Below are 48,392 nucleotides of genomic sequence, written 5' to 3' on the forward strand. Positions count from 1 at the left end.
TCTGAGCAGGAGTTACCTAATGAGTCTAAGTAAGAGTGCATCAGCAGATGGTGCGACACTGACTATTCAAATTAAAGGGAAGTTCGACTTTAATTTAGTGCAGTCATTTCGACAGTCGTATTCTGATATCAATGAAAAAACCGCTAAGGTCGTAATTGACTTGCGAGAAACCGATTATATGGATAGCTCCGCCCTTGGTATGTTGCTGAATATGAAAAAAACCTTAGGGACCTCGGTCGATGCAATTCAAATCAGTAATTGTCAGCCGCAACTGAAAAAAATTCTGCAAATTTCACGTTTTGATAAAAAGTTTGATATTGATTAATGCATATTCTCGTTGTTGATGATCTGCCACTTAATTGTACGCTTTTGAAAGTAATGATGGAGCAACAAAATTACGAGGTATCAACTGCTGCTAATGGCGTTGAAGCATTAGCAATATTAGCACAGCAAAATATTGATATTGTGCTACTTGATGTAATCATGCCAGTGATGGATGGCTATGAAACAGCGACAAAAATTAAGCAGTTATACAACGATGTTTACTTACCAATTATTTTTATAACCTCTTTGGAAGATCAAAGTAGTTTTGAACGTTGTTTAGAGGCTGGTGGTGATGACTTTATCCATAAACCGTTTGATAAAGTAATTTTAACTGCGAAAGTAAAAGCCCACAGCCGTACCCGTAAGCTGAGCTTAAAAACCCACGAACAAAATAAGTTATTAGAATATCATTACAATCAAACTGAGCGCGAGCACGAAATAGTTGAACATATTTTTAATAACGCCTTAGAAAACCAGCATAAATTTTCCGAGAACATTGATTTTCATCTTTCACCAGCTTCTATGTTTAATGGTGATATGTGTTTGGTTGGGCAAAGTCCAATTGGTAGTTTGTATTGTATGCTTGGCGATTTTACGGGCCATGGTTTAGCGGCTGCGGTAGGAGCATTGCCAGCATCGAAAGTCTTTTACACTATGGTAAATAAAGGCATGGCAGTCAGTGATATTGCCGCTGAAGTGAATGCTGTATTAGCGCAATTGCTGCCCGGACATATGTTTTGTGCCGCGACAATTATTGAGCTAAGTAGCTCCGGGAAAAGTGTTTCAGCTTGGCTTGGCGGCTTGCCCGATGCCTATTTAATTGATCAGCAAGGAAGCGTATTAAAAATCTTAGAGTCACAGCATATGGCTTTAGGGATTTTAGAAAACGACGAATTTGAACGTGAATTAATTCATTTTGAAGTCGATACCAGTATGCGCTTAGCGCTAGCAACCGACGGTATTATAGAAACTACCAATGCAAACGATGAATTTTTTGCAGAGCAACGCTTTATAAAGGCACTTGCGAGCAAGCCTAAAGTGACCAGTCAAGATGTGATCGCGCAAGTGACTAAGTTTGCTCATGGTAGCAAACAACAGGACGACCTTAGTCTAGTACTTTTTAATTGTATAGCGGTTCCTCCTGCGATAGAAGAGCAGGCTACTTATTCTCGTTTACCGTTTAATTTTTCTTTAACGCTTAATTCTCGGCAAATAAAACAAACTGATCCAGTGCTTGAAATCGTTGAAGTACTTACGCAAGTTGGCGGTTTAAAAGAACATCGCTCTGATATTTTCTTACTGCTCTCTGAGGCATATAACAATGCACTTGATCACGGTGTATTAGGGCTCGATTCAGATATTAAAAATAAAGAAGATGGTTTTATTGAGTATTATCAACTTCGAGAGGCGGCATTAGCCAAACTCGTTGATGCATTGATCATTATCGATATACGTTATTGCCCTGATACATTGAGCCTGTATTTTATAATTTGCGATTCTGGCAATGGTTTTTCAAACACTGATAGTAATGCAAGCAGTAATAATCGCGAACATGGTCGCGGGCTATCGATACTAGAAGAAATCGCAGAGCAGGTGACTTATAACTCATCGGGTAATCAAATTGAAATGTGTTATCGATTGGTGCAATAACAAAGCTAGTCGTGATTGTTTAGCCATGCTATGATTTGTTTTTTAGATGTTTGGATGGCTAAATGATTTGTTCTTATTTATCTCTTGCGCAGTTAGATGTACCTGCTCAGTTAGTCGCTGCTGAGCTTGCTAAGCTCGAAAGCTATTTATCAAATCAGTCGCTTCCTGCGGTACGCTGGCAATATCAAATACCAGAACTGGGTGAAGGCGGGGCGTGCAGTTTATTTGGTTACTTACAAGATGAGCCGTTTAAACTTACTGATTTTTTACCACAAGATCAGCACACCACGCAAAAGCTTGCTCAATTACAGCTGGTTGTTGATTACGTTGTAGCGCAAACTAAGGTTGATTGGTACGGTATTTACCAAAGCACATTAACACCTGAGGGTGGGCAATTACTTAAACTGGCTTACTTTGGCGCACCAAGTCGAGCGCTTTTTCCACTTACCGACGCCTTTGCTGCTGGGAGTAATAATGTACAGGTGGCACTGAGTAGCAAAGGGCGAGTGATCAACAATGTTGAGCAGTATTTGGCCGCGGGTGGTGAATATTATACCTGTGACCCTAAAGTGAAATCAGAAGCTTGTTTGCCGCTTTTTGACAGTGCACATCGCTGCGTTGGTATCGTAGATGGCGAAGCCTTTAATAACGATTTTTTCAACCAGCAAACATTAGCGCTATTAATTGCATGCTGTATTAAAATTCCTCACTTTTTAGTGTAAATAACACTAGCCAATCTAGTGAGCTTTTATGTTAAGCTAAGTACAACAGCTAACCCCTAAATAATGAAAGAGATAGTCAATGTTCTCAGTATTAAAACCATTACCCACTGATCCTATTCTTGGCCTTATGGCGGCCTATAAGCAAGATACTAACCCAAATAAGATTGACTTAGGGGTTGGTGTTTATAAAGACGAATTCGGTAATACGCCGGTATTAAAAGCAGTTAAAAAAGCTGAAGCGTTCCGACTTGAAAACGAAACTAGCAAATCATACATTGGTTTGGCGGGTAACTTAGATTACTGCCAAAAAATGGAAAACCTATTATTAGGTGAGCACCAAGCGTTATTAGCTAATCGTGTTCGTACAGCACAAGCACCAGGCGGTACAGGTGCACTGCGTGTTGCAGCTGAATTTATCGTTCGCTGTAATCCAGGTGCGACAGTATGGGTTACTAATCCTACTTGGGCAAACCACATTAGCTTGTTTGAAGCCGCTGGCCTAACAGTTAAAGAATACCCGTACTACGATTATGAAAACAAAGACTTATTATTTGATGAAATGATCGAAACCCTTACCCAAGTGCCCAAAGGTGATGTGGTATTACTGCACGCATGTTGTCATAACCCAAGTGGTATGGACTTAAACGAAACGCAGTGGAACACAGTTGCAGAACTGGCAAAAGATGTTGGCTTTACCCCACTGGTTGATATTGCATATCAAGGTTTTGGTTCAAGCCTGGAAGAAGATGCAAATGGTTTACGTATTTTAGCCAATGCAGTTGATGAGCTGATCATTTGTTCGTCATGTTCGAAAAACTTTGGTTTATACCGTGAGCGTATTGGTGCATGTTCAATCATTGCGAAAGACAGCGCAACAGCTGATATTTCAAACTCAGTATTGTTAAGTGTGGTACGTAGTATCTATTCAATGCCACCAGCCCACGGTGCTGATATTGTGAACACTATTTTAAGCAGCACTGAACTGACACAGCAGTGGCACAGTGAACTTGATGAAATGCGTAACCGTATCAATAGCCTACGTACTTTGATCAAAGACAGCCTAGCGGCAAAAGAGATTGCTCAAGATTTCTCATTTATTGACCGTCAACACGGTATGTTTTCTTTCTTAGGTATTAATAAAGAGCAAATTGAGCGCCTGCAAAAAGAATACGGTATCTACATTGTTGGTTCAAGCCGCGTTAACGTAGCAGGTATCAGTCAAGCTAATATCGATTACTTTGCAAATGCTGTTGCAGACGTTTGTAAGTAATTTTACTTAAATAGCGTTTATTAAAATAAAAAAACCGCACTAACTTATTGTTGTGCGGTTTTATTTTTTAACCTAGAAGTACGCGTCAATTAAATTGCATTGCCGTGATAATAACGACAATGCAAAGGGAAGGTTAATTTAACCAGCGGATCGCACCATTGATACGATCATTGTAATTTTCTAATGGCGCACCAAGACTTGCTACTAAAATAGTATCTGCGTCAGCGCCACGATTAATATGGCCTTCAAAACGATCGTCTTGAAAATCATTGTCGCCGATGCCAAACGATTGCTGTTTTGATGGCACTATAAATACCGTCATCGGGCCATAATCTGATTCAAAAACTAGGTGCAATCCCTTTTGGCCTTTAAAGTCACAAAACATTAAGTAAGTCACTTTACCTGGCAATTCATCTAAATGGCCACCTAACACAGCAAATTTTTCATTTACCGTTGCTAAGCTGATTGCTTCGGTCTTTTGCAGCGAATTAATTTCATAGTAAACATGAGCAAGTGCATGTTCGCCAGCTGCGTACGCGACATTTTGTTCGCTGCTAAATAAAAATGCCCCCACAGCCACCAATACTGAGGCTGCCATGGCAAGTGGTAAACGTGCACGTTTAAAACGTGTACTTGCCTCAATTAGATTATCTTTTTGTTGTGGCGGTGTTTGTGCGCTGGTATCAGCTGGTGCTTGGTTGACTTGCTCAGTTGTGAGCGACTCGTTTTGTGCATGCGCTGCGGTGTTTGCCAAAATACGCTCGGCAAGACCTGCTGGCACCGGTACGTCAAGTGCATTGGCAAGATCTAAATCAAAGGCCTGCATATCATTAATAAATTCTTGTCGCTCAGAGTGTTGCTCTGCAAACTCCACAAGCTCCTTATCTGTGCTGTTTGGCTGTGCGCTAATTCGGCGACGAAACTCGAGATCATCCATTAATTTGATGCCCCTTTAAGTTGTTCATCATCACGGCTCAATGCCTCTTTTAACTGGTTTCTGGCGCGGTATAAACGCGTCATAACCGTGTTTTTATTTAAATCTAATATTTCTGCTATCTCTTCACCGGAGCAGCCCATAACGACTTGTAATAATAATGGCTCGCGGTATTCATCAGGTAACTTAGCGATTTGACGTTGGATCACTGTTTGTTCCATTTCGTCATCCAAGGTGACGCTTTTTTCGTCAACTAAGGTGTCGTTTTCAACATCGCTATAATCAAATTGTTTGCGTTCAAAACGACGGGCATTTTCCCGGCGTAAAATCGTCAATAGCCATGGCTTAGCTGCTTTTTGATCTAATAATGAATCCAGAGATCGCCAAGCACGTAAAAATGTTTCTTGGACAAGATCTTCGGCAATATTAGGGTCGCGGCAGAGCCAATAAGCAAAGCGATATAATTCGCTATGATAAATATGAACAAGTTTTTCATAGCGTGTTTTTTTCTCTGCCATATCAACTAAGACCTGACTTTTAGAGTTTTCATTTCCAAGCATAAGCACTTTTATTATTTATTTTAAGTTATTTACTATTTGAGCGCGGGGATTGCTCCCCGTCACTTAAACTCTATTTATATAGTCCTTTTAATACAGCTTGTTGTGATTTGTTTTGTACTTTACGTTGCTCTTCTAACATGCCGACTATCGCCATCAAATCAACATCTGTATCATTAGGACTATAGAGTGCAGCCCGTAGTTTAGCAATATGTTGACTAAGCTGTGCATTATCAGCTAGTTGTTCAAGCTTATCTATTGCACCGCTCGATTGTTTTGTTAAGTGCATTGCGTAACGATTTAGCGCCTGATAAAAGGCACTTACATTATTGCTTTTAGCGTGTTTTTTTAATTCATCTAATGAAATTGATGAATCACTATGGGTTACCGTCGGCTTTGCTTGCATCAAGCTGCGCTGAGATTGACTGCGCCACCATAAAATCAAGGTAATAAACCATAATAAATAACCAATCACACTGACAATAATTAACCATAGCGGATACTGATTTATCGGCGTTGCTTGATAACCGATTGCTGCAGTATCTGTTGTTACGTTTTGTGATGGCGTAAGTGGCTGCGCAGCAACCGCTGCTGGAGTGCTTGCGCTACTAGGTATTACTGTAATAGTACGAGCTGGTAATGTTGCATAACTGATCCGGTTAATCTTGGTGTTATACCAAGGCACACTTACCTCTGGCAGTGTATAAGTGCCTGGCATTTGCGGTAACAAAGCGTACGAGGCTGTTTGTTGTGATATTACCCGACCATCGCGAACCAAGTGATTATTTTCTTTTTCATCTGGGTAACTGCGAATACCTTTGATTTCAGGCAGTTCAATATCAGGTAGTTGCTCTTTGGTGATACCAAGTGCAGTTAAGGTCAGCGTTCGCGTAATAGGTGTACCCACTTCTACTGTGTCGTCAGCGGGTTGCCATTGCTCATCTAAATTAACTAATTCACTAGGTAGCCATGCACCTTGGTAGTCACTTGGTATCGGTTTAATTTCAATATCGACATTATCACCCAGTGCAGATACATCTAATTGGCGATAGTCTTGGCGAATTCGACCTTGAAAAGTTGGTGCTTGAATCGTGTAACTACCACTTTTTTGGGGCTGTACTAAATACTCGCGAGTGATCACTAAGTAACGCTTACCATCAACAAGTTCATAGTTTTCAGTCTGCTTGCCGATTTGACTTAGCTGTGCATCGGGCATAGCGGGGGCACTTAAATTACCATCAAGTAACTCTTTGGCAAGATATAGCTTTACCGTGTAAAGCCCTGCCTCTTGAACAAATAGGCTGTCACTTGAAAGCGATGCTTTAATAAAAATATCGTTGTTTTGCTGCGCATCTTTACTACGTTCAGCCACTTTTAATGCAATGGGCGCAGAGCTAACACCAGCTACACTAAATGCTGGGATTGTATAATCCCCGGCAGTGCGGGTCATAAGTTTAATAGACCAGGTGGTTTCTTTTGAAATACTACCATTAATAATGTTTGTGCGAGTGCTGACACTGGTGCGGCCAACCACGAAGTCTTTTAACAGGACTGAAGTATCAGGTTGATCATTTTTTATAGTGTCATCTGCACTGATATTGAGCATAAAAAATTCACCCGCTAGTACCGGGTTTTTATCAACACTGGCTTGTAATTGCGTAACAGCCCACGAGGGCATAGCGCTGATAAGCAATAAACAACAGATTAATCGCATTACCATGATTTTTCGACTCCTTGTGGACGGCGTTGATTGTTTCGTTTTTGGGCTTCTAATTGCATTTTGTTACGTAACAGGATTGCGGGATCATCGGGTACTTTTCGCAATAACTGACTAAGCTGCTGCGCTTTCTCTTTTTCTTCGTTGGTAAGCTCTGCGGTTTGTGCTTGCATAGCTTGCCGCTTTGCCGCTTCTTCAGCTTGTTGCTGTTGCTCAGGAGTCATTTGTGGCTGCGGCTGCTTATCATCGTTTGCAGAGTCATCTTTGGGCTCGGTTTGCGCATCTTGTTGCTGTTGCTCATCAGTTTTATCACCTTGCTGAGGTTCAGCCTCCATTTGTGGATCGTTTTGCTTGTCAGTTTGTTGATCAGATGGTTTGCCATCTTGCTGTTTATCATCAGTCTGCTGTTCATCACTTTGCTCAGATTCATCGCCTTGTTGAGATTGCTGATCCTGATTTGGCTGCTCACCTTGCTGTGACTTGTCTTTATTTTGCTGATCTTGACCTTGTTCACCATCTTGGCTTTTTTGGTCTTGATCTTGGTTTTGTTCGCCGTCTTGGCCTTGTTGATTTTGCTGCTGTTGCTGTTGATTTTTCAACTGCTCAACAAGTGCCTGATTTTCTTTTGCTTGGGTAAAGTCGTCTTGCAAAGTTTGTGCTTGCTGATAGGCGGCAATTGCTTCGTCGAGCTTGCCTGCCTTTGCTAGTGCATTACCGTAATTATATAAACCAGTGGCGCTTTTATCTTGGCTAAATTGTGCCAATGCAGCATCAAAATTACCTTGCTGGTAAAGCGCAGCGCCTTTTAGTTGACTAGAATCTGCTGTGGCAGCTTGCTCATATTCACCTTGTTGATAAGCGTCCAGCGCACGTTGATCTTGATTTTTAAATACCGAAGGCAGCTCTACTGCATAAGCATTGTGTTGCGGTAAAAAGCTCACCACTAAAAATGCAGCTGCAAAAGCTCCTCGGCGAAAAATCCACAGCATCATTGGCAGTAAAATAAACAAGCCATAAATCCCCGCATCAATACGCCAGAGCGCTTGACTTTGTTTTTCATTTTTCAGCATTTCACTATTTGCACTGGGTGCAAAAATTTGAATATCGCGGGCACTCGGTTGATAAGTCGCAAATTTACCGCCACTGTTTCTTGCTAGACTATTAAGCATACTGATGTTGATGGTGGGCACCACAATTTGCCCGTAACTATCTTTTAAAAACCCACCTTCAGGAAGTTTAATTGGGGCGCCTTGCTCTGTTCCGATACCATAAATGTTTAATCGATAAGGGTTAGCGTCTGTAAATTGGCTGATATCTTGTTGCTCACTTTGTTCAATACCATCTGTTACTAAGATAATCTCGCCTTCGAGGTATCCGGCTTGTGTTAATAACTCTTTTGCAGCATCAAGCCCAGCAAGTACGTTGGAGCCTTTATCAGGCATGATATCTGGGCTTAAACTTGGGATCAGGTTTTCAAGCGTGGCGGCATCATTGGTTAGCGGCGAAATGGTATAAGCAGTGCCTGCATAGGCCACTAACGCAGTATCGCCTTCTTTAAATAGTTTGATCATATCCAGCGCTTTGAAGCGCGCTTGCACTAAACGACTGGGCGCAATATCCGTGCTGTACATCGATAGCGACATATCCATCACAATTACGCGGGCATTTTTGCTTTGAAATACCGGCACTTGTTTTTCTTCAAAACTGGGCCCTGCGCTAAAAATGACGGCTAACACTGCAAAGAGGGCAATTAGCCACATGGGTTGCGTGTTTTTTTGGTTGTTGGTGTTGATCACAAATTTTGCTAAGTGAGCTGCTATTAATTCACCTTGGCTGGTTTTCTTGTGCTTTATCATTGCAATAGTAAACACTAAACACACAGGAACTAATAACCACAATACGGTCGGGCGGATAAATTCAAAGTCCATTAGGCCTCCTGTCTTAATGCTTTTGCACTGATAAACATAACGCGCAGACCAATCAAAGTCAGTGCAATTAATAAAGGGAAGTAAAATAACGCACTTTGTGGGCGAAAGGTTTGCTCATCAGCGCTGATCGGCTCAAGTTTATCAAGTTCTTGATAAATTTGTTGTAAGCCGGCAACGTCTTTTGCGCGAAAATAAAGGCCGCCAGTTTGTTCGGCAATGCGTTTTAGCAGGGTTTCATCTAAACTACCTCCGCTCATACCACCCATATTAAATAAGCTAAAGCCACGCGGATTATCAGAGCCTACGCCGATGGTATACACTTTAATGCCTTCTTCGCGGGCAAGCAGTAGGGCTTCTTCTGGATCTAAGTTACCAGCGGTGTTTTGACCATCTGTTAATAACACCACAATGCGATTGCTTTCATCTTTACTGGCAAAACGTTTTACTGATAAGCCCAGCGCATCGCCAATGGCGGTGGCACGGCCAACCAAGCCTATTTGCGCTTCTGATAGCATTTGGCTTACGGTTTTAACGTCTCGCGTTAGTGGTGTTTGTAAAAATGCCGTATCACCAAATAAAATCAGCCCTAAACGGTCGCCTTGACGTTGTTCAATAAAGTCACTTAATACCGCTTTTACCATAGTTAAACGGTCAACATATTGGCCCTGATAAGCCATATCTTGCTCGGTCATTGAGCCTGACAAATCCACAGCTAGCATGATATCGCGGCCTTCGTTAGGTAAGGTAATTGGCTCATCAAGCCAGGTTGGGTTAGCTAAAGCGATGACTAAAAGCAACCAAACCAACCATTCAAATATACTAATACCACGCGCCTGTTGCTGGACAACTTGCGCGCCTAAATTGTGTTTGGCGAAGCTTGGAATACGTAAGCGGGTATTGCCTTCACTGTGCACTGGCTTAAATAAGCGCAACAACCAAGGCAGCGGTAATAATACAAATAACCAAGGCCAGCTAAATTCAAACATTCAGCGGCTCCTTTAATTTAAATTGCACAATGGCGAGTTTTAATTTCTGTGCCAGCGCAGTTTGATTGCTTTGTGATTGATAAAGGCTCATTAGTTCGTGTTCAGTAAATTGTTGTCCGGTCAGCTTATTTAGAGTAATACACCATTGTTTTGTGCCTTGTGATGCAGCACTTTGCTGATAATAGTGTAAAACTAGGCGTTTAATTAAAATATGTAGTTGCTGGGCATCTTCTGCGTGTTGTTCACTGAGGGAAATAGCTTGGCGTTTAGCTTTTTTAAACTGCCGTGCCCGGTACAACTGGTAACTTATAAAGCTTACAGTTACGAGTAACACCACAATGATGAGCCACCAAATAGGTGCTAAAGGCCACCAAGAAACATGGCTTGGCACAATCACATCATGGAGGCCAGCTAATGGAGAGGTTTGCATATTACTTTCTCACTAATTGCAGCTCAAGAGGTGTGGCTGCATTGAATGATATTAAATTAAGGCCCGATTTAGTTAAGCGTTGCATTCGTGTGGTAAATGCTTGCTCAGCAGTTTTAGCAAATTTATCACGAAAACTTTTATCCATCAGCGGTAACGCAAAGTCACTGCCGTTGGCGCTAACCGTGATTGTTTGTTTAAACGCCGGTAGCTGATGCTCAAATGGGTCGCTAATATGGCAGCCGATCAGTTCACAATGTCGACTCAGTATTTCGAGTTGTTTAAAACTGGCATCATCAAGGGCGCTAAAATCAGACACTAAATAGACTAAGCTGCCAGGCTTGGCTAAATGATTCAAACGTTTTAGGTTATCACTGAGTTTATTGTCTGCGGGTTCATCAATCTGCGCGAGTGCTTGCTGGTGGTTATTACACAAATTGTGGCATAGTTTTAACACTGCTTTTTCGCGGGCGCTGGGCTTGAGCTCTAAATGACCGTGTTGATTAAACACTATGCCACCGATGCGATCGCCGCGTTGGCACGCTGACCACGCAACCAAGGCACTGATATGCGCTGCTTGCACAGATTTAAGTAATAGCTTTGAGCCAAACAGCATTGAATTAGAAAAGTCAGTAAACACAAACACTGGCCGTTCTTTTTCCTCTTGAAACAACTTAGTGTGTGTTTCGCCAGTACGTGCTGTAACGCGCCAATCAATTGAGCGAATATCATCGCCTTGTTGATAATGGCGTACTTCAGCAAACTCCATACCACGGCCTTTATGAGGCGCGAGATATTGGCCGGTCAGGCTATTTCTAATTTTAACTTTTGGCGCAAGCTCTAATAAGCGAGCTTTCGCTTTATAATACATCAGCTCTTTCAAGCCTAAGTCGACCCCATGGCTATGACTTAGGCTGAGCCACTGTTGGTTATCTAATTGGCTTTGCATGGTTTATGGCACGGCAACAAGTTCTAAAATACGGCTAATGACTTGATCTTTAGTAACGCCATCGGCTTGTGCTTCATAACTTAAAATAATGCGATGACGCAGAACATTATGTAACACAGCTTGAATATCATCTGGAGCAACAAAGTCACGACCTTGTAACCATGCATGAGCACGGGCACATTTATCTAATGCGATGGTGGCACGCGGACTTGCGCCATATTCAATCCAGCTGCCTAATTGGGCGTCTAGTTTTGCGCCTTCACGCGTTGCAATAATAAGTTGCACTAAATATTGCTCAAGTGGCTCGGCTAAATACAGCCCTAAAATTGCTTTGCGAGAGGCAAATAAATCGCTTTGACTAATTTGTTGTGCTGGTGCTTGATGCTCGCTCAACGCTTCGCCACGGGTAAGGCGTAAAATATCAAGCTCATGCTCGGCGCCTGGATAATCGATGCTTAGGTGGAGTAAAAAACGGTCTAATTGCGCCTCAGGTAGCGGGTAAGTTCCTTCTTGCTCCAGTGGATTTTGGGTTGCCATCACCATAAATAAATCCGACAACGGATAAGTGTTTTTACCAACCGTGACTTGGCGCTCAGCCATGGCTTCTAATAAGGCTGATTGCACTTTAGCTGGGGCACGGTTAATTTCGTCGGCTAAAATAAGGTTATGAAATAGCGGGCCTTTTTCAAAAACGAATTCGCTGGTCTGTTGGCGATAAATATCAGTACCAGTTACGTCAGCAGGTAATAGATCGGGGGTAAACTGTACGCGTTGGAATGAGCCTTCAACGCCTTTGGCTAATGCATTTACTGCGCGAGTTTTAGCAAGCCCTGGAGGGCCTTCCACTAATAAGTGACCATCGGCTAAAATAGCAATAAGTAGTGCTTGCGTTAATTCTGGCTGGCCAATAATTTGGCTATCTAAATAAGTTTTTAATTGTGAAAATACGTTAGTGGCCATAGTAAAAAAACTGTCCTGATTTGCAAGGTTTATAAAAAGCTTTAATGGTTATTGGGATTATTGTTCTATAACACAAGTGTTAGACTCAAGTTTTCAAAATAGTTCGTTATTTTTTAACGATTTTTACCCTAGCATAGAAAGCGCAGTATTTTTTGTAAATAGGTTAGAAAAAGCCTATGGTTGGTAACTAATTATACTATTTTCAATTTCGCTATTGGCTTTAGTACACGGGTTGTTTAGAATCGAGGAAAATAAACAGGTCAGACCTGTCAGCGGGAGAGCATTAATGTCTGAGCAAAATATACTAAAAACAGCAAAGGGCGATCGTATTGCCATCGTCAGTGGTCTACGTACGCCATTTGCTAAACAAGCAACTGCATTTCATCATGTACCAGCCCTTGATATGGGGAAGTTAGTCGTTAACGAAATGCTTGAACGCCTTAACTTTGATAAATCTGAAATTGATCAATTAGTGTTTGGTCAAGTAGTACAAATGCCAGAAGCGCCAAACATTGCCCGCGAAATCGTATTGGGTACTGGCATGCCAGTATCTGTTGATGCGTACTCCGTATCACGTGCTTGCGCTACTAGTTTTCAGGCGATTGCTAATGTGGCTGAATCAATCATGGCAGGTTCGGTGCAAGTGGGTATTGCTGGTGGTGCAGACTCGTCATCGGTATTGCCAATCGGCGTAAGTAAAAAATTAGCCGGTAGCCTTGTTGATCTTAATAAAGCACGTACCTTAGGTCAGCGCTTAAAAATATTCTCTAAGCTGCGTTTAAAAGATTTATTACCAGTACCGCCTGCGGTTGCAGAATATTCAACTGGTTTATCTATGGGTCAAACTGCCGAGCAGATGGCAAAAACTCACAGTATTAGCCGTGAAGATCAAGATGCCTTAGCTCATCGTTCACATACACTTGCCAGTCAAGCATGGGCAGATGGTAAACTTGCTGATGAAGTGATGACTGCACATTTACCGCCGTATAAAAGTTTTATCGAGCAAGATAATAATATTCGCCATAATTCAACGGTTGAAGGGTACGCTAAATTAAAACCAGCGTTTGACCGTCAGCATGGCTCAGTCACTGCTGCAAACTCAACACCGCTAACCGATGGTGCAGCAGCGGTATTAATGATGAGCGAAAGTAAAGCCAAAGCATTAGGCTATAACATTTTAGGTTATGTACGTAGCTTTGCATTCTCTGCCATTGGTGTGAATGAAGACATGCTAATGGGGCCGGCTCATTCAACGCCAGTTGCCTTAGCGAGAGCTGGCATAACGCTTGCCGATCTTGATTTAATTGAAATGCACGAAGCCTTTGCAGCGCAAACGCTAGCGAACATGAAAATGTTTGCCTCAGATAAGTTTGCGCAAGAAAAACTCGGTCGCAGCAAAGCGATTGGTGAAATTAACATGGATAAGTTTAACGTTTTAGGCGGTTCGCTTGCATATGGTCATCCATTTGCAGCCACTGGCGCACGACTTATCACCCAAAGTTTACATGAACTCAACCGCCGTGGCGGTGGCTTAGCACTGACAACTGCGTGTGCCGCAGGTGGCTTAGGTGCAGCCTTTGTATTGGAGAGTGCGTAATGACACAGTCAGTATTTAATTTAGACGTTGATGATAGCGGTATTGCCGTTGTCACCATTGATGTGCCGGGCGAAAAAATGAATACCCTGCGCGACACTTTTGCCGATGATTTAAAAGCACTGCTTGATGACGCAAAACAGCAGTCAGTGAAGGGCATGGTATTCATTAGTGGTAAAAGCGATAACTTTATTGCTGGTGCTGATGTAAAAATGCTTGATAACGTGCAAAGTCGTGATGATGCACTGGCGATCAGCGAATTATGCCACCGTGCATTTTTTGATATGAAAAAACTGCCATTTCCAACTGTTAGTGCCATTCATGGTGCGGCATTGGGTGGTGGTTTAGAATTTGCCTTGGCGTGCGATTATCGCGTATGTACAGACAGTGATATCACTAAACTTGGCTTACCTGAAGTACAACTTGGTTTATTACCCGGTGGTGGTGGAACGCAACGCTTACCTAAACTGGTTGGTTTGCAAAAAGCCCTTGAGTGGACGTTAACGGGTAAACAAATTCGCGCTAAACAAGCTAAAAAATCGGGTTTGGTAGATGATTGTGTACCACAGACCGTATTGCTAAAAGTAGCAAAAGAATTTGCTTCAAAAGGCAAAGCTAAAGCGGCCAAGCCTAAGCTTGATCGTATTAGCCAATTATTAGAATCGAATCCGTTTGGCCGAAACTTGATCTTTAAAAAAGCACAAGAAAATGTACTGAAAAAAACCGGTGGTCATTATCCTGCGCCGTTGGCTATTATCAAAGCAATACGCGCAAGTGTTGAGCTGGATGAACTAAAAGCTTATAAAACAGAAGCGGAAGGTTTTGCTACTTTAGTAATGAGCAGCGAATCAAAGTCATTACGTGGGATATTTTTTGCCACCACTGAAATGAAAAAAGAGTGGCGCAACGACGACGCTCCAGCAATCACTAAAACAGCCGTACTAGGCGGTGGTTTAATGGGCGCAGGTATTGCCCATGTGAGTGCTGTAAAAGCCGGTGTATCAGTTCGTATCAAAGATGTTGCAGAGCAAGGCATAAGTAATGCCATGAATTACAGCTATAAAATTTTAGATAAAAAGCAAAAGCGCCGTATTTTATCTAAGGCTGAACAGCAACAAACTATGAACCGAATTACTGGTACAACTAACTACAGTGGTTTTAAACACATTGATTTAGTGATTGAAGCGGTATTTGAAGACCTAAGTCTTAAGCAAGGTATGGTGGCAGATGTAGAACGTGAATGCCAAGCAAACACAATTTTTGCTAGTAACACGTCATCATTGCCTATCTCACAAATTGCGGCAGAAGCTGCCCGTCCAGAGAATGTAATTGGCTTACATTATTTCTCACCAGTTGAGAAAATGCCATTGGTTGAAATTATTCCACACCAAGGCACCTCAGAAGAGACCATCGCGCGGATTGTAAACTTTGCCCGTAAGCAAGGTAAAACCCCAATCGTTGTTAAAGATAGCGCAGGCTTTTACGTTAACCGTATTTTAGCGCCTTATGTGAATGAAGCGGCTAACTTATTACTGGCAGGTGAGCCAATTGAAAAGATTGATGCGGCACTCGTTGAGTTTGGTTTCCCTGTTGGACCATTAGCATTATTAGACGAAGTCGGCATTGATATCGGCTCTAAGATTGCGCCAATTCTTGAAAAAGAACTCGGTGATCGTTTTAAAGCACCCGATGCGTTTTCACGTTTAATTGATGCCAAACGCTTAGGCCGTAAGACTGGCCGTGGTTTTTATCTTCATGATAAGAAAGCTAAAAAAGTAGACGAATCAGTTTACGAATTACTCGGCGTGAGCCCATCACCGCGTTTAAATAAAAGCGAAATTGCTAAACGTTGTGTGGCACAAATGCTTAACGAAGCTGCCCGCTGTTTAGACGAAGGCATTATTGCCAGTCCTCGTGATGGTGATATTGGCGCAATCTTTGGTATTGGCTTCCCGCCATTTTTAGGTGGTCCATTCAGCTATATGGATAAACTTGGCGCAAACAAAGTAAGCTCAGAAATGGCTACTTTTGCTAATTTTAATCCGGTATTTGCGCCGTGTGCAGCTTTAGTTGCGATGGCTGATGCTGGTGCAAGCTTTTATCAGCTAACACCTGTGCAACAGGCTAAACCTGCAGCAGAGCTTGATGAGCAAGAGGAAGTAACCGCCGCGCAAAGCATAACGATCGCAACCAGTGACACTGATAGCGAACAGTTTGAAGAGCAAAATACGCACGAGTCAGCAACTGAGACTGAAAAAGTTGCAGTAACTGATACTGTTGAGAGTACAAAAGAAAATAAATAGTCATTTGACTTTATTTTTGATAAAACGCACTTATTACAGTGCGTTTTTTTATACTTATTGCTTTTATAGACACCATACTCACGATTAAAAAACGGACGACTAAGGAAGGTTATTATGATACTCACAACAGCTAGACTTACCCTGAGGTTACTCACGGCTGCTGACTGGCCGCTGTTCTTTACATTGCATAATGACTCTCAAGTGATCGAGAAGTGTTTTGATAAGCCATCTGAGGCGCAAATACGTGCAAAATTTAATGAGCGTTTAAAGCCGTGGCAGCCAAATTCAAATCAACCTTTATGTATGGTTATTAGCGAGAGTGGTAGCGGCAAGCAAGTTGGCGTAACGGGCTTTACCGCATCGCAATTGGCAGATACACAAGAAGTAGGTTACTTATTATTGCCTGAGTTTTATGGCCGTGGCTATGCTACGGAATCACTCGATGCATTTTTAACATGGTCGAGAAGGAAGTTTAATATTCAGTTAATAAAGGCGGTGGTTAGCGCAGGTAATATTGGCTCTGAAAAAGTACTCGCAAAATGTGGTTTTAAGTTAGTCAGGGTTGAACCATTAGCTTACGAAATTGGTGGAGTGTTGTTTGATGATCATCATTTTTTACTAACGTGTACTGAGTAAGGCTAAGTTGTACTGAGCAAGTAGCTTGAGCAGTACAACATTAAAACTTTGACTTACATATGAATTTCAATTGCTTTACGATCTTTTTCCGGCATATTGGCAACCACTAAATTAAATGAATTATCAATCATACGTTCAATTTCACCTTGCGGGATTGAGCCATCTAGAATAACAGTATTCCATAACCGCTTATTCATATGATAGCCTGGGATCACTGAAGGAAAAATATCACGCAGTGATTGCGCCTCATCAGGGTCGCATTTTAAATTCATCCACCAAATTGGGTTACCGTCTTCGTCAGTTTCTCCTTCGTTGCCGACCGATAAAGTGGCAAACATTTTATGGTTTACTTTATATACATCAACTTCTTGGCCGAAGGGTTGGGTAACCATAACCAGAGGTTTTTTTGCTAAATACTCATGTGCCGTGTGCTGATCCATGATCCAGTCCTTGAAGTCATTTTTGGGTAGTTTAACCATAGCAGCTTTTTCGTAGTTTAGTCATGAAAAATCGATTAATAGGTAAAATTTATGAGTAAATACAGGCCCTACGAGAAAAACAGCGGTATGTGATATTTTCTTATTGAAGAAAACCCAGTTCGTGGTATGTTTCTGGGGATTTATAAATTATAGGAAATACACTGATGCCAAAGGCAAGTGAAGTTAAAAAAGGTACTGCGATTGAGTTTAATGGCCGCGTTTTAGTGGTTAAAGATATTGTTCGTTCTGTACCACAAGGCCGTGCTGGTGGAAGCTTATATCGTATGCGCTTGTACGATGTAGTAACTGGTAGCAAAGTAGATGAAACATTCAAAGATAGCGACATGTTAAAACTAGCTGACTTAACTCGTCGTGAAGCAATGTTCTCGTATTTAGATGGTGAAGAATACGTATTTATGGATAACGAAGATTACACGCCATATAATCTTAATAAAGAAGCGATCAGCGAAGAAATTTTATTCGTCAACGAAGAAACTCAAGGCGTGCATGTCATTGTAATTGACGGCTCACCAGTGGGATTAGATTTACCATCAAGTGTAGAGCTTGTGGTTGAAGAAACAGACCCTTCAATTAAAGGTGCATCAGCGAGTGCTCGCTCTAAACCTGCACGTTTGTCAACAGGTTTAACGATTCAAGTACCTGAGCATATTTCTACAGGTGACCGCATCCGTATTAATACCGCAGAGCATAAATTTATGGGCCGTGCTGAAAAGTAAGTACCATCTTGATAAAAACCGACATTGTTGTCGGTTTTTATATTATTATAATTTATGCTCATTATTTGCCCACAACACTTTAAATTAGAGCATGCTTTAGTTACACTGCGCGCTCATTTTTCAAACAGAAAAAACGAGACTGCTTTTGTACTTTTTGCTCAGCGTAGTATCTATTATCGTTATGTATTCACAGGCAATTAAAAAAGGTATGCCGGTAAAGCGCTGGTTGTTGCTAGCAGGGCTGTTAGGCCCTGTTGCATGGTGCTTGTTTAACTTACATTATCGTCGTGCACTAGTGCGCTGCGTGGGTATACAAGCCTGCTCATGGCGACCTTAGGCTGTCATTTATGCATGTTGCACTAAACTAAGTGCCGTTTGGTTTTGTTGTTTTTTCAAAAATTCTGTAAATTCAGCGCGCGATAAAGGTTTTGAATAATAGTAGCCTTGCATCGTTTCGCAATTAAGCTCTTTTAAGATTACAATTTGCTCTGCTTGCTCAACCCCTTCAGCTACCACATGTAAGTCTAAGTTATGTGCAATAGTAACTATTGAGTCAACCATATTACGGCCTCGCTCTGTTTGCATATCATCAATAAACGCTTTATCAACTTTTAGGGTATTAAGTGGAAACTGCTTTAAATAGGCAAGTGATGAGTAGCCAGTGCCAAAGTCATCCATGGCTAAATGAATACCACGGGCACTGAGAGAGCGCATAATCGAAATAGCATCTTGTGGGTCGTCCATTACCGTACCTTCAGTAATTTCAAGTTCTAAAAAGTACGATGGCAAAGCATGATTTTGTAAAATCACATCAATACGAGTCGTTAGATCTGGTAGGCTAAATTGTTTAGCAGACAAGTTAACCGCAACTCGCCCATTAAATAAGCCAGCATCCAGCCAGGCTTTAACATCACGGCATGCTTTATGAAGTACCACTTCACCAATTTCGATGATTTGCCCAGTTTCTTCGGCGATGGGAATAAACACGCCAGGGCTAATAATGCCTTTTTTCGGAGTAATAAAACGCACTAAGGCTTCCATTCCAGTGAATTTACCGGTGCGGATATTCATCTTGGGTTGATAGTAAACTTCAAAATGATCTTCTTTTAAACCAAATCGCATTAAGTTTTCAATTTGCAGGCGTTTTACTGCCTGGCGATTCATTGTGTCATTAAAGAATAAGTAGCTATTACCTTTCTTTTTCGCATGATACATCGCAGTGTCGGCATTTTTAAGTAGTAGTTCGGGGGTATTGCCATCTTCAGGGAATAATACAATGCCGAGACTTGAGGTTATCACTAATTCGTGACCGGCCATTTTAAATGGCGTGGCGATGGCGGCTAAAAACTGTTTTGCCATTCTGGTAATGGTGTGAATATCGTTGGTGCCAGACATCACTAAGGCAAACTCATCGCCACCTAAACGGTAAAACACATCTTTTTCACGGGTGAGTTTACTCAATCGCATTGCTAGTTTCGCCAGTAAACTGTCTCCTAGTTGATGGCCTAATGAGTCATTAATTTTTTTAAAGTTATCTAAATCGAATACCAATAATGCATGATGGCTGTCTTGTTTTGCCAGTTTTTTTAGATCGGTAAAAAAGAGATTTCGGTTAGGTAAGCCGGTAGTGCGATCGCGATTTGATAAGTTATGTAGTTGTGATTCGGCTTTTTTACGCTCGGTTAAATCTGAATATACAATGACATAGTTACAAATTTGATTATGTTCATTCTTAATTTCATCGATTGAAATTTCAATCGGTAGTAGTTTTCGCTCACTGTTTCGCAGTTTAACTTCTTGTTGCCAATGATCGGTAAGACGAACAGTATTTTTAATATCATCAATATAACTTTGCTCGTAACCTGGCAAGGTAAATGGCTTGTTTAAATAGTTATCTCGGTTCCCACCAAACTGCGATAAAAAGCTGGGATTAAGATCAACCAGCTTAAAGTTTTTATCGTAAATGGCTAATGCATCAGTGAGTGATTCAACACATTTAGCGAATAAGTTAAGGCGTGCCTCGGTTGATTTTAATTGCGTGATATCGCGTACCGTGCCAGTCATTCTTAGCGGGTTTAAGTTGGTGTCTTTTTCAATGATTTTACCTCTGTCGAGTACCCAATGCCAGCGATCAAAGCTGTCTTTAATGCGATAGCTGGCTTCAAAGAAAGCGGTTTGCTCAGCAAAGTGTTGCTTTAATAGTAATTCAACTTGCGTTATATCATTAGGGTGAATAAGGGCTTTATTAGGTGGAACATCAATGATGGTATTTCTCTCCATCATGTATTTATCGTTAATGCGCAGCACTTTACCTGTTTTGATATTCCAATCCCAAAGGGTGTCACCACTGCCTTCAACCGTGCTTTTTAAGCGCCGTTCAGAACTACATAATTGGCGTCGTGAGCGGCGCAATTTGTAGATTGTGAATAATAAGTAAGGCAGCACTAACGTAACAAATACACTCGGTAAATAAAGCATTAAAGTTTGCTGATCGACAAATTGCTCGCTATAGCCCAATGGGCTAAAGCAGAGTAATAATGAGGTGAATATGAATGTGTTGGCTATTATTTTTATTCTTATCATAGGGCACGTCTGTATTTTGCACTTGATAATCTAATTGAAGCACGGTGTTGTGTCAAAGAGAATGAGAAGAAATCAGCTTTTTTGACGTTTTGTTTGTCTTAGGCATGCTTAGTAGCTCATATCTTGGTCTATGTTCTGCAAAGGTCTCGCGAATATAAGTAACTATCTGCGCAAGACTAAGGTCTTCCAATGCTTCTAACAACTTTTGTTGCATATGAAAGTGATGATCTTGATTACCAATGGCAAGCCACAAGCGTTGTGAACGCAGCCGGAGGTTTTTATCTTTTTCTGCAATGTGGGTGGTTAAGCCATGTTTTTGTTGCTGCCATTGCTCTTCATTTAATTGCTGTAATGAATCAAGGTACTGCTCAATAAACGCATTATGATGCTCAAAAATTGCGGTTGCACTGTAGTTAGGTGACTGTACGTAGAAGGCGATGCCGGCACGAGTATTAAAGGGCGCATAACCTGCGCCCACTAAGTAGCCTAACTGTTGTTTGGTACGAAGTTCATTAAAGTAATCTTGATTAATAAGATGGTTTAGCGCCATCATTTTTACTTTTTCAACAACGTCATCGGTTTGTGCTTGGTAATAAATAACCATCGCATTATCGCTACAATTTAGAGGCAGTTGCGAGCGGGTTATTTGGTCTATTTCAAATAACGGACGGGTTAGATCTTCAATCGTGGCTGATTTAGCTAAGTGGTGAGCAATCTTTTTTTGAAACTCAATGGCATCTCTTTCTCGCCAATTACCGTGCAGAAAAGACTCTACATGCAAGGCGTTAAAAAATTCGCGGCGAAAACAATTAAACTGATGAAAGCTGGTATCTTTAAGTGCCACAGCAAGCTGCTCTGGTTCTGGATTCCATGGCATTATTTTTGCACCCAGCACGCTAAATAATTCACCAACGGGTTTATTTTGATTGCTGTTACGCCAATGGCGGACTAACTGTTTTTTATACTCTGCAAAACGTTTGGCGCAAATATCGACGTTAAATAACGCTTGGAGTAATTCATCAACCAATTCTAATTGGCTAGAAGAGAGCCCCGCAGTATGCAGGGTCAAGCCACCTTGGTGTGAGGTTAAGTGATAACTTAACCCCGCTAATTCTGCTGGGTAAAATTGTTCTGCAACACTGTCCATAAATAAGTCGGCAAATAGACGAGTAAGTGCCATGTGTTTGATATCTTTAACTGCAAAGTCAGAATCCATCGCCAAATAAAAGTGCCCTTTGGCAACTCGAAAAGTGTTGTCTTGTTTAAACCAAAAATCAAAGCCAGGTTCTTTTACTAATAGTTGAGGGTGATTTTGTGGTTGCTCAATATCATACAACGATACTTCTTTGGTTAAATAAGGGTTTGCTGTAGGTAAGAGCATTTCTGGTAATGGGGTATTAATTTCGCACAGTGCTTCCAGCCAACAGCTAGAAATACTTTCGATCCGATAGGGCGTGTGATACCACTGCGTAGTATGCTCAGGCTCAACATCAGGGTGGATCAATACTAAGCGCATATTATGCGGCGTTAACCATTGCATTGCAGTTTCATGAGCCGCTTGATTAAAACCATCCATGAGGTAGTCTCCTTGCACATAATTGGCTTCATCGTAGTGCTGCATGTTAATGCTTAAATTACTGACCCAATCGATTAAGCGGGCTTTTTCTTGATTATCAAAGGCGATTTGTAATAGGTTTTTTTTATCTTGATATAAGCGAGGTAATTTATCGATGTTTTGGTTAATTAAACAAATATATTCAAACACCATTTCAACGATGTCTTCATAGTATTCAATTCCTTCATCGGTCAGTGCCATGCTGATATTAAAATCTTTAAAGTTGCTACCGTTAATGCCACCTCCAGCAGACAGGGCATTGATCCAACCTTGCGCTTTTAAAATAGAGTAAAGTGACCCTTGCCCTTCATACCCTAATAAATGCGCAATAAAACTAACGGTTTTATGGCGATAAAAATCATCAATATTAGGCATCGCAAAACTGACTATGAGTTTTTGCATATGCTTATGCGGCTCTATATGCAGCACTTTACAAAGATCTTGTGCGCGATAAAGTGATGCCTCGATCACGGGTTTTGGTTGCTGCTGACCTTTAATATCATTAAATAATGTAGTTACCCATTGCACCATAATGTCAATTTCTGCATCAGCGCAGATCACTAAGCTCATCCACTGGGCTTGATAATGGGCGTTAAAAAAATCTCGCAATTCTTTGCTTACACAGCCATTACGATCCGCTAAGGTTTGCTGATTACCCACTGAAAATTTAGCAAATGGATGAGCAGGATTAACGGTTTCTTTGTGCGCTTGATAGATGCGTCGGCCATCGTCTTTTATTTTTAATTTAAACTCTGCATCAATGGCATTACGTTCTTTTTCAGTTTCGTCAGGGTTGAGAGAAGGAGCAATAAAAAACCGACTAAATTGGCTCAGTGCTTGTGCAAACTCTTGATTGTTTATATCGAAGAAATAACACGTGTGTTCGGTGCCGGTCCATGCGTTGGTGTTGCCACCGGATTGGGAAACAAAATTACCAAACCCACCGGATTCCGGAAATTGGTCTGTGCCTAAAAAAAGCATATGCTCTAAAAAGTGTGCGAGCCCTTGTCTATCAACAGGATCGTCAAAGTGACCAGCATTGACGGCCATCGATGCAGCGGCTTTAGTTGAATCTTTATCTTGCACTAACAGGACTTTTAGACCATTGTCCAGTGTGAGGGTACGGTATGTTCTGTTATCATTGCGGCTGATATTCAAATGATGCTCCTGAAACGTTAAGTTTACTCGTTAACAACAATGATAACTTCAGGGTTGCGATTAAATTGCTTGGCGATTTTTACCTGAATGTCATAAGCGAAAATATGTTACGTTATTTTAATATAGCGGACAAACAGGCAAACTGGCTACTGTTTTATATTCTTTAATCGGTTGGTTTTTATGAAAACAATCTTAATAATGCGCCACGGCGAAGCAACACCGATGCAAGCTGACGATGCAAGTAGAAATTTGACCTCGGTTGGCCAACAACAGGCCGAAAAAATGGGTTTATGGTTGCAAGCAACCCATGCACCAAGTGCTCTATTGGTGAGTCCTTACATTCGTGCTCAGCAAACAGCTGATGGGGTGAAAAAGCATAATGCATTTTTATTTGAAGAAACCTGCACGGATATAGTCCCAGAGGGTAATCCACAAATTGCAGGGGATTATTTAGAAACCTTGATAGCGATGTATCCACAATGTGATACCTGGTTGGTGGTGGCACATATGCCTATTGTGAGTTACTTAGTGGATCAACTAAGTATCGGTAATATGCCAATTTTTAATACTGGGGCTGTTGCAGTGATAAGCTATGATGAAAGCAATCAAAAAAGCCAATATTTAAGTATTCACGCTCCCAACAATGTCGAAATTTAGCCTCATACCCAAACGACCTCAAGATACAGAATTCAGCGTTTCACAGGGGCTTAATATCAAGGCGTTACTTTGCAACAATGGCAGTCCCTTTTAAGAAGTAACAACGACGAGAGGAAGTGCCTATGAAATGCCCAACTGAAACTCGCATCTTGAGGTGACTTGGGGATGTAACCTTGTGTTCAGAACCAAATTTGCTAAATTAGCGACACACTAATTTAGCAAAGATAATTTTATGACAATTGAACGTATTCAAACCGCAACCCGTATGAGTCGTATCGTTAAGCACAATGGTACGGTGTACTTATGTGGCCAAGTATGTGCTGACGCAGAAAAAAACATCACCGAACAAACACAGACCATGCTTGATAAAGTCGAGCTATTACTTAACGAAGCGGGTAGTTCTAAAGAGCATATGCTCAGTGCCACTATTTACGTAAAAAGTATGGAATATTTTGCTGATATGAATGCAGTATGGGATGCCTGGGTGCCTGAGGGGTATGCACCAGCTCGCGCTTGCGTTGAAGCTAAAATGGCACGTGATGCCTTATTAGTTGAGATTTCAGTTGTCGCAGCCGTTAAGTAATAGACAGCGTATTACAGATCTGATTGCTCGCTTTAATCAGCAATCAGGGCGCGCACTGGTTGACCTACCTGCTTGGTATTTTTGTGATAACGAGCAGGATGCTAATGAGTGCGCTATGCTGGTTTTAAATGGCATAAAGCAAGCGACCACATCTTCGCTTTATTGGTTTAAAGCCAATAACGAAATCCTTCCACAAGTGGGTGACTTAGCTATTTTTAGCGATTGGCATGGAAAGCCTTTAGGTATCATTGAAAACATTGCCGTGACCATTACCGCATTCAATCAAATCACAGAAGAATATGCCGCGTTAGAAGGTGAGGGCGACAAAAGCCTTGAATATTGGCAGCGCGTGCATTGGGATTATTATCAGCGAGAGCTCGAAGGCAGTGGTTATCAATGTCATCCTGAGATGCCTTTGGTGTGTGAGCAGTTTAAGTTAATTTTTAAGGGGTCTGAATGAGTTCTAATCCTGTAGTCCTTATTACGGGGGGCGGGCGAGGCATAGGTGCCGCAACGGCGAAGTTATTTGCCAAACACGGTTATGATGTGTGCATTAATTATAAAGCGGATCAAGTCAGCGCTCAGCAGGTTGCGCAAGATATAAAAGCACTTGGTGTGAATGCATATTTACTAAAAGCAGATGTTGCAGATGAGCAGCAAGTGTTGGCTTTGTTTGCAAAAGTGGACGAGTTATGTGGCAAATTAGATGTGCTGATAAATAATGCAGGTATTTTAAAACCGCAAATGCCATTACTTGAGATGGATGCCACGCGTATAAATGAAGTGCTAGCCACCAATGTACCAAGCGCTTTTTTATGCAGTCGTGAAGCGATTAAGCGCATGACTAATGGCGGCAGTATCGTAAATATTTCATCTGGGGCGGCTAAAACAGGCTCGCCGAATGAATATATAGATTATGCTGCTTCAAAAGGGGCGATGGACACCTTAACAATTGGCTTAGCTAAAGAAGTCGCTAAGCGTAATATTCGCGTTAACTCAGTGCGCCCAGGATTAATCTACACTGAAATGCACCGCGATGGTGGTGAAGCTAATCGGGTAGATCGTCTTAAAGATAAGTTGCCATTGGGCCGAGGTGGCCAACCTGAGGAAGTTGCCGCTGCAATTTACTTTTTAGCCTCTGAGCAGGCATCATTTACCACAGGTAGCTTTGTTGATGTAGCTGGTGGTTTGTAAAGGTTAAAGCAATACCGACAGCCAAAAAGTAAAACTTATAACACTTAAAACAGTTGATATAACCACCGTGCTGGCCAGCGTCGCTTGGTGTTGTTTTATTTGACAAGCTATTAAGTATGCATTTACCCCTAAAGGAGAAGCGCTTAATAACACTAATATTTTTAAAAGTTCAGAATCGAGCTCAAATACTAACTTGCCCATTATCAGTACCAGACTCGGCAATAAAAATAACTTAACGAGGGAAGCTATCAAAGCTGCTTGCCAATTTTCTGAAACTTTATAAAATGCTAAATTTGCGCCCAACACAAATAAGGCACAAGGCAGTGCAGGTTGCCCAAGTAAGGTCAGGCCAGAATTAAGACTGGCAATTAGTGTAATGCCACTTAGGTTAAAAATTATTCCACTGCTGATACTTAATACAACAGGATTTAGTAGCATATTTTTGGCAAATTCAGGCCACGAAAACGCTTTTCTACTACCCTTAGCGCTAATAAAAAAAGTTAAGGTAAACAGTAAAGTACTATGAAAGGTGATTATCATAAATACAATACCTATCATTTGCTCGCCCAGAGCAGCAATAATAATAGGTAAACCTACTAAAACCGTATTTGAATAACTACTACCTAAAGCAAATACGCTATGGCGTTCGTAGCTACTTTTTTTAGATAAACAAAAACGGTCTATCGTAAGAGCGAATACAAAGGTAAGTAAGACCGGAATATAAAAGCTTAAAAACCCATTTAAACTCACACTACTTTGCAAATTAGCGTTCGACATATTTAGAAATAAAAATGCAGGAACACTAATGTAAAAGGTAAACTTACTCAGCCCAGCAACATGTGACTCTGATAAAAAGGCACTGCGGCTGCAAATGAAGCCACACAACACAACAAAGATCAGCGGAAAAATAATCGAAAATATATGCACAGCTTTATTGCCTTAAACTATTTAAAAATAGCAAAGTTCAAATTGCAGTAATTAACGCCGGAACTCATCACTTTGCGGTAAGTTAATTAATATTAACACTGCACCTTTACCACCGTATTCAAGTGGCGCTTGGTGTATTGCTATGACATCTGGATGCTGTACTAAATATTGCGGCACTTTGTGTCTGAGTATATGTCCACCAATACCATGTACTACACACGCACAGTAGTAATGCTTCTTTTTACACTCATGGATCAGTCCTGCGAGTTCATCTTTTGCCAACTCCTTATTTAAACCATGTAAATCAAGGGTTAAATCAGGTACAAAGTCACCTCGGCGTAACTGCTTTGCTAAAAAACGATCTTGACCGTCTTGCACATAATTAACCGTTCCGTTGGTATCAATATCTGGCACATATTCATCAGAAAAGAAAAATTCTGCCTGATGTTGCTTTTTTTGCTGGGCAAACAGCTTAGCTTGTGAGATTTTAGGTTTGTTAGCAAAGCGGTGCGTGTCTTGTTTAAATACACGGGCACCATTAATACTTTGACGAAACATATCGATGTCGTCAGGGCTAATATCTGCGTTTGAGAGAGGATCTTTTTTCATAGCGGCAGTCTAAACAAAAAAACGCTAGAAATCGAGTGAAAACAGAGTAAAAACTGTGTAAAAAAGCGTTACAATAGGGCAATCATGGGGCCTTAATTGCGCCTCGATTGAATTGATATTTTCTAAAGCAGCAGGTAGATAACGAATATGAGCGAATTATTAATAGAAGAAGCAACCTTAGATGAAGCTGTAGCAGAACTGTCAACGTTACACGATTGGCTACGGTGGACCACGAGTCAATTTGCCAGCAGTGGTATTTTCTTTGGTCATGGAACTGATAACGCATGGGATGAAGCAGTCAACTTGTTACTGCCTGCGTTAAGCTTACCCATTGATGCACCAAAAGAATTAATGCATGCCCGGTTAACTAGCACCGAAAAAAACCGCCTTGCAGGATTAATTGCAGAACGTATAAATGATTTCACGCCAGTACCTTATCTGACTAATATTGCATGGTTTGCTAATATGCCATTTTATGTTGATGAGCGCGTACTGATCCCACGTTCACCTTTTGCAGAGTTAATACATAATCGCTTTTCACCTTGGCTAGCTGAGCCTGAATCGGTAAATCGTATTTTAGATTTATGTACCGGTTCTGCTTGTATCGCGATTGCATTAGCACAAACTTTTGCAGAAGCGCAGGTTGATGCCGTTGATATTTCTTATGAAGCACTCGAAGTTGCTGATATCAATATCACTGATTATCAGTTAAGTGACCGTGTATTACCTATTCAATCCGACGTATTCAGCGGTGTACCAGGGCAGAAATATGACCTGATCGTGGCAAATCCACCGTATGTAGACGCCGAAGATATGGCTGATTTACCGCGTGAGTTCCACCATGAGCCAGAGCTTGGCTTAGCATCAGGCCACGATGGCTTAGATGTAACCCGTACAATTTTAAGTGAAGCGAGCGATCATCTAACTGATAACGGTTTGTTATTTGTCGAAGTTGGTAATTCTATGGTGCACATGGATGCCCTTTATCCAAATGCGCCTTTTGAATGGGTTGAGTTTGAGCAAGGTGGGTTTGGCGTATTTGTGATCAGCAAAAAGCAGCTAGTTGAATATTTCGCTGACTGAGCAGCATAAAAAATTAAAGCCGAGCCTTAGGCTCGGTACTTAGTAGTCATTAGGAATGAGGAAAGTTAATGGCAGGTAATAGCATAGGGCAATTATTTAAAGTGTCCACCTTTGGCGAAAGCCACGGCGTCGCCTTAGGCGGTGTTGTGGATGGTACGCCCGCAGGTCTTGAAATCACAGAGGCCGACTTACAAATAGATTTAGACCGTCGTAAACCAGGGCAAAGCCGCTATACAACGCAGCGCCGTGAAGAGGATCAAATTAAAATTTTATCGGGCGTCTTTGAAGGTAAAACCACAGGTACCAGCATTGGTTTATTAATTGAAAATACCGATCAACGTTCAAAAGATTACGGTAAAATTAAAGATGTATTTCGCCCTGGGCACGGCGATTATACCTATTGGCATAAATACGGCTTGCGTGATTATCGCGGTGGGGGTCGTTCATCTGCGCGTGAAACCGCAATACGCGTAGCGGCAGGCAGCATTGCTAAAAAATACCTAAAACAGTTTCATGATATTGAAGTCCGTGCCTGTTTAAGCCAACTTGGGCCAATTAAGGCTGAAAATTACGACTGGAATGAAGTTGAAAACAACCTATTCTTTTTTCCTGATGCTAGCAAACTCGACGCACTCGATGAATACATGCGTGACCTTAAAAAACAAGGTGACTCAGTGGGTGCAAAAGTAAAAGTAGTGGCTAAGAATGTACCTGTTGGGTTAGGTGAGCCGGTATTTGACCGCCTTGACGCTGAACTTGCACATTCACTGATGAGCATTAACGCAGTAAAAGGTGTTGAAATTGGTGATGGTTTTGATGTGGTAGAGCAAAAAGGCTCGCAGCATCGTGATGAGCTAACACCTGATGGTTTTACCTCAAATCATGCCGGTGGTGTATTGGCAGGTATTTCAACAGGGCAAGATATTATCGCCTCAATCGCGCTAAAACCAACATCAAGTATAACTATTCCTGGTAATAGTATTAATACTGAAAACGAAGCGGTGGAAATGATCACTAAGGGTCGTCACGATCCCTGTGTGGGCATTCGCGCTATTCCCATTGCTGAGGCTATGATGGCGATTACTTTAATGGACCATTTATTGCGCCAACGCGGTCAAAACCCGCATGTAAACCACGAACATGGGCCAATTAAAGGCTCAATTTAAGCGCCTTTAATTAAAATAAACGCGGCTGATAGTTGACGCCGCGTTATTATAACTTGCTATAGTTAAATACGGTCAATAGCCTGTTTAGCAACCATATAGAGCTTTTTAATCATTAAACCTAATACCCAGCGAATAAACTGCGTTGTGAGCTCTACTACCTCGTATGACGCTTTGCCAACAAAAGCAAGCATATGGCCAATTAAACCCTTTAACTCTTCAGTGAGCTCGACAAATTTAACCACAGATTCATATAAGCAGCGCGCTAAAATATCATAAAAAGTTAACCAACGCTAAGACCTGCTTGTGCAGAAATAAAGGCATATTGGCCTGTTTTCTTTAAAAAGGTAATTAAGCCATCAGTAATAATTCGCTGCCATCTAAGTGAGAACGTCACGTTATAGCGCAGAGCATATTTTAAAACCGTATGATTATAGTGCGGGGTTTTTAGCGAGCTTTCCATGCTTCCATAATCTTTGTATGCAGCCACAGTATTAACATAACCGGGTGTGTCTTCTTCCATTGAGTGTGCACCAATATTAAAAAAAGACCCTTCATTCATCGCCGTTTGGTATTCGCTTGAGGTATGACTAAACGGCCAAGCTGGTACACAAGGTACAGGATCTGCACCGTGCGTTACACGGTATTGGCCAATATTATGCGCTGCAGAATGAACAAACTGGTTTAATACAACCCTCGGCGCACCAAACGTATATAAATTAGTTGGAATACCTTTAGCACTAGCCCAAATTGCAGTGAGCTGTGCTATAGCACCACCTAAGCTATGGCCAACAAGGTGCAAACACGTAGGTTTATGACTTTTTATATAAGCCTCAAACATCGGCTTCATGCTGGTAAAGGCTTTCTCAAAACCAGAGTGCACCTCTAAGTTTTTAGGGCCATGGGTAATGGCTACGTTTAGGTTTGTTAGCCAATCGGCGCAGGAGGTAAATACGGTGCCACGTATACCAATAATATGGTGGCCTTCAAATTGCGGGGAGATTCCTTGCGCTGTTAAAGCAAAACCTGTGGTACGGTTTAGGAGTTGATTGATTAAGCCACCACTAACGCCTCTTATTTGGTTGTTGGTGATTTTAAAGTTCTTTATAAATGTTGGGTTGAACTCACCGCTAAAACTTGTTGAGCTTCTAATATCGTAAACCCTTGCTGCGGCACTCGCTGCAATGCTAGGCGGTAATACTGCTTGGACTTTTTCCATGTTAATCTTCCTTGATGTTACGTTCAGTTAAGTTATTAAAATCACCATTATTAATTATAAACTGTCTATCTCCGTCATATAACAAAAATGGCATATAGTCGGTTTCCCAACGACAAATACTCGATGCTACATAATTTAAATGTTTGTTATTATTTTTTTTAAATTCAAAAGCAACGCGTTTATTAGTTAATTCACACTCTAGGAATGCTAATTTTTTACTATACTCGGGAATTTCTTTAATTCCTGATTGGTTTGCAACCCATAATGGAATTAAAGTGCTGCCTTTTTCAATAAAAATTTCTTGGGAAATACGGTTTTCAACGATAAGTTTATTCGGAATTGAGGAAAAAATTGTTTTTTTTGGAAAATGAAAGCGCCCATCTTCATCTGTAGTTGCTATATCTCTGCGGACTTTTTCATCTATATAGATTAATGAGCGAATGATTTCTAAGTTGGCAATTGGTGTGCCATTTTCTGTAACAACCCCATTGACTTCTGGGCTTAAAAATACTTCTTTTTTCTTTCTGAACCAGCTAAACATATCTGCTCCTTGACTAATGGCTGGGAAAATAATCACACAAGCAAGAATGGATAAAATAATCAATCGAGGACTATAGCTAGATTTACTCATAGGCAATCCTTGCATATTTTTTAAGCATTTTAATTAAAAATAAAAAAATGTAAAGTTTAACTATCCTTTTTAGCCTATCAAAGGATTTGGAATAAATAGCGGTTTAGGAGTTGATTGATTAAGCCACCACTAACACCTTTAATTTGGTTGTTGGTGATTTTAAAGTTGTCTCTAAATGTTGGGTGGAAAACACCGCTAAAACTTGTTGAGCTTCTAATATCATAAACCCTTGCTGCGGCACTCGCTGCAATGCTTGGCGGTAATACTGCTTGGACTTTTTCCATGTTAATCTTCCTTGATGTTACGTTCAGTTAAGTTATTAAAATCACCATTATTAATTCTATACTCTCTATCTCCGTCATATAACCAAAATGGCATATAGTCGGTTTCCCAACGACAAATACTCGATGCTACATAATTTAAATGTTTGTTATTATTTTTTTTAAATTCAAAATCAACACGTTTATTAGTTAATTCACACTCTAGGAATGCTAATTTTTTACTATACTCGGGAATTTCTTTAATTGATGATTGGTTTGCAACCCACAATGGAATTAAAGTGCTGCCTTTTTCAATAAAAATTTCTTGGGAAATACGATGTTCAACTATTAGCTTATTGGGTATTGAGGAAAAAATTGTTTTTTTAGGAAAATGAAAGCGCCCATCTTCATCTGTAGTTGCTATATCTCTGCGGACTTTTTCATCTATATAGATTAATGAGCGAATGATTTCTAAGTTGGCAATTGGTGTGCCATTTTCTGTAACAACACCGTTGACTTCAGGGCTTAAAAATACTTCTTTTTTCTTTTTGAACCAGCTAAACATATCTCTTCCTTGGTTAAAATTACAGTTTAATTTAGCAATCGACCATACTCGTATCTGATTTTCCGATATGCCAATATTAATAGTTTTCTGCTATCAGTTTGACTAGTTCTTGTTTTACTGGGTTATGGTTATGCACTGAATGTAATAATACGATATCAATAACTGGGAGAGATGGCAGGGTTAAGTCATTAATTACTTCCAGCGCACTGCTTTTACTCACTTCAGCCATGACGCCTAAGGCTAATTTAGCGTTAATTAACGCAGTTAAAGCACTGACTGAACCGCAGCAAGCGATAATATTAAATGGGCGTTCGGTTTTGAGTAATCCTTCAACAGCCGCTTGATGGAATTTACAATCGCGTTGAAATATTGCAACCGGCAGGGTCATAGCGGATTGATAGTTAAATTCGGCACTTTTAACCCACACACCTTTGCTTGATTGTAAAAAATAACCTTCTTCAGAGCTGGGCGAGCGCGTCGCAATCACCATATCAAGCAAGCCTTGGTCGAGCTGTGCTTTGAGCTGGTTGGTCGGCGCGCAACTGATTTGCAAATTAAGTTGCGGTATATATTTGTGTAATAAAGCCACAACTTTAGGTAATACTTCATCCGCATAATCATCAGGGCAAGCTAAGCGCACGCGAGTTTTCCCACCACCGGTTTTAAGCTGCTTATAGGCTTCATCATGCAAAGCTAATAGTTGTTTAGCGTAGCTAGCTAGATGGACGCCACTTGACGATAGTACAAGCTGCCTGCCTTGTTTGAGAAATAATGGATTACCCAGCTCTTGTTCGAGCTTTTTCATTTGCATGCTCACTGCCGATTGGGTGCGGCATACTTGTTGTGCAGCACGAGTAAAACTGCCTGTTTCAACAAAGGCGTAGAAAGTACGTAGGGCGTCTAAATCCATAGTTAACTCACCTATCAATTTTGCTTATGTATTGTATAAAAACTATTGGTAAGTAATTAGTTTACTACTGCTCTATATTAGGGATATTAAACACTACTAAGGAACGCAAATGCAACTATTCATCGGTAATAAAAACTATTCGACATGGTCGCTTAGAGCATGGTATTTAATGAGTAAATTCAATGTCATTTTTACTGAAAAACAACTCGTATTAGACACCCCAGAGTTTTATGAAACGCTTAAAAACAGTTTTTCAGTACAGAAAGTACCCGCCTTAGTCGATGGCGACTTGCAGGTATGGGATTCATTAGCAATTTGTGAATACATCAATGATGCTTATTTATCTAATGCAGCCTGGCCTACTGATAGTGCGCAGCGAGCAATTGCTCGTAGTTTAAGCGCAGAGATGCACTCAAGCTTTATAGCGCTGCGTAATGAAATGCCAATGAATATTCGTGCGACTCGCAACATTGATCTCTCTGATGCAGCAAAAAAAGACCTTGCCCGCATTGATGAAATATTTTCCGCGCAACAAACACGTTACCCGAACGGCTGGCTATTTGGCCAGTTTAGTATAGCTGATGCCATGTTTGCGCCTGTTGTTTTACGCTTAAAAACATATCAAATTAGTTTATCTGCGTTAGCACAGCAATACTGTGACAAAGTAATGGCTTGCCCTATACTACAGCGCTGGATAAATGAATCAATGAGCGAAACGGATATAGTTGCGAGTGATGAAGCAGGCGTTGATGTTATTAACATAAATTAAAATAAATTAAAATAAATTAAAATAAATTAAAATAAATTAAAATAAATTAAAATATTATGGGGGCTGAGCCCCCTATATTTGGTTTAAAATTTGATTAGCGGTAATGCGCTATTTTTTTGATCCGTCCAATGTACTAACTGAGTGTTTAGGTAGGGTTTTATTGGCGATAATTCACTGATTTCTATGGCATCTAAAAACCGTTGATTGCTGGTTAATACAACCCATTCAGAGCCTAATGCAGTTAACTTTGTTGCACTATTATGCTTAAACTTTATTAATGCTTTATCAAAGTAAGTACTATGCGCTTGGATCACTGGCAGTAAATCTATATGGTTATTTGATATATGGATGATTAAAATGCCATTTTTACTTAATCGTTGCCAGTAAAGCTCAAACGCTTGTTGAGTTAATAGGTGGGCGGGAATAACATCACTTGAAAATGCATCAATAACCAAAGCATTCATTAAAGGAGCGTTTTCTTTAAGCTCATTTAGCAATGCGACTCTGCCATCACCAATGGTGACATTTACTTTGGCAGGGCTGTTTTTAAGGTAATCAAAATACCTATTTGCCATTGTATATACCGCGGGGTTCAGCTCATAAAAATGCACTGTATCGTGCTTATCAGCGAGACTAGCTAATACCCCTGCACCTAACCCTACCACGCCCATCTTGAGCTTTTCTTGGCTTTTAAGTATCGCCAGCGACTTAGCGACGCCTGTATGCTGATGATAGTAACTGCTAGTGAGTTCATCTTGACCATGTAAGGGTTGTGAACCATGCACCGTGGTGCCATCAATTAAGCGCCTTTGCGCAAGATCGGCCGTATTGATATCTTTTACTGTTAGGTAACCATAAAAATTCCTCTGCGATGCAACGTTATATTGATTAAAACTAGAATAAAGCACTAAATAGCAGCCACACCACAAAGCTGTCGCACCGAGCAATATCGTATTTATTTTTTTAATTTGAGTTAGATGAATGTAACTAATGAGAATAAGCAGTACTGCTAAAGCGACGATATACTCGGTGATTTGTTTAAACAGCAGCGGAGCAAGTAATGTTGTAAATAAACTGCCAAGTGCGCCACCTAAAGCAATATACAAATAAAAGTGTGTTAGTAATGTACCTTGTGGTGCGAGTTGCCTAAGTTCACCGTGGCAAATCATGCAGCCACTCAATAATATAAAACTGTAAATAATAATTTGCGCAATTGCATTAAACTGACTTCCTAAGAAGTACATTATTAAACCTGCAAATGCGCTGAATATAAAAGCATAACCCCAAACAGAACGGTTATAGTTGTTTTTATTGGCAAACGTATAACTAAAACTACCTAAATAGATAGCGAGAGGCACCACCCATACAAGTGGCATTGGTGGGATGTTGGTGCTGATCATTTGTGTGGTTGCAATTAGCAAAATTGAGCTTGTTGCGGATAAAATAAGCCAAAGCATATTGGGCTTTTTTAGAATGGTTTGTACGTGCGGTAGCGATGAGTTATTTTCTTTGCTGCTTTTGCCTAATAGTTTATAAGCTAAACAAATTAATAGTATGCAGTAGGTAAGCAGCCCTATTTGCCAGTAATGTTTTTGTTGTGGCAGTGAAAAAAACACCTCAAATGCGAGTGGGTAGCTTATCAAGGCTAATAAAGAGCCAAGATTAGAAACCGAATACCAATGATAAGGCACTGCATTTTTACCACGCTCTATGTACCATCGTTGCATAAGCACACTTGTGGCGCTTAGCAACATAAACACTAAGCCAATTTGATTTAGTAAGTTTGCCATAACTGACCAGTTAGGGGCTAAATCTAAATTAACGTGGAATTTATTTAGGCTAATTAAGCTTGCTAAAACAACAAGCGAAATATGGATTACCATTTGTTTTTTTAGTGAATAGCGACTTAAAAAGTGTGCGTAAAAGTAACCAAGTAATAAAACAGTTTGATAAAAAAATAGACTAGCTGACCACACTGATGCACCGCCTCCAAATTGTGGTAACAGCTCTTTAGATAGCATAGGTTGAATTTGAAATAGCAAAAAGGCGCTAACAAAAATGGTTAATAAGAATAAGATACGAAGCATGGATTTTAATTATTAATGAATCATGTAAGTAGCATTGCGGGTAACAGATCAAGCAGCAATGGAATTAGCCTAGAGTTTCTCTTAAGAAAATCTTAATATATGATTTATAATAATTTATTGGAGTAGCCAGTGGGCAAGTTTGTAATAGGGGAATTCGCTATAGATGTCAGTCGATGTAAAATATCATCAGCTGATACAGAGCAAGTCGTTGAACCTAAAGTCATGGATGTACTGCAATATTTGTATTCTCATCGGGGTACTGTGGTTAGCCAGGAACAAATTTTTTCAGCCGTATGGCCAAATGCGACATTCAGCCCAAGCTATGTGCAGCGCTGTATTGCATTGCTTAGAAAAGCATTGAATGAAGATTCAAAAAATCCACGTTTTATTATTACTCACCCAAAGCGCGGGTACAGCCTCGAAGTAGCCGAGCAACAGTTAAATAAGCCCAAACGTCTATACTTACCAGCGTTGGCTATTTTAATCGTCATGTTGATTGGGGTTGTAAGTTGGTTTTACCCTGATACACCGCAAGTAAAAACACACTTTACTAAATTGATGCCTATTTCTTCGAGTGAAGAAAATGAATCTAGTATTTCTTTATCACATAATGGTGAATATGTAGCCTTTGTGCGTGGTGATAAGTCAAACCAAGCTATCTGGTTAAAAAACTTACGCTCAGGAAAAGAAATTAGGTTAACCCAAAAACAGTCAACGTATCACAGCCTTGGATGGAGCAGCGACGACAGTGAAATTGTATTTGTGCACCAGCAAGATACCCAAACATTGGGGTATTTCACCTTAGACAAACTGACATTACAACCTGCAAACTACAGAGAAATCTATACTTTTAAAGACTTTAAAGTGACGAGCCAGCAGTTAGAGTGGGCCCATGACAACCATATTTATTTTATTGAAAAACGTCAAAGCGATAACCATACTCAGCTAAGTTCAATCGATTTAACAACCCAAGAAAAAAGAGTCATTAAGTCATCCGCTGGGCAAGATTGGATGAAGTTGCAGGCACTATCACCAAGTCAGCAGTCTATTGCGCTTGCCTCTGAGGCTGGGCAAAATAAATACAGAATTGATTTGTTCGACATTAAAGCAAGCACAACAAAAACATTAGCCATTGTTGAAGACTCAGTGCAAGGTTTGAGCTGGCACCCCGATGAAAAACAATTATTGATTAGTAATAAACATGAACTCCAGTTATTAAACTTACAGGGGCAACTAAAAAAGTTGGCGTTTAATAATTACCACATTATTAGAGACGCGCATTTCTCGTTGTCAGGTAACGATATTTTAATGGAATTAGTTAAGGTTGATGTGGATATCATCCGTTCAACTCGTCAAGCGCCAACGCAATTTGAAACACTTGTAGATACCTCATCGGTCGACTTTTTACCTGTTTACTCCCCTGATTCGTCTAAATTTGTATTTGAATCTCATCGGTTTGGTATAAAGCAATTGTTTTTGTATGAAAATGGGGCGCAAACGCTGATTTTTACTAACCCAAACAACGAAGAATTATTTGGCATAGTCTGGTCAAAAGACGGTAAAGAAGTGATCACTGCCAGTAAAAATACTCTTTTTAGAGTTAATATAAAAGAAGGGAGTTTTGAAAGTATTCCTCACTCCTACCACTCTTTTTACCTGCGAGAAATGTATCACCACGAAGACGCTATTTTAGTTTCTTATCGCGCTGCAGACGGTGTTACTTTTCATCCCGCTAAATTTGACTTAGAGACGCTTGAGCTAACACCTTATACAGGCTCAGGAGAACGTTTGGCATGTTACGCAATGGATATTGATGAACAAGATCAGGTTTACTTTTCCAATGAAAAGCAAGTGTTTAGATTGAACAAAAACAAAGCGCTTGAAACTGTTTGGCAATCACGTACAAAAGAGATCATCGGTTTGAGCGCCGGAGCTACAATGATGACAGTCACCCTTGCAGATAAAGACGGTTATGAGATGAATGAAATAGATTTTAAATCAGGGAGTAATAAAACCATATTTAATGGCAAAGATGATGGAAAAATGCTGATAAATGCATCCCATGATTTTCAGCAGTTTCTTTATTTAACCGAGCCGAAAAGAACACGTACCTTAGTGCGCTTAAATTAACAGTTCTGGTAAATGAGTAAGCGTTAAGCTTTTGACTTTAAAGTGAGGCATCATGAATAAAAACACGCAGCACCAAGCAACGTTAAAACGCTTAGAAAGGTTTAGCCGGTTTACCGACAGCAGTATAGGTATACCTTTTACAAAGTTTAAGTTTGGGATAGAAGCACTGATAGGAATTTTGCCAGTCGTAGGGGACTTAGCGGGCTTAGCCTTATCAACTTATGTGCTTTTTGAAGCGCAGCGCTTAGGTGTTGGTTGGGGTGTTAAGCTGCGAATAATTATAAATATGCTGATTGATTTTACGGTTGGTTTAATCCCGTTTTTTGGTGATATTTTTGATGCTTACTTTAAAGCGAATACCCGCAATACTCAGCTGTTAAAGCGTTATCTTCATGAGCGAAGTAAGAAAGAAGATTTATAAATTTGTAACTTTGTACTAGCTCATATCTGAGCTTACAGATTAAGTGAATAGGTTTAGACTTCATCTGACAGACAGCTATGAGCGATAACCGGACATTGAGATTTGATTAATATCGTCGTTAATTGATTTGTTAAACTGCTCTTTGCGCATATATTCATGAAAATGAGCTGCACGCGCATATTGGTTCATTTAACTTTACTCAAAAGTTTTAGAAAACTTAGTGATAGTAATACCTTAGGTTATTTGTTAAAACTATATAAAGTAGATAAGTGAGCGTTAAGTCGGCAGAAATATGCACGCTGAGCGCCTATTAAATTGTTATGTTCAATGTGGAGTTTTAAGTGGATTTTTTATCTTCAATTTATTCTGAAAAAGCTCAGCAAGCACAACTGATATCGATTGGTGTTTCGGCTTTTGTAGCGTTGATCGTTGTATTCTTCAATCAGTGGTTTCTTAGCAGGCGCGCTAGAAAGGAAGTGTACATAAAAAAAATTGAAGAGTTGTATCTTGCAATTGATGAATATGAAGAAAGAGCTTATGGCTTTATTTCTCTATTATACCAACATGAACAAAATGTTGATGAAGTCACTATTCGAAAGAATTTTAATCAAGTATCAACATCTTTACAAAAAGTAGAAATGTATATGCAATTACACTTTGACACTGTTGTTTTTGATCGTAAAAAATATGATGAGTTACATCATAAAGCATATGAACGTTTATATAAAAAAGGCTTTAACCAAGCACAAAAATCTTATTTGGCTAGTGTAAGCGATGATTATAGAGAAGCTATAGAGCAACAGAATCAGACCTTTCAAGAAATTCGTAAAAATGCACAAGAAGTTAAAGCTCTTGCCAAATCTCTAATGAAAAAATATAAACATTGAATTTGAACGTGGCGGTGTCCACTTTATCGGGTGAAGATCAACTAAAACAGTTGGTTAGGTTTCGCTTCGCTACACATTATAACCAACAACTTTAGTCCGCTTATTGCGGCGTTAGATTTACCGAGGGAATCAAATGACAGTTAAATTTAATTGGACCTGTCCATACTGCAGCAGGGAAGCAACGATAATGGGGGCTAACTACAGTGTTAGTTTTCACCATTTTGATTTGGATAATAAAGATGGTGAATCTGGTATCTTGACCGAAATTATTTCGTGTCCGAACGACGAATGCAGAGAGTATGAAATAACAGCATCACTTCATGCATCACATTACCAATCAGGGTACAGAGTGAAAACTCCTGATACCCAAAGGCTAGAGTGGAGCCTGAAGCCAAGTTCTGTCGCAAAACAGTTTCCTTCATATATCCCCGAAGCAATTCTGGCTGATTATCAAGAGTCCTGCCTAATTAAAGCCTTAAGTCCCAAGGCTTCTGCAACCTTATCTCGCAGGTGTTTACAGGGGATAATCAGAGATTTTTGGGGAGTTAAGAAGGGGCGTTTAGTTGATGAGATTAATGCTATAAAAGATACGGTTGATCCTATCACTTGGCAAGCCATTGATTCTGTGCGTAGCATCGGGAATATTGGTGCCCATATGGAAAAAGACATCAATTTAATAATTGATGTCGAGCCGGCAGAAGCCCTATTACTAATAGGCTTGATTGAAATACTAATTGCAGATTGGTATGTAGCAAAATATGAACGTCAAAAACACTTAGAAAGTATTATCGGTGTCGCGGGATCAAAGGCTGACGCGAAGAAACCTAACAAATCAAGTAACGCGGACGGCGATAAAGCTGCCGCCGGTTGAGGCTTTACCACTGTCTGCAATTGGCACTTTGGCGAAGGCCACCTCGAGCGAGAACCAGTTATTGAGATTGGCTAAATATAATAGTTAATTGATTGGTCAAACTACTGTTTGCGCATATATCCATGAAAATTAGCGGCGTGCGCATATTGTTCTATTTAACTTTACTTAAAATTTTTAGAAAACTTAGTGATAGTAATACCTTAGGTTATTTGTTAAAACTATATAAAGTAGATAAATGAGCGTTAAGTCGGCAGAAATATGCGCGATGAGCGCACTATTAAAATAATTAGCCGTGCATTTTTGAGTAAGGATTTAAACTAATGAAAAAGTACTTAGCAAGTTTATCTGTAGCTATGGCATTGTTCGGATGTGCAACAGATCCAAATTCGCCAGATTACCCGATATCTCAATCAGACGTGCAGGCGGAAACTTTTACATATATCGGTCTTGGGAGTGATAAAGCTGAATTATGGAAGAGGGCTAGAAACTATATTGCTACCGCTTATGGTGATAGTAAAGCTGTTCTACGAGTGGAGGACGAATCTGGGGGAACCTTAATTGGTAAAGGGCTTATTCGGTGGAAAATGTTAACCACGCCGCTAAGCTCTTATTGTTACTCCGAATATGACATTAGATTTGTTGCAAAAGATAGCAAAGCTCGCCTACAGCTTGAACTTCTTCCAGGAGTACCTGCTATATCTGAATGTCTAGGTTGGAGACTGCCGTCTAAATATGGTTATGAACAAATTTTAAGTAGCTTTTCGGTGATGTCTGAACAGCTTGAATCCAACTTGCGTGGCGAAGGCAAGTTAGACACGATGAAGAACTTTTAACTTACTCAGGCAAGTGCTCCACGCTCATAAACACTTTGAAAATAGTTTAGTCTTTGCGTTATGTTATGAGGAAAAAAATGTTCAGAAGTTTAAGGAAAGGTTCAAGACCAGTTTATTTTCAGCAAGAAAATACATCGGTAAAAATAAGGGCCAAATGCTTCGAATCTGAAATTAACGGAAGCACGGCTATTTTACGGCTTACTTTAAAGCCAGTTAACGCTAACCAATCGCAAGATGAAAAACTTCTTCACAAAGAAGCCATTATATTTGCCTCTTTAGCTGATGAAACGATCATTGAGGGCTTTTTGGCTCATAAAAAAATAAGTCCGAATAAAATCCTTGAGTACAAATTGGAAATCTTAAGCCGAGAGAAAAAACTCAACTTAGATGTAATACCGAAAATTGAGATTTTGAGTAGCGTAAGATATTTATATCTGAATGTGAAAAATGGCTAACAAGCCAAGGGGGCATGCGGCCCTGACGCGCATGTTCGGAGCGTTACCACTCTTCGCTATTGGCACTTTGGCGATGTTCGGCTGTGAGCGAGAAACTGATCTTCGCCTTCTCTATTTTCGGTTGTGTATTAACAAGTTTCTCGTATAGTCAGGAAAACGAGTTTCTTGCTAGTTTTCATCCCAAGATAAGATCACTATTTGAATGTAAAATACTGTGATAGCAATCAGTTAGAATAAGTGGTAAAAATATATAATGTACAAAAACGAGGCGACTTAGGGTAAAAAACCAATCGCTCGTGTTTTAAGATTATTAATTTTACAAGGAGAATCAGGTGGCATCCTCTTGGTTAGATATTGTTGATACCGCGGTCAAAATAGGGCTTGGAGCAACTATTAGTGGTATAGCTACGTATTCAGTAACAAAATTAAAGCGCAATTCGGATAAACACCTTTCTGCAACTCAAAGGAAGCGAGAATCTATAGACTCTGTAGCAGAACAGGTAGAGGAGTTTTCGCATATTTGCCTAAACTACTGGGCCAGAATCCTTGATTGGACTAGGAAAAAGAACGCCGGCAACAAAAAAAGTGAAACATTGGAAAGTGAACTAAAGGCTGTTCGTGTCGAACTATTCAACTCATATAAAATATTGGCTAGTGCAGAATCAAAATTACTATTGATTGGAGAAAATAAAGCTCAGGAGTTACTTCGCTCTTATGGTGAAGAATTAACAAAATTTTATGCAACTGTTTATATTGGTGATCACGGAGTAACTATTGACGATATTCAGCTGTGGCGTGTAACTATATTGGGTAAAAGGGCGGAGCTTTTTAAGGAGTTATCTAGCATATATGCAAAAATGTAAACTTAACAAACTCTTCAACAAGGACGCAAAAAGCTTGGCTTGCGTCATTTTTTTCAAAATTTTTTAGCGCCTATTAAGCGGGTTTTATAGTGCAGGTGAACTTTGGGATTTCGTTTGAATAAAGATATTGAAAAAAAGATCTATCAAATTCGAGAGATTCTAGATCAATTTGAGAAGGCTGACTTTCATAGTATGACTAGCTTTTATTTTTCATCAGGCTTTCCTGCTGGCTGCTGTGGAGATGCTACTGATTTACTTGGCTTATATTTATTGAAGTATCATAGTCTAGAAAGTAACTATGTTTGTGGACACGGGTTAGGAGATAACTCAAACCAGACTCACGCATGGATAGTATGCCAAGATTACATTATTGATATTACAGCTGATCAGTTTAACGATGATGGCTATGAACTACCTTCAGTCATCATTGATAAACAAAGCCCATTTCATGAACTATTCGATAAAACGACCAGTCGTCCAACAAGTGTTGAATATCTCAAAGGTACTGGTATTCCAAGTGTAATGGCAAAAGTAATGTCAGTAATGCAAGCGCGGGAAAATGCATTATAAAGGAACTCTGTAAAGGAACTCTGTAAAGGAACTTGGGGTCGCGTCTTGCAATGCGCATGATAAAGATGCTCACCGTCTGCTATTGGCACGTATGCGACTGTCAGATTGATCAAAATCTAAAAGTCAAACCTGACAGATTAAGTTAAGACTTATTCACTTAGTCTATGCGTAACGCTTTTTACTTTCCCTTTAAAAGCCCGTACAATTCGCCTCGTTTTTAGCATGTACTTATTACAGTTTATTCAGGCGAATTATTAAACCTTATGCACCAAATAGTCGATCTAATTTCTATTTTTGAGTCAACGTTTTATCAAAGCCATAATACGCGCTTAGTAAAAGGTGAGCATGAGCCTATTTATATTCCTGCTAGTGATGAAACAAACTTTCACCAAATTATATTTGCTCATGGTTTTTATGCCAGTGCTCTGCATGAAATTGCTCATTGGTTAGTCGCTGGCGATAAACGACGATTATTAGAAGATTACGGTTATTGGTATTGCCCTGATGGCCGTGATAAAGCGCAGCAAGCTGAGTTTGAAAGCGTTGAAATTAAACCACAAGCCATTGAATGGGCACTTAGTGTTGCCGCTGGTTTTGACTTTAAAGTGTCGGTTGATAACTTAAACGGCGAGCAAACTTGCCGATTTGCTTTTCAAGCACGCGTATACCAGCAGGTTTTACATTTGCTACAAGTAGGCTTCAATGAGCGTACTAATCGGTTATTACATGCGTTAAGTTCATTTTATAAAACACCGTGGCCTATCAGTGCTACGCAATTTGAATGGCAGCCCCCTGAGGAGCTAAAGAATGCAGTTTAAATTAGGCTTAATTGTAAACCCTGTTGCGGGTTTAGGTGGCAGTGTTGCATTGAAGGGCAGCGATGGTATTGATACTGCAGCAAAAGCCATTAAATTAGGCGCCCAGCCTAAAGCTAATTTACGTACTAAAGCTGCTCTTGAGGTGTTGTTGCCTTATAAAGAGCAATTAACAATATTCACGGTTAATGATGCTATGGGTGAAAACACGGCTAAGGAACTTGGTTTTTCAACGCAGGTTATTTATCGCAGCGAGCACTCTACAACAAGTGATGATACAGAGCTTGCTGCAAAAGCCTTGCAGCAACTTGGTGTTGATTTAATTTTATTTGCTGGTGGCGATGGCACTGCACGCAATATTTGTCATGCGGTGGATGACAGCGTACCAGTGCTTGGTATTCCTGCCGGTTGCAAAATTCATTCAGGAGTTTATGCCATTACCCCCAAAGCCGCGGGTCGGGTTGTGGAGATGCTGGTTAAAGGCGAGCTCGTTACATTAGCAGATGCAGATGTCATGGATATTGATGAAGATGCTTTTCGCCAAGGCACAGTAAAAGCCAAGCGTTACGGTGAAATGCAAGTACCCAGTGAAGTACGTTATGTACAAGCCGTTAAAAACGGCGGTAAAGAAACTGATGAATTAGTACTTGCTGATATTGCAGCTTACGTGGTGTCAGAAATGGAAGAAGATACCCAGTACATTATGGGCAGTGGCTCAACCGTTGAGGCAATAATGGAAGAAATGGGCCTTAGTAACACCTTGCTCGGGGTTGATTTAGTGCAAGATCAAAGCCTTGTACAGCAAGATTTAACCGCTCAACAATTAATTGATTTAACGAAAGGTGTGCCAACAAAGTTGGTGATCACTTTAATTGGTGGCCAAGGCCATATTTTTGGCCGTGGTAATCAACAGTTAAGCCCAGCACTTATTCGTGCAATCGGTAAAGACAATATTATCGTTGTGGCAACCAAAACAAAATTACAGGCCTTAAATGGCCGCCCGCTCATTGCTGATACTGGCGATAGCGAACTAGATGATGAATTAAGTGGTTATATGCGGGTTACAACCGGATTTAACGACCATGTTATGTATGCTGTGGGTCACCAAGACACCCTGCAAGTACAGGAGAATTAAATGAGTTTAGTAAGTTACATTGATGCAGCGCAGCAATATTTTGACGATTTAGTAGTAAAAGCCACTGATGATGAGCTTTTTGCAGGTGGTTATCTACGTGGTCATTTTGATTTAGCCGTAGGCTATGCGCAAGTAGAAGAGCTTAATCTTGAAATAGATGAGCTCAATGAAACCGTTGAAAAAAGCTTAGTTAAAGCTTATCGCAATGGCGAACTAAACGAAGATGATAAAGCACTTGTAGTGCGTATCTGGGAAGAAGTAAAAGCACTCGCTTAAATGTGATTTATTGTTGTACAAATAAAAACGGCTGAATGGCCGTTTTTTTGTGCACTTACAAATGTTTGTTCCTAATTTGCAGCTTTATTGTTTACTTAAAATTTACCTACCGCAGCATTTACGGTAATGTATGCTGGTTAAAATTCTAAGGAACAAGCAAAATGAACAACAATAATGATGCGACCATGCCGACTGGGCTAGTTGCACGATTTTTAAACTTTGTAGAAAGGGTCGGGAATAAGCTTCCAGACCCCGCAATTATCTTTCTATTTGCCATGCTACTCATTTGGGTTTTGTCGTGGTGGTTTTCAGGCGTGACTTTTGACGCTATCGACCCTCGTACCGGTGAAGCTATTATTATTAATAATATGTTAGCAAGCGACTCATTAGCGACCTTTTTATCGTCAATGGTAAAGACCTTTACTGGCTTTGCGCCATTGGGTGTGGTGTTAGTTGCTATGCTGGGTGTTGGTGTGGCTGAACATTCTGGTTTTATTAATACTGGCCTTAAGTTAATGTTAAAGGTGACACCTAAAAAACTATTAACGCCGTCAATTATTTTAGTCGCCATCGTTAGCCATACAGCAACCGATGCAGGTTATGTGTTAGTCATTCCGTTAGCAGGTGTTATATTTTATGCCGCAGGGCGTCATCCACTTGCAGGTATTGCCGCCGCCTTTGCTGGAGTAAGTGGTGGCTTTGGTGCTAACTTTATTCCGTCGGGGATTGACCCATTATTGCAAAGTTTTACCCAAAGTGCGGCGCAAATTATTAACCCCGCGATGTCGATTAACCCTTTAAATAACTGGGCGTTCACTTCAGCTTCTAGCTTATTTATTGTTTTATTAGGCTGGTATATCACCGATAAAATTATTGAACCACGGTTAAAAAATACCGATTTGGATGGCAACAAAGAAGACTTACCTGCGTTTGAAGATGCCCGTAGCGATGAAAAGCGAGCTTTCTTTATTGCAAGTGCAGTAATGGTGGCGGGACTTGCTTTATTGGCATTTGTTTCTGCACCAGCGGATTCAGCAATGCGAAGCGAAGATGGCTCTTTAACTAATTTTCGCTCGCCTTTAATGCAATCTATCGTACCGCTAATTTTCCTACTGTTTTGGATACCTGGTGCAGTATATGGTTTTACCGTTGGCACCTTTAAAAGCTCTAAAGACATGATAGATGCAATGAGTAAAGCAATGGGCGGCATGGCGTATTATATTGTAATGGCGTTCTTTTGTGCCTTGTTTATTGCAGCCTTTAGTAAATCTAACTTAGGTGCTCTTTTGGCTATTGAGGGAGCACAGCTGTTAAAAGCGATGGAACTACCCAGCGCAGTAACCGTTGTAGGAATAATCTTCTTAACTGGGTTTGTTAACTTATTTGTTGGTTCAAGTTCTGCAAAATGGGCGCTACTAGGCCCAGTGTTTGTGCCTATGTTAATGCAACTGGGTATTTCACCTGATTTAACTCAAGCTGCTTATCGCGTAGGTGATTCAAGCTCTAATATTATTACGCCATTAATGCCTTACTTCCCGCTCGTGGTTGTGTACTGCCAAAAATACGTTAAAGGCACGGGCATTGGCACGCTTATCGCGATGATGCTGCCGTATTCAATCGCTTTTTTAATTGGTTGGAGCTTATTTTTACTCGGTTACTGGGCACTGGGTATACCGCTAGGTTTAGATGCAAGTTACATCTACCCAGCAGTTGTACCGTAATAGAGTATAAATGATAAGTTCTAATACCAGCCCTACCGCGAAAGTGGTAGGGCTTTTTCGAATCTTAAATTAAGAATAATTTATTTAATCGGATTAAATAATGACTTTTACCTTGAATGTGTACTGAAGGACTTAAAGTATATGAATAACAATAAAAAGATTAGTAGTGTGTTCACATATTCATATTTTTGGATAGCCATAATTATACCGGTTAGCTTATCTTCTTTACTGATGAGTTTTATTTTTATAAACGATGGACTATCAATTGAGTGGCCGAGTAAAGAAACATTATCTGTTTTCTTAGAGTATATGAATGTTCCTTTATGGATTTTAGGTTCAGCATTACCTCTTGCTACTTTAGCAACCGCTAACTTTCGAGCATTACAGTTTCAATCTAATTTGAATTACCAGGAAAGAACAATAGAAAGGCAAGAATTTGAGCATAAAATAGATCTCTATCATAAAGAGTTAACTCTATTTAAAGAAAAATTCTCTGCAGTTATATTCAATGGTAACTTTAAATTCATTCGACCTGAAGATGCCACAATAATTTTTACACGTTTTTATCCAAAACCAACAAAAAAAGAAGATCCATATTTCGAGATAGATATTGAAAAAATAGAGTATATATATGAATTTATGAAACTATTCGAGGCTAAGGTTTTTGAGTTAGGGAAAATAGCAAACACTAAACGAAATAAGCTGAAGTTTATAAACTTATTGTTTCCAGACTTTTCGGAAGAGCAAAAAATAGAACAAGAGAATTCTATAAATATATATAGCTTAAAAATAATATATCTTTTAGGGGTTATGGACGCGACTCTTTTACAAGTTTGCCATGCTATAGGTATTCGCCACTTTTCAATTCAAAAAGAGCCTATTACTTTAATTATAAAATTAATTATAGATATTTACGCATTACAAACTAGCTTTCTTGACGATGGAGAATCTAAATATAGCTTTTATTTCTCTCAAAAAAGACAAAGTGCCTTAGTCGATATTTTAAATTTATGGATAAAATACAGTTCAATTTCTAATGTTAAGGCAGATGAATATACCGCTGACGATTTTCGACATGAGTGCTTTATAACAGAAGTATTGAGAAGTCAGCCCAGATAAAAATTAATAATAATTACAAACACATAAAATTTGAATTTCTTTTTAAAGAGTTATTTTTAATAAAGGTTAAATTATATTTTACGGTTAATTTTCCAAGTTTAATATGTAGT

48 protein-coding genes are annotated in these 48,392 nt (G+C 40.1%); 28 read left to right on the forward strand and 20 right to left on the reverse strand.

Annotated features, from left to right (window positions below):
* Nucleotides 1-19: 19 nt before the first annotated feature.
* From J7338_RS03670 to J7338_RS03685, 4 genes are all read left to right on the forward strand, one after another.
* Nucleotides 20-325: an STAS domain-containing protein gene (locus tag J7338_RS03670; RefSeq protein WP_169019858.1), complete on the forward strand. Its 306-nt coding sequence runs from the start codon at nt 20-22 to the stop codon at nt 323-325.
* The gene (locus J7338_RS03675) at nt 325-1,974 is read left to right on the forward strand and encodes a fused response regulator/phosphatase (protein ID WP_210795713.1); all 1,650 of its coding nucleotides are present in this window, start codon (nt 325-327) and stop codon (nt 1,972-1,974) included. The genes J7338_RS03670 and J7338_RS03675 overlap by 1 nt, the downstream gene beginning before the upstream one ends.
* A 62-nt stretch (nt 1,975-2,036) precedes the next feature.
* Complete coding sequence (locus J7338_RS03680; RefSeq protein WP_210795715.1) at nt 2,037-2,696, forward strand: histidine kinase; 660 nt, start codon at nt 2,037-2,039, stop codon at nt 2,694-2,696.
* Nucleotides 2,697-2,775: 79 nt separating this feature from the next.
* Nucleotides 2,776-3,966: an amino acid aminotransferase gene (locus J7338_RS03685; RefSeq protein WP_210795718.1), complete on the forward strand. Its 1,191-nt coding sequence runs from the start codon at nt 2,776-2,778 to the stop codon at nt 3,964-3,966.
* Nucleotides 3,967-4,099: 133 nt separating this feature from the next.
* On the opposite strand, the gene J7338_RS03690 is transcribed toward J7338_RS03685, so the two are convergent.
* The 8 genes from J7338_RS03690 to J7338_RS03725 all read right to left on the reverse strand — a co-directional run bounded on the left by J7338_RS03690 (nt 4,100) and on the right by J7338_RS03725 (nt 12,424).
* The gene (locus tag J7338_RS03690; RefSeq protein ID WP_210795720.1) at nt 4,100-4,903 is read right to left on the reverse strand and encodes a DUF3379 family protein; all 804 of its coding nucleotides are present in this window, start codon (nt 4,901-4,903) and stop codon (nt 4,100-4,102) included.
* Nucleotides 4,903-5,460 carry a sigma-70 family RNA polymerase sigma factor gene (locus J7338_RS03695; protein ID WP_210795722.1) on the reverse strand — a complete coding sequence of 186 codons (558 nt, stop codon included), beginning with the start codon at nt 5,458-5,460 and terminating at the stop codon, nt 4,903-4,905. Before J7338_RS03695 ends, J7338_RS03690 begins: the two co-directional genes overlap by 1 nt.
* Nucleotides 5,461-5,530: 70 nt before the next feature.
* Nucleotides 5,531-7,177 (reverse strand): BatD family protein, encoded by a 1,647-nt coding sequence (locus J7338_RS03700; protein ID WP_210795724.1) that lies wholly within the window; start codon nt 7,175-7,177, stop codon nt 5,531-5,533.
* Entirely contained in the window at nt 7,171-9,102 is a 1,932-nt protein-coding gene (locus J7338_RS03705; RefSeq protein ID WP_210795726.1) for a VWA domain-containing protein, read from the reverse strand. The genes J7338_RS03700 and J7338_RS03705 overlap by 7 nt, the downstream gene beginning before the upstream one ends.
* The gene (locus J7338_RS03710) at nt 9,102-10,088 is read right to left on the reverse strand and encodes a vWA domain-containing protein (protein WP_210795728.1); all 987 of its coding nucleotides are present in this window, start codon (nt 10,086-10,088) and stop codon (nt 9,102-9,104) included. Before J7338_RS03710 ends, J7338_RS03705 begins: the two co-directional genes overlap by 1 nt.
* Entirely contained in the window at nt 10,081-10,518 is a 438-nt protein-coding gene (locus J7338_RS03715; RefSeq protein WP_145240353.1) for a DUF4381 domain-containing protein, read from the reverse strand. Before J7338_RS03715 ends, J7338_RS03710 begins: the two co-directional genes overlap by 8 nt.
* A 1-nt stretch (nt 10,519) precedes the next feature.
* Entirely contained in the window at nt 10,520-11,464 is a 945-nt protein-coding gene (locus J7338_RS03720) for a DUF58 domain-containing protein (protein ID WP_210795730.1), read from the reverse strand.
* 3 nt (nt 11,465-11,467) lie between these two features.
* Complete coding sequence (locus J7338_RS03725; RefSeq protein ID WP_064667661.1) at nt 11,468-12,424, reverse strand: AAA family ATPase; 957 nt, start codon at nt 12,422-12,424, stop codon at nt 11,468-11,470.
* Nucleotides 12,425-12,710: 286 nt separating this feature from the next.
* Here J7338_RS03725 and fadI point away from each other — a divergent pair, with 286 nt between their 5' ends.
* The 3 genes from fadI (at nt 12,711) to J7338_RS03740 (ending at nt 16,957) form a co-directional block, all read left to right on the forward strand.
* Nucleotides 12,711-14,021 (forward strand): acetyl-CoA C-acyltransferase FadI, encoded by a 1,311-nt coding sequence (fadI, locus tag J7338_RS03730; RefSeq protein ID WP_145240359.1) that lies wholly within the window; start codon nt 12,711-12,713, stop codon nt 14,019-14,021.
* Nucleotides 14,021-16,321 carry a fatty acid oxidation complex subunit alpha FadJ gene (gene fadJ, locus J7338_RS03735; RefSeq protein WP_210795732.1) on the forward strand — a complete coding sequence of 767 codons (2,301 nt, stop codon included), beginning with the start codon at nt 14,021-14,023 and terminating at the stop codon, nt 16,319-16,321. Before fadI ends, fadJ begins: the two co-directional genes overlap by 1 nt.
* Nucleotides 16,322-16,435: 114 nt before the next feature.
* Entirely contained in the window at nt 16,436-16,957 is a 522-nt protein-coding gene (locus J7338_RS03740) for a GNAT family N-acetyltransferase (protein ID WP_210795734.1), read from the forward strand.
* 53 nt (nt 16,958-17,010) lie between these two features.
* Here the strand turns inward: J7338_RS03740 and J7338_RS03745 are convergent, their stop codons facing one another.
* On the reverse strand, nt 17,011-17,397 hold the full coding sequence (locus J7338_RS03745; RefSeq protein ID WP_145240364.1) for an MmcQ/YjbR family DNA-binding protein: 387 nt from the start codon (nt 17,395-17,397) through the stop codon (nt 17,011-17,013).
* 203 nt (nt 17,398-17,600) lie between these two features.
* Here J7338_RS03745 and efpL point away from each other — a divergent pair, with 203 nt between their 5' ends.
* Nucleotides 17,601-18,173, forward strand: coding sequence for an elongation factor P-like protein EfpL (gene efpL / locus J7338_RS03750; RefSeq protein ID WP_210795736.1), 573 nt, complete (start codon nt 17,601-17,603; stop codon nt 18,171-18,173).
* A gap of 345 nt (nt 18,174-18,518) precedes the next feature.
* Here efpL and J7338_RS03755 read toward each other — a convergent pair whose 3' ends face one another.
* The gene (locus J7338_RS03755) at nt 18,519-20,651 is read right to left on the reverse strand and encodes a putative bifunctional diguanylate cyclase/phosphodiesterase (RefSeq protein ID WP_210795810.1); all 2,133 of its coding nucleotides are present in this window, start codon (nt 20,649-20,651) and stop codon (nt 18,519-18,521) included.
* A 157-nt stretch (nt 20,652-20,808) separates the two neighbouring features.
* Entirely contained in the window at nt 20,809-23,529 is a 2,721-nt protein-coding gene (locus J7338_RS03760) for an insulinase family protein (RefSeq protein ID WP_210795738.1), read from the reverse strand.
* Nucleotides 23,530-23,709: 180 nt separating this feature from the next.
* Here J7338_RS03760 and sixA point away from each other — a divergent pair, with 180 nt between their 5' ends.
* The 4 genes from sixA to J7338_RS03780 all read left to right on the forward strand — a co-directional run bounded on the left by sixA (nt 23,710) and on the right by J7338_RS03780 (nt 25,963).
* Nucleotides 23,710-24,186: a phosphohistidine phosphatase SixA gene (gene sixA / locus J7338_RS03765; protein WP_210795741.1), complete on the forward strand. Its 477-nt coding sequence runs from the start codon at nt 23,710-23,712 to the stop codon at nt 24,184-24,186.
* A gap of 232 nt (nt 24,187-24,418) precedes the next feature.
* Nucleotides 24,419-24,769, forward strand: coding sequence for a RidA family protein (locus tag J7338_RS03770; RefSeq protein WP_210795744.1), 351 nt, complete (start codon nt 24,419-24,421; stop codon nt 24,767-24,769).
* A complete protein-coding gene (locus tag J7338_RS03775) occupies nt 24,750-25,229 on the forward strand; it encodes an ASCH domain-containing protein (protein ID WP_210795747.1) in 480 nt (159 codons plus the stop codon). Before J7338_RS03770 ends, J7338_RS03775 begins: the two co-directional genes overlap by 20 nt.
* Nucleotides 25,226-25,963 carry an SDR family oxidoreductase gene (locus J7338_RS03780; RefSeq protein ID WP_210795749.1) on the forward strand — a complete coding sequence of 246 codons (738 nt, stop codon included), beginning with the start codon at nt 25,226-25,228 and terminating at the stop codon, nt 25,961-25,963. The genes J7338_RS03775 and J7338_RS03780 overlap by 4 nt, the downstream gene beginning before the upstream one ends.
* 3 nt (nt 25,964-25,966) lie before the next feature.
* On the opposite strand, the gene J7338_RS03785 is transcribed toward J7338_RS03780, so the two are convergent.
* Together J7338_RS03785 and smrB are read right to left on the reverse strand one after the other, a co-directional pair.
* Nucleotides 25,967-26,890, reverse strand: a complete 924-nt coding sequence (locus J7338_RS03785) for an AEC family transporter (protein ID WP_210795752.1) — start codon at nt 26,888-26,890, stop codon at nt 25,967-25,969.
* Nucleotides 26,891-26,941: 51 nt separating this feature from the next.
* Nucleotides 26,942-27,499 carry an endonuclease SmrB gene (gene smrB, locus J7338_RS03790; protein WP_145240381.1) on the reverse strand — a complete coding sequence of 186 codons (558 nt, stop codon included), beginning with the start codon at nt 27,497-27,499 and terminating at the stop codon, nt 26,942-26,944.
* Nucleotides 27,500-27,646: 147 nt separating this feature from the next.
* On the opposite strand from smrB, the gene prmB reads away from it, so the two are divergent.
* Nucleotides 27,647-28,582, forward strand: a complete 936-nt coding sequence (gene prmB / locus J7338_RS03795) for a 50S ribosomal protein L3 N(5)-glutamine methyltransferase (protein WP_210795754.1) — start codon at nt 27,647-27,649, stop codon at nt 28,580-28,582.
* 68 nt (nt 28,583-28,650) lie between these two features.
* A complete protein-coding gene (aroC, locus tag J7338_RS03800; protein ID WP_210795756.1) occupies nt 28,651-29,748 on the forward strand; it encodes a chorismate synthase in 1,098 nt (365 codons plus the stop codon).
* 62 nt (nt 29,749-29,810) lie between these two features.
* On the opposite strand, the gene J7338_RS20745 is transcribed toward aroC, so the two are convergent.
* The 6 genes from J7338_RS20745 to J7338_RS03825 form a co-directional block, all read right to left on the reverse strand.
* Complete coding sequence (locus tag J7338_RS20745) at nt 29,811-29,990, reverse strand: hypothetical protein (protein ID WP_228732913.1); 180 nt, start codon at nt 29,988-29,990, stop codon at nt 29,811-29,813.
* Nucleotides 29,991-30,028: 38 nt separating this feature from the next.
* Nucleotides 30,029-30,964: a lipase family protein gene (locus J7338_RS03805; protein ID WP_228732914.1), complete on the reverse strand. Its 936-nt coding sequence runs from the start codon at nt 30,962-30,964 to the stop codon at nt 30,029-30,031.
* 1 nt (nt 30,965) lies between these two features.
* Nucleotides 30,966-31,595 (reverse strand): DUF6795 domain-containing protein, encoded by a 630-nt coding sequence (locus J7338_RS03810; protein WP_210795758.1) that lies wholly within the window; start codon nt 31,593-31,595, stop codon nt 30,966-30,968.
* Between the two features lie 77 nt (nt 31,596-31,672).
* Nucleotides 31,673-31,879: a hypothetical protein gene (locus J7338_RS03815; protein WP_210795760.1), complete on the reverse strand. Its 207-nt coding sequence runs from the start codon at nt 31,877-31,879 to the stop codon at nt 31,673-31,675.
* A 1-nt stretch (nt 31,880) separates the two neighbouring features.
* Nucleotides 31,881-32,420 (reverse strand): DUF6795 domain-containing protein, encoded by a 540-nt coding sequence (locus tag J7338_RS03820; protein WP_210795763.1) that lies wholly within the window; start codon nt 32,418-32,420, stop codon nt 31,881-31,883.
* A gap of 76 nt (nt 32,421-32,496) precedes the next feature.
* Complete coding sequence (locus J7338_RS03825) at nt 32,497-33,330, reverse strand: LysR family transcriptional regulator (RefSeq protein WP_210795765.1); 834 nt, start codon at nt 33,328-33,330, stop codon at nt 32,497-32,499.
* A gap of 109 nt (nt 33,331-33,439) precedes the next feature.
* On the opposite strand from J7338_RS03825, the gene J7338_RS03830 reads away from it, so the two are divergent.
* A complete protein-coding gene (locus tag J7338_RS03830) occupies nt 33,440-34,099 on the forward strand; it encodes a glutathione S-transferase family protein (protein WP_210795767.1) in 660 nt (219 codons plus the stop codon).
* Nucleotides 34,100-34,182: 83 nt separating this feature from the next.
* Here J7338_RS03830 and J7338_RS03835 read toward each other — a convergent pair whose 3' ends face one another.
* Entirely contained in the window at nt 34,183-36,186 is a 2,004-nt protein-coding gene (locus J7338_RS03835; protein WP_210795769.1) for a fused MFS/spermidine synthase, read from the reverse strand.
* Between the two features lie 129 nt (nt 36,187-36,315).
* On the opposite strand from J7338_RS03835, the gene J7338_RS03840 reads away from it, so the two are divergent.
* The 13 genes from J7338_RS03840 (at nt 36,316) to J7338_RS03900 (ending at nt 48,282) form a co-directional block, all read left to right on the forward strand.
* Nucleotides 36,316-38,316: a winged helix-turn-helix domain-containing protein gene (locus J7338_RS03840; protein WP_275074483.1), complete on the forward strand. Its 2,001-nt coding sequence runs from the start codon at nt 36,316-36,318 to the stop codon at nt 38,314-38,316.
* A gap of 52 nt (nt 38,317-38,368) precedes the next feature.
* Nucleotides 38,369-38,737: a DUF4112 domain-containing protein gene (locus tag J7338_RS03845; protein ID WP_210795771.1), complete on the forward strand. Its 369-nt coding sequence runs from the start codon at nt 38,369-38,371 to the stop codon at nt 38,735-38,737.
* 341 nt (nt 38,738-39,078) lie between these two features.
* Entirely contained in the window at nt 39,079-39,624 is a 546-nt protein-coding gene (locus tag J7338_RS03850) for a hypothetical protein (RefSeq protein WP_210795773.1), read from the forward strand.
* Between the two features lie 133 nt (nt 39,625-39,757).
* Entirely contained in the window at nt 39,758-40,495 is a 738-nt protein-coding gene (locus tag J7338_RS03855; protein WP_210795775.1) for a DUF4145 domain-containing protein, read from the forward strand.
* A 320-nt stretch (nt 40,496-40,815) separates the two neighbouring features.
* Entirely contained in the window at nt 40,816-41,328 is a 513-nt protein-coding gene (locus J7338_RS03860) for a DUF4468 domain-containing protein (RefSeq protein ID WP_210795777.1), read from the forward strand.
* Nucleotides 41,329-41,405: 77 nt separating this feature from the next.
* Complete coding sequence (locus tag J7338_RS03865; protein ID WP_182767545.1) at nt 41,406-41,783, forward strand: hypothetical protein; 378 nt, start codon at nt 41,406-41,408, stop codon at nt 41,781-41,783.
* Between the two features lie 332 nt (nt 41,784-42,115).
* On the forward strand, nt 42,116-42,646 hold the full coding sequence (locus tag J7338_RS03870) for a hypothetical protein (protein ID WP_210795779.1): 531 nt from the start codon (nt 42,116-42,118) through the stop codon (nt 42,644-42,646).
* Between the two features lie 102 nt (nt 42,647-42,748).
* Entirely contained in the window at nt 42,749-43,216 is a 468-nt protein-coding gene (locus J7338_RS03875) for a hypothetical protein (protein WP_228732915.1), read from the forward strand.
* Nucleotides 43,217-43,479: 263 nt separating this feature from the next.
* Nucleotides 43,480-44,034, forward strand: a complete 555-nt coding sequence (locus tag J7338_RS03880) for an elongation factor P hydroxylase (RefSeq protein WP_210795781.1) — start codon at nt 43,480-43,482, stop codon at nt 44,032-44,034.
* Entirely contained in the window at nt 44,024-45,166 is a 1,143-nt protein-coding gene (locus J7338_RS03885) for an ATP-NAD kinase family protein (RefSeq protein ID WP_210795783.1), read from the forward strand. Before J7338_RS03880 ends, J7338_RS03885 begins: the two co-directional genes overlap by 11 nt.
* Nucleotides 45,167-45,442 carry a YfcL family protein gene (locus J7338_RS03890; protein ID WP_210795785.1) on the forward strand — a complete coding sequence of 92 codons (276 nt, stop codon included), beginning with the start codon at nt 45,167-45,169 and terminating at the stop codon, nt 45,440-45,442. It begins immediately after the preceding gene.
* 161 nt (nt 45,443-45,603) lie between these two features.
* Nucleotides 45,604-47,163, forward strand: a complete 1,560-nt coding sequence (locus J7338_RS03895; protein ID WP_210795787.1) for an AbgT family transporter — start codon at nt 45,604-45,606, stop codon at nt 47,161-47,163.
* A gap of 141 nt (nt 47,164-47,304) precedes the next feature.
* Entirely contained in the window at nt 47,305-48,282 is a 978-nt protein-coding gene (locus tag J7338_RS03900; RefSeq protein ID WP_210795789.1) for a hypothetical protein, read from the forward strand.
* Nucleotides 48,283-48,392: the final 110 nt, after the last annotated feature.

The sequence above is a fragment of the Pseudoalteromonas ostreae genome (genome assembly GCF_018069805.1).
GTDB lineage: Bacteria > Pseudomonadota > Gammaproteobacteria > Enterobacterales > Alteromonadaceae > Pseudoalteromonas > Pseudoalteromonas ostreae.

Excerpts from the sequence above, each read along its gene's own strand:
- J7338_RS03685 (WP_210795718.1), top strand. The coding sequence starts at position 2,776 with ATGTTCTCAGTATTAAAACCATTACCCACTGATCCTATTCTTGGCCTT.
- aroC (WP_210795756.1), top strand. The coding sequence starts at position 28,651 with ATGGCAGGTAATAGCATAGGGCAATTATTTAAAGTGTCCACCTTTGGC.
- J7338_RS03885 (WP_210795783.1), top strand. The coding sequence starts at position 44,024 with ATGCAGTTTAAATTAGGCTTAATTGTAAACCCTGTTGCGGGTTTAGGT.
- J7338_RS03855 (WP_210795775.1), top strand. The coding sequence starts at position 39,758 with ATGACAGTTAAATTTAATTGGACCTGTCCATACTGCAGCAGGGAAGCA.
- J7338_RS03670 (WP_169019858.1), top strand. The coding sequence starts at position 20 with ATGAGTCTAAGTAAGAGTGCATCAGCAGATGGTGCGACACTGACTATT.
- fadJ (WP_210795732.1), top strand. The coding sequence starts at position 14,021 with ATGACACAGTCAGTATTTAATTTAGACGTTGATGATAGCGGTATTGCC.
- J7338_RS03815 (WP_210795760.1), bottom strand. The coding sequence starts at position 31,879 with ATGGAAAAAGTCCAAGCAGTATTACCGCCAAGCATTGCAGCGAGTGCC.
- J7338_RS03890 (WP_210795785.1), top strand. The coding sequence starts at position 45,167 with ATGAGTTTAGTAAGTTACATTGATGCAGCGCAGCAATATTTTGACGAT.
- J7338_RS03675 (WP_210795713.1), top strand. The coding sequence starts at position 325 with ATGCATATTCTCGTTGTTGATGATCTGCCACTTAATTGTACGCTTTTG.
- J7338_RS03830 (WP_210795767.1), top strand. The coding sequence starts at position 33,440 with ATGCAACTATTCATCGGTAATAAAAACTATTCGACATGGTCGCTTAGA.
- J7338_RS03740 (WP_210795734.1), top strand. The coding sequence starts at position 16,436 with ATGATACTCACAACAGCTAGACTTACCCTGAGGTTACTCACGGCTGCT.
- J7338_RS03860 (WP_210795777.1), top strand. The coding sequence starts at position 40,816 with ATGAAAAAGTACTTAGCAAGTTTATCTGTAGCTATGGCATTGTTCGGA.
- J7338_RS03695 (WP_210795722.1), bottom strand. The coding sequence starts at position 5,460 with ATGCTTGGAAATGAAAACTCTAAAAGTCAGGTCTTAGTTGATATGGCA.
- J7338_RS03680 (WP_210795715.1), top strand. The coding sequence starts at position 2,037 with ATGATTTGTTCTTATTTATCTCTTGCGCAGTTAGATGTACCTGCTCAG.
- J7338_RS03715 (WP_145240353.1), bottom strand. The coding sequence starts at position 10,518 with ATGCAAACCTCTCCATTAGCTGGCCTCCATGATGTGATTGTGCCAAGC.
- J7338_RS03835 (WP_210795769.1), bottom strand. The coding sequence starts at position 36,186 with ATGCTTCGTATCTTATTCTTATTAACCATTTTTGTTAGCGCCTTTTTG.
- J7338_RS03805 (WP_228732914.1), bottom strand. The coding sequence starts at position 30,964 with ATGGAAAAAGTCCAAGCAGTATTACCGCCTAGCATTGCAGCGAGTGCC.
- J7338_RS03900 (WP_210795789.1), top strand. The coding sequence starts at position 47,305 with ATGAATAACAATAAAAAGATTAGTAGTGTGTTCACATATTCATATTTT.
- J7338_RS03700 (WP_210795724.1), bottom strand. The coding sequence starts at position 7,177 with ATGGTAATGCGATTAATCTGTTGTTTATTGCTTATCAGCGCTATGCCC.
- sixA (WP_210795741.1), top strand. The coding sequence starts at position 23,710 with ATGAAAACAATCTTAATAATGCGCCACGGCGAAGCAACACCGATGCAA.
- J7338_RS03810 (WP_210795758.1), bottom strand. The coding sequence starts at position 31,595 with ATGAGTAAATCTAGCTATAGTCCTCGATTGATTATTTTATCCATTCTT.
- efpL (WP_210795736.1), top strand. The coding sequence starts at position 17,601 with ATGCCAAAGGCAAGTGAAGTTAAAAAAGGTACTGCGATTGAGTTTAAT.
- J7338_RS03780 (WP_210795749.1), top strand. The coding sequence starts at position 25,226 with ATGAGTTCTAATCCTGTAGTCCTTATTACGGGGGGCGGGCGAGGCATA.
- J7338_RS03865 (WP_182767545.1), top strand. The coding sequence starts at position 41,406 with ATGTTCAGAAGTTTAAGGAAAGGTTCAAGACCAGTTTATTTTCAGCAA.
- J7338_RS03770 (WP_210795744.1), top strand. The coding sequence starts at position 24,419 with ATGACAATTGAACGTATTCAAACCGCAACCCGTATGAGTCGTATCGTT.
- smrB (WP_145240381.1), bottom strand. The coding sequence starts at position 27,499 with ATGAAAAAAGATCCTCTCTCAAACGCAGATATTAGCCCTGACGACATC.
- prmB (WP_210795754.1), top strand. The coding sequence starts at position 27,647 with ATGAGCGAATTATTAATAGAAGAAGCAACCTTAGATGAAGCTGTAGCA.
- fadI (WP_145240359.1), top strand. The coding sequence starts at position 12,711 with ATGTCTGAGCAAAATATACTAAAAACAGCAAAGGGCGATCGTATTGCC.
- J7338_RS03705 (WP_210795726.1), bottom strand. The coding sequence starts at position 9,102 with ATGGACTTTGAATTTATCCGCCCGACCGTATTGTGGTTATTAGTTCCT.
- J7338_RS03710 (WP_210795728.1), bottom strand. The coding sequence starts at position 10,088 with ATGTTTGAATTTAGCTGGCCTTGGTTATTTGTATTATTACCGCTGCCT.
- J7338_RS03845 (WP_210795771.1), top strand. The coding sequence starts at position 38,369 with ATGAATAAAAACACGCAGCACCAAGCAACGTTAAAACGCTTAGAAAGG.
- J7338_RS03745 (WP_145240364.1), bottom strand. The coding sequence starts at position 17,397 with ATGGATCAGCACACGGCACATGAGTATTTAGCAAAAAAACCTCTGGTT.
- J7338_RS03720 (WP_210795730.1), bottom strand. The coding sequence starts at position 11,464 with ATGCAAAGCCAATTAGATAACCAACAGTGGCTCAGCCTAAGTCATAGC.
- J7338_RS03825 (WP_210795765.1), bottom strand. The coding sequence starts at position 33,330 with ATGGATTTAGACGCCCTACGTACTTTCTACGCCTTTGTTGAAACAGGC.
- J7338_RS03725 (WP_064667661.1), bottom strand. The coding sequence starts at position 12,424 with ATGGCCACTAACGTATTTTCACAATTAAAAACTTATTTAGATAGCCAA.
- J7338_RS03755 (WP_210795810.1), bottom strand. The coding sequence starts at position 20,651 with ATGCTTTATTTACCGAGTGTATTTGTTACGTTAGTGCTGCCTTACTTA.
- J7338_RS03820 (WP_210795763.1), bottom strand. The coding sequence starts at position 32,420 with ATGTTTAGCTGGTTCAAAAAGAAAAAAGAAGTATTTTTAAGCCCTGAA.
- J7338_RS03880 (WP_210795781.1), top strand. The coding sequence starts at position 43,480 with ATGCACCAAATAGTCGATCTAATTTCTATTTTTGAGTCAACGTTTTAT.
- J7338_RS03690 (WP_210795720.1), bottom strand. The coding sequence starts at position 4,903 with ATGGATGATCTCGAGTTTCGTCGCCGAATTAGCGCACAGCCAAACAGC.
- J7338_RS03895 (WP_210795787.1), top strand. The coding sequence starts at position 45,604 with ATGAACAACAATAATGATGCGACCATGCCGACTGGGCTAGTTGCACGA.